General features: G+C 49.9%; 53 protein-coding genes, 10 tRNA genes, 1 rRNA gene and 2 pseudogenes. 23 read left to right on the top strand and 43 right to left on the bottom strand.

Going from position 1 to position 54,455, the window contains the following annotated elements; genetic code table 11:
• Window positions 1-37 precede the first annotated feature (37 nt).
• Both rrf and AC6R0L_RS12870 read left to right on the top strand, forming a co-directional pair.
• Window positions 38-153, top strand: a 5S ribosomal RNA gene (gene rrf / locus AC6R0L_RS12875).
• Between the two features lie 56 nt (window positions 154-209).
• Window positions 210-286 (top strand) — tRNA-Asp (locus tag AC6R0L_RS12870).
• Window positions 287-788: 502 nt separating this feature from the next.
• Here AC6R0L_RS12870 and AC6R0L_RS12865 read toward each other — a convergent pair.
• Window positions 789-1,949, bottom strand: a complete 1,161-nt coding sequence (locus AC6R0L_RS12865; protein WP_500629353.1) for a GGDEF domain-containing protein — start codon at window positions 1,947-1,949, stop codon at window positions 789-791.
• A gap of 144 nt (window positions 1,950-2,093) precedes the next feature.
• Entirely contained in the window at window positions 2,094-3,371 is a 1,278-nt protein-coding gene (locus AC6R0L_RS12860) for a cation:proton antiporter (RefSeq protein ID WP_500629352.1), read from the bottom strand.
• A gap of 169 nt (window positions 3,372-3,540) precedes the next feature.
• On the opposite strand from AC6R0L_RS12860, the gene metH reads away from it, so the two are divergent.
• The gene (gene metH, locus AC6R0L_RS12855; protein WP_500629351.1) at window positions 3,541-7,221 is read left to right on the top strand and encodes a methionine synthase; all 3,681 of its coding nucleotides are present in this window, start codon (window positions 3,541-3,543) and stop codon (window positions 7,219-7,221) included.
• A 127-nt stretch (window positions 7,222-7,348) separates the two neighbouring features.
• Here the strand turns inward: metH and mgtE are convergent, their stop codons facing one another.
• The 12 genes from mgtE to AC6R0L_RS12795 all read right to left on the bottom strand — a co-directional run bounded on the left by mgtE (window position 7,349) and on the right by AC6R0L_RS12795 (window position 16,749).
• On the bottom strand, window positions 7,349-8,704 hold the full coding sequence (gene mgtE / locus AC6R0L_RS12850) for a magnesium transporter (protein ID WP_500629350.1): 1,356 nt from the start codon (window positions 8,702-8,704) through the stop codon (window positions 7,349-7,351).
• 181 nt (window positions 8,705-8,885) lie between these two features.
• On the bottom strand, window positions 8,886-9,164 hold the full coding sequence (locus AC6R0L_RS12845; protein ID WP_334553456.1) for an HPr family phosphocarrier protein: 279 nt from the start codon (window positions 9,162-9,164) through the stop codon (window positions 8,886-8,888).
• Window positions 9,165-9,168: 4 nt separating this feature from the next.
• The gene (gene rapZ / locus AC6R0L_RS12840) at window positions 9,169-10,032 is read right to left on the bottom strand and encodes an RNase adapter RapZ (RefSeq protein WP_500627839.1); all 864 of its coding nucleotides are present in this window, start codon (window positions 10,030-10,032) and stop codon (window positions 9,169-9,171) included.
• Window positions 10,032-10,478, bottom strand: coding sequence for a PTS IIA-like nitrogen regulatory protein PtsN (gene ptsN, locus AC6R0L_RS12835; RefSeq protein WP_334553460.1), 447 nt, complete (start codon window positions 10,476-10,478; stop codon window positions 10,032-10,034). Before ptsN ends, rapZ begins: the two co-directional genes overlap by 1 nt.
• Before the next feature lie 10 nt (window positions 10,479-10,488).
• The gene (hpf, locus tag AC6R0L_RS12830) at window positions 10,489-10,776 is read right to left on the bottom strand and encodes a ribosome hibernation promoting factor (protein WP_334553461.1); all 288 of its coding nucleotides are present in this window, start codon (window positions 10,774-10,776) and stop codon (window positions 10,489-10,491) included.
• 25 nt (window positions 10,777-10,801) lie between these two features.
• Window positions 10,802-12,289, bottom strand: a complete 1,488-nt coding sequence (locus AC6R0L_RS12825; protein WP_500629349.1) for an RNA polymerase factor sigma-54 — start codon at window positions 12,287-12,289, stop codon at window positions 10,802-10,804.
• Window positions 12,290-12,360: 71 nt separating this feature from the next.
• Window positions 12,361-13,086 carry an LPS export ABC transporter ATP-binding protein gene (gene lptB / locus AC6R0L_RS12820; RefSeq protein WP_500627773.1) on the bottom strand — a complete coding sequence of 242 codons (726 nt, stop codon included), beginning with the start codon at window positions 13,084-13,086 and terminating at the stop codon, window positions 12,361-12,363.
• A 120-nt stretch (window positions 13,087-13,206) separates the two neighbouring features.
• Window positions 13,207-13,704, bottom strand: a complete 498-nt coding sequence (gene lptA, locus AC6R0L_RS12815) for a lipopolysaccharide transport periplasmic protein LptA (RefSeq protein ID WP_334553465.1) — start codon at window positions 13,702-13,704, stop codon at window positions 13,207-13,209.
• Entirely contained in the window at window positions 13,685-14,248 is a 564-nt protein-coding gene (lptC, locus tag AC6R0L_RS12810) for an LPS export ABC transporter periplasmic protein LptC (RefSeq protein ID WP_500627771.1), read from the bottom strand. The genes lptA and lptC overlap by 20 nt, the downstream gene beginning before the upstream one ends.
• Window positions 14,245-14,802 (bottom strand): 3-deoxy-manno-octulosonate-8-phosphatase KdsC, encoded by a 558-nt coding sequence (kdsC, locus tag AC6R0L_RS12805; protein WP_500627770.1) that lies wholly within the window; start codon window positions 14,800-14,802, stop codon window positions 14,245-14,247. The genes lptC and kdsC overlap by 4 nt, the downstream gene beginning before the upstream one ends.
• On the bottom strand, window positions 14,802-15,767 hold the full coding sequence (locus AC6R0L_RS12800; protein WP_500629348.1) for a KpsF/GutQ family sugar-phosphate isomerase: 966 nt from the start codon (window positions 15,765-15,767) through the stop codon (window positions 14,802-14,804). Before AC6R0L_RS12800 ends, kdsC begins: the two co-directional genes overlap by 1 nt.
• A gap of 16 nt (window positions 15,768-15,783) precedes the next feature.
• Window positions 15,784-16,749 (bottom strand): calcium/sodium antiporter, encoded by a 966-nt coding sequence (locus tag AC6R0L_RS12795; protein WP_500629347.1) that lies wholly within the window; start codon window positions 16,747-16,749, stop codon window positions 15,784-15,786.
• Window positions 16,750-16,990: 241 nt separating this feature from the next.
• Between AC6R0L_RS12795 and mlaF the strand changes: the two genes are divergently transcribed.
• From mlaF to AC6R0L_RS12755, 8 genes are all read left to right on the top strand, one after another.
• A complete protein-coding gene (gene mlaF, locus AC6R0L_RS12790) occupies window positions 16,991-17,788 on the top strand; it encodes a phospholipid ABC transporter ATP-binding protein MlaF (RefSeq protein ID WP_334553473.1) in 798 nt (265 codons plus the stop codon).
• Window positions 17,788-18,576: a lipid asymmetry maintenance ABC transporter permease subunit MlaE gene (mlaE, locus tag AC6R0L_RS12785; RefSeq protein WP_334553475.1), complete on the top strand. Its 789-nt coding sequence runs from the start codon at window positions 17,788-17,790 to the stop codon at window positions 18,574-18,576. Before mlaF ends, mlaE begins: the two co-directional genes overlap by 1 nt.
• Before the next feature lie 2 nt (window positions 18,577-18,578).
• Window positions 18,579-19,067, top strand: a complete 489-nt coding sequence (gene mlaD / locus AC6R0L_RS12780; protein WP_500629346.1) for an outer membrane lipid asymmetry maintenance protein MlaD — start codon at window positions 18,579-18,581, stop codon at window positions 19,065-19,067.
• A 10-nt stretch (window positions 19,068-19,077) separates the two neighbouring features.
• The gene (locus tag AC6R0L_RS12775; protein WP_500629345.1) at window positions 19,078-19,716 is read left to right on the top strand and encodes an ABC transporter substrate-binding protein; all 639 of its coding nucleotides are present in this window, start codon (window positions 19,078-19,080) and stop codon (window positions 19,714-19,716) included.
• The gene (locus AC6R0L_RS12770; RefSeq protein WP_500629344.1) at window positions 19,716-20,024 is read left to right on the top strand and encodes an STAS domain-containing protein; all 309 of its coding nucleotides are present in this window, start codon (window positions 19,716-19,718) and stop codon (window positions 20,022-20,024) included. The genes AC6R0L_RS12775 and AC6R0L_RS12770 overlap by 1 nt, the downstream gene beginning before the upstream one ends.
• A gap of 14 nt (window positions 20,025-20,038) precedes the next feature.
• Complete coding sequence (gene ibaG, locus AC6R0L_RS12765; RefSeq protein ID WP_487903523.1) at window positions 20,039-20,293, top strand: BolA family iron metabolism protein IbaG; 255 nt, start codon at window positions 20,039-20,041, stop codon at window positions 20,291-20,293.
• 9 nt (window positions 20,294-20,302) lie between these two features.
• The gene (gene murA, locus AC6R0L_RS12760; RefSeq protein ID WP_500629343.1) at window positions 20,303-21,562 is read left to right on the top strand and encodes a UDP-N-acetylglucosamine 1-carboxyvinyltransferase; all 1,260 of its coding nucleotides are present in this window, start codon (window positions 20,303-20,305) and stop codon (window positions 21,560-21,562) included.
• 122 nt (window positions 21,563-21,684) lie between these two features.
• Window positions 21,685-22,425: a 1-acylglycerol-3-phosphate O-acyltransferase gene (locus AC6R0L_RS12755; protein WP_487903521.1), complete on the top strand. Its 741-nt coding sequence runs from the start codon at window positions 21,685-21,687 to the stop codon at window positions 22,423-22,425.
• 113 nt (window positions 22,426-22,538) lie between these two features.
• Here AC6R0L_RS12755 and AC6R0L_RS12750 read toward each other — a convergent pair.
• The 13 genes from AC6R0L_RS12750 to mutY all read right to left on the bottom strand — a co-directional run bounded on the left by AC6R0L_RS12750 (window position 22,539) and on the right by mutY (window position 28,287).
• A tRNA-Asn gene (locus tag AC6R0L_RS12750) sits at window positions 22,539-22,614 on the bottom strand.
• A 45-nt stretch (window positions 22,615-22,659) separates the two neighbouring features.
• Window positions 22,660-22,735, bottom strand: a tRNA-Thr gene (locus AC6R0L_RS12745).
• Between the two features lie 33 nt (window positions 22,736-22,768).
• Window positions 22,769-22,844: transfer RNA gene (locus AC6R0L_RS12740), tRNA-Asn, on the bottom strand.
• Window positions 22,845-22,871: 27 nt separating this feature from the next.
• Window positions 22,872-22,947 (bottom strand) — tRNA-Thr (locus AC6R0L_RS12735).
• Window positions 22,948-23,001: 54 nt separating this feature from the next.
• Window positions 23,002-23,077, bottom strand: a tRNA-Phe gene (locus AC6R0L_RS12730).
• 220 nt (window positions 23,078-23,297) lie between these two features.
• Window positions 23,298-24,923 carry a methyl-accepting chemotaxis protein gene (locus AC6R0L_RS12725; protein WP_500629342.1) on the bottom strand — a complete coding sequence of 542 codons (1,626 nt, stop codon included), beginning with the start codon at window positions 24,921-24,923 and terminating at the stop codon, window positions 23,298-23,300.
• Between the two features lie 197 nt (window positions 24,924-25,120).
• Window positions 25,121-25,196, bottom strand: a tRNA-Asn gene (locus AC6R0L_RS12720).
• Between the two features lie 38 nt (window positions 25,197-25,234).
• Window positions 25,235-25,310, bottom strand: a tRNA-Phe gene (locus AC6R0L_RS12715).
• Between the two features lie 7 nt (window positions 25,311-25,317).
• Window positions 25,318-25,393, bottom strand: a tRNA-Thr gene (locus AC6R0L_RS12710).
• A 160-nt stretch (window positions 25,394-25,553) separates the two neighbouring features.
• Window positions 25,554-25,629: transfer RNA gene (locus AC6R0L_RS12705), tRNA-Phe, on the bottom strand.
• Between the two features lie 103 nt (window positions 25,630-25,732).
• On the bottom strand, window positions 25,733-26,887 hold the full coding sequence (mltC, locus tag AC6R0L_RS12700) for a membrane-bound lytic murein transglycosylase MltC (RefSeq protein WP_500629341.1): 1,155 nt from the start codon (window positions 26,885-26,887) through the stop codon (window positions 25,733-25,735).
• Between the two features lie 54 nt (window positions 26,888-26,941).
• Complete coding sequence (locus AC6R0L_RS12695) at window positions 26,942-27,214, bottom strand: oxidative damage protection protein (protein ID WP_138971437.1); 273 nt, start codon at window positions 27,212-27,214, stop codon at window positions 26,942-26,944.
• Window positions 27,211-28,287, bottom strand: coding sequence for an A/G-specific adenine glycosylase (gene mutY / locus AC6R0L_RS12690; RefSeq protein ID WP_500629340.1), 1,077 nt, complete (start codon window positions 28,285-28,287; stop codon window positions 27,211-27,213). The genes AC6R0L_RS12695 and mutY overlap by 4 nt, the downstream gene beginning before the upstream one ends.
• 228 nt (window positions 28,288-28,515) lie before the next feature.
• Between mutY and trmB the strand changes: the two genes are divergently transcribed.
• Both trmB and glsB read left to right on the top strand, forming a co-directional pair.
• Window positions 28,516-29,235 (top strand): tRNA (guanosine(46)-N7)-methyltransferase TrmB, encoded by a 720-nt coding sequence (trmB, locus tag AC6R0L_RS12685; protein ID WP_334568334.1) that lies wholly within the window; start codon window positions 28,516-28,518, stop codon window positions 29,233-29,235.
• Window positions 29,236-29,312: 77 nt separating this feature from the next.
• Window positions 29,313-30,233 (top strand): glutaminase B, encoded by a 921-nt coding sequence (glsB, locus tag AC6R0L_RS12680; RefSeq protein WP_334568335.1) that lies wholly within the window; start codon window positions 29,313-29,315, stop codon window positions 30,231-30,233.
• 52 nt (window positions 30,234-30,285) lie between these two features.
• On the opposite strand, the gene hemW is transcribed toward glsB, so the two are convergent.
• From hemW to AC6R0L_RS12645, 7 genes are all read right to left on the bottom strand, one after another.
• The gene (gene hemW / locus AC6R0L_RS12675) at window positions 30,286-31,464 is read right to left on the bottom strand and encodes a radical SAM family heme chaperone HemW (RefSeq protein ID WP_500629339.1); all 1,179 of its coding nucleotides are present in this window, start codon (window positions 31,462-31,464) and stop codon (window positions 30,286-30,288) included.
• Between the two features lie 18 nt (window positions 31,465-31,482).
• Complete coding sequence (locus AC6R0L_RS12670; protein WP_500629338.1) at window positions 31,483-32,082, bottom strand: XTP/dITP diphosphatase; 600 nt, start codon at window positions 32,080-32,082, stop codon at window positions 31,483-31,485.
• A 24-nt stretch (window positions 32,083-32,106) separates the two neighbouring features.
• Complete coding sequence (locus AC6R0L_RS12665; RefSeq protein WP_500629337.1) at window positions 32,107-32,538, bottom strand: DUF4426 domain-containing protein; 432 nt, start codon at window positions 32,536-32,538, stop codon at window positions 32,107-32,109.
• A gap of 95 nt (window positions 32,539-32,633) precedes the next feature.
• Complete coding sequence (gene yggU / locus AC6R0L_RS12660; RefSeq protein WP_334568338.1) at window positions 32,634-32,924, bottom strand: DUF167 family protein YggU; 291 nt, start codon at window positions 32,922-32,924, stop codon at window positions 32,634-32,636.
• The gene (locus AC6R0L_RS12655; protein ID WP_500629336.1) at window positions 32,924-33,481 is read right to left on the bottom strand and encodes a YggT family protein; all 558 of its coding nucleotides are present in this window, start codon (window positions 33,479-33,481) and stop codon (window positions 32,924-32,926) included. The genes yggU and AC6R0L_RS12655 overlap by 1 nt, the downstream gene beginning before the upstream one ends.
• 50 nt (window positions 33,482-33,531) lie before the next feature.
• Entirely contained in the window at window positions 33,532-34,350 is an 819-nt protein-coding gene (gene proC, locus AC6R0L_RS12650; protein WP_500629335.1) for a pyrroline-5-carboxylate reductase, read from the bottom strand.
• Between the two features lie 68 nt (window positions 34,351-34,418).
• On the bottom strand, window positions 34,419-35,120 hold the full coding sequence (locus tag AC6R0L_RS12645; RefSeq protein WP_500629334.1) for a YggS family pyridoxal phosphate-dependent enzyme: 702 nt from the start codon (window positions 35,118-35,120) through the stop codon (window positions 34,419-34,421).
• 24 nt (window positions 35,121-35,144) lie between these two features.
• On the opposite strand from AC6R0L_RS12645, the gene AC6R0L_RS12640 reads away from it, so the two are divergent.
• Window positions 35,145-36,182 carry a type IV pilus twitching motility protein PilT gene (locus tag AC6R0L_RS12640; protein WP_500629333.1) on the top strand — a complete coding sequence of 346 codons (1,038 nt, stop codon included), beginning with the start codon at window positions 35,145-35,147 and terminating at the stop codon, window positions 36,180-36,182.
• 10 nt (window positions 36,183-36,192) lie between these two features.
• Window positions 36,193-37,299 carry a PilT/PilU family type 4a pilus ATPase gene (locus tag AC6R0L_RS12635; RefSeq protein ID WP_500629332.1) on the top strand — a complete coding sequence of 369 codons (1,107 nt, stop codon included), beginning with the start codon at window positions 36,193-36,195 and terminating at the stop codon, window positions 37,297-37,299.
• 70 nt (window positions 37,300-37,369) lie between these two features.
• On the opposite strand, the gene ruvX is transcribed toward AC6R0L_RS12635, so the two are convergent.
• The 8 genes from ruvX to metK form a co-directional block, all read right to left on the bottom strand.
• Complete coding sequence (gene ruvX / locus AC6R0L_RS12630; RefSeq protein WP_500629331.1) at window positions 37,370-37,792, bottom strand: Holliday junction resolvase RuvX; 423 nt, start codon at window positions 37,790-37,792, stop codon at window positions 37,370-37,372.
• A gap of 95 nt (window positions 37,793-37,887) precedes the next feature.
• The gene (locus AC6R0L_RS12625) at window positions 37,888-38,451 is read right to left on the bottom strand and encodes a YqgE/AlgH family protein (protein ID WP_334554101.1); all 564 of its coding nucleotides are present in this window, start codon (window positions 38,449-38,451) and stop codon (window positions 37,888-37,890) included.
• A gap of 77 nt (window positions 38,452-38,528) precedes the next feature.
• Window positions 38,529-39,479, bottom strand: coding sequence for a glutathione synthase (gshB, locus tag AC6R0L_RS12620; protein ID WP_500629330.1), 951 nt, complete (start codon window positions 39,477-39,479; stop codon window positions 38,529-38,531).
• Between the two features lie 16 nt (window positions 39,480-39,495).
• Window positions 39,496-40,227: a 16S rRNA (uracil(1498)-N(3))-methyltransferase gene (rsmE, locus tag AC6R0L_RS12615; protein WP_500629329.1), complete on the bottom strand. Its 732-nt coding sequence runs from the start codon at window positions 40,225-40,227 to the stop codon at window positions 39,496-39,498.
• Window positions 40,228-40,375: 148 nt separating this feature from the next.
• On the bottom strand, window positions 40,376-41,074 hold the full coding sequence (gene endA, locus AC6R0L_RS12610; RefSeq protein ID WP_500629354.1) for a deoxyribonuclease I: 699 nt from the start codon (window positions 41,072-41,074) through the stop codon (window positions 40,376-40,378).
• Between the two features lie 199 nt (window positions 41,075-41,273).
• Window positions 41,274-41,771: a SprT family zinc-dependent metalloprotease gene (locus AC6R0L_RS12605; RefSeq protein ID WP_500629328.1), complete on the bottom strand. Its 498-nt coding sequence runs from the start codon at window positions 41,769-41,771 to the stop codon at window positions 41,274-41,276.
• 90 nt (window positions 41,772-41,861) lie between these two features.
• On the bottom strand, window positions 41,862-42,662 hold the full coding sequence (locus AC6R0L_RS12600; RefSeq protein WP_334568345.1) for a DUF2189 domain-containing protein: 801 nt from the start codon (window positions 42,660-42,662) through the stop codon (window positions 41,862-41,864).
• Between the two features lie 485 nt (window positions 42,663-43,147).
• Window positions 43,148-44,302: a methionine adenosyltransferase gene (gene metK / locus AC6R0L_RS12595; protein ID WP_500629327.1), complete on the bottom strand. Its 1,155-nt coding sequence runs from the start codon at window positions 44,300-44,302 to the stop codon at window positions 43,148-43,150.
• 357 nt (window positions 44,303-44,659) lie between these two features.
• Here metK and tkt point away from each other — a divergent pair, with 357 nt between their 5' ends.
• From tkt to mscS, 5 genes and pseudogenes are all read left to right on the top strand, one after another.
• The gene (tkt, locus tag AC6R0L_RS12590; protein ID WP_500629326.1) at window positions 44,660-46,654 is read left to right on the top strand and encodes a transketolase; all 1,995 of its coding nucleotides are present in this window, start codon (window positions 44,660-44,662) and stop codon (window positions 46,652-46,654) included.
• 176 nt (window positions 46,655-46,830) lie between these two features.
• Window positions 46,831-47,877, top strand: coding sequence for an erythrose-4-phosphate dehydrogenase (epd, locus tag AC6R0L_RS12585; RefSeq protein WP_487903573.1), 1,047 nt, complete (start codon window positions 46,831-46,833; stop codon window positions 47,875-47,877).
• 185 nt (window positions 47,878-48,062) lie between these two features.
• A complete protein-coding gene (locus AC6R0L_RS12580) occupies window positions 48,063-49,223 on the top strand; it encodes a phosphoglycerate kinase (RefSeq protein WP_500629325.1) in 1,161 nt (386 codons plus the stop codon).
• Between the two features lie 165 nt (window positions 49,224-49,388).
• The gene (gene fbaA, locus AC6R0L_RS12575) at window positions 49,389-50,465 is read left to right on the top strand and encodes a class II fructose-bisphosphate aldolase (RefSeq protein WP_500627749.1); all 1,077 of its coding nucleotides are present in this window, start codon (window positions 49,389-49,391) and stop codon (window positions 50,463-50,465) included.
• 172 nt (window positions 50,466-50,637) lie between these two features.
• Window positions 50,638-51,502, top strand: a pseudogene (mscS, locus tag AC6R0L_RS12570) (small-conductance mechanosensitive channel MscS).
• A 60-nt stretch (window positions 51,503-51,562) separates the two neighbouring features.
• Here the strand turns inward: mscS and AC6R0L_RS12565 are convergent.
• Window positions 51,563-52,189 carry a LysE/ArgO family amino acid transporter gene (locus tag AC6R0L_RS12565; protein ID WP_334553533.1) on the bottom strand — a complete coding sequence of 209 codons (627 nt, stop codon included), beginning with the start codon at window positions 52,187-52,189 and terminating at the stop codon, window positions 51,563-51,565.
• A 109-nt stretch (window positions 52,190-52,298) separates the two neighbouring features.
• Here AC6R0L_RS12565 and AC6R0L_RS12560 point away from each other — a divergent pair, with 109 nt between their 5' ends.
• The 3 genes and pseudogenes from AC6R0L_RS12560 to AC6R0L_RS12550 form a co-directional block, all read left to right on the top strand.
• Entirely contained in the window at window positions 52,299-53,201 is a 903-nt protein-coding gene (locus AC6R0L_RS12560) for a LysR family transcriptional regulator ArgP (RefSeq protein ID WP_500629324.1), read from the top strand.
• An 86-nt stretch (window positions 53,202-53,287) separates the two neighbouring features.
• Complete coding sequence (locus tag AC6R0L_RS12555; protein ID WP_500629323.1) at window positions 53,288-54,004, top strand: oxidative stress defense protein; 717 nt, start codon at window positions 53,288-53,290, stop codon at window positions 54,002-54,004.
• A 161-nt stretch (window positions 54,005-54,165) separates the two neighbouring features.
• Window positions 54,166-54,455: pseudogene (locus AC6R0L_RS12550) on the top strand (diguanylate cyclase); the annotation flags it as partial.

The following is a 54,455-nucleotide window of genomic DNA, read 5'->3' as shown; positions in this document are numbered from 1 at the left end:
TCTAGGCACTCACTTCTAGAAACTTAAACAAATTTTGCTTGGCGACCATAGCGATTTGGACCCACCTGATTCCATGCCGAACTCAGAAGTGAAACGAATTAGCGCCGATGGTAGTGTGGGGCTTCCCCATGTGAGAGTAGGACATCGCCAGGCTTTGAACATTATCTATTTGAAGCACGATTGAGATAAGACTTTAAATAGACCACTGCGGAGTGGTAGTTCAGTTGGTTAGAATACCGGCCTGTCACGCCGGGGGTCGCGGGTTCGAGTCCCGTCCACTCCGCCACTTAATAGAAAGCCCAGTCGAAAGACTGGGCTTTTTTACGTTTAACGCTCCCGAAAGTGCTGTGCACTTTTCGCGGGCCGGAATGCCGGACCATCGAGTCCTATCCACTCCGCCACTTATACTAAGCCTTAGTCGAAAGACTGAGGCTTTTTTACGTTTAACGCTCCTGGAAGTACTGGGCACTTTTTCGCGGGCCGGAATGCTGGACCATCGAGTCCCGTCCACTCCGCCACTTATACTAAGCCTTAGTCGAAAGACTGGGGCTTTTTTACGTTTAACCCTCCCGAAAGTACTGGGCACTTTTTCGCGGACCGGACTGCCGGACCATAGACTTCCTCCACGCACCTAGCAACTGTATCAAGCTACACCACTACAGGCAGAAAAGCAGGATATTCTGCATCAAAGCAATACAAACGGTCGTTAACTCAGCGTTCCCAGTAGCTGAAGTCTCTAGTTGATATGGCGCCGTTCCAGCTTTCTCAACAAATAGTTGAGGTCTACATCAATGCGCAACAACCACTTGGTTTCGTCCACCATTTTTAGCTTCATAGAGGGCAACATCGGCATTGGAGAGTAGGTCATCCACCGAGTCACTGCGTTTGAGTTCTGCGACGCCAAAGCTCATGGTGCAATCGAGATGAACACTACTGACGATAGGATTCAGCGCCACCTTTTGCCTCAATAGTTCTGCTTGTTGAATCGCTTCTTCCGCTGTGTGCTTGGGTAACAGTATCATAAACTCATCACCGCCAAAACGTATTGCCAAAACCGAGTCTGGAAGAGCGTGCTGCATAAGCTTGGCGACTTTCTCAATGGTTTTGTCTCCCACCAGATGCCCTAGCTCATCGTTAATCTGTTTGAAGTTATCGATATCGGTCATTATCACGCTAAGGGGCAGATGTTCCTCTTTCGATTGACGAACTAGAGAAGGCAGTAACAAGTCCATCGCTCGTCGGTTATAGAGTCCTGTCAGTGGATCCTTTTGTGACAACTGATGGATGGAGTCGAGCAATCTTGCATTGATGAGCCATAGCATGCTCAGGCTAATGGCAACCATTAATATGATGCAGAATAGGTAGGTCAGGGCATGAATCAGTCCAGAACTCATATAACTGCTAATCGTAGGCCCGAGCGCGGTATAGACGAGGCGAAACACCATAAAACTGCCATAGCTGGCAAATGGGATCACCATCATGAGAAGTGGAAACTTGGCATCGTCCTTCTCGCCCTTAAGCAGTGCCCAAGCCGCGAAAAAACAGCAGGCGCTGAGGTAGGCGCTTAAGATAAGGATACGGACGTTGATGGATGGCATTACATAGGTAAAGAAAACAAACAGTAGACCTGCTAGCAGCAATGCCCCCTCTAGCCATTGCACTCCTTTACTGTGATAGGCGCGAATCGCGCAGATGCCTTTCACGGTAAAAAGAAAACCCAGCATGATGAGGGTATTGGCGAGCACTATGGTCAGCCACTCTGGCGCGTTTCCTCGAAAACCTAAAAACATCGGCCCTAAGCCAATCATAAAGATGCCAGCGGCCAGTCGGTTCAATCCTTGAACTTGTTTCTGCGAGGTTTGATAAAAGAACAAGCCCGAAGAATAGATAAAGGAGAAGACGATAACCGTGAAGTTAAGTGTGCGAATGTCTAAAGAGAGGTTGTCCATAACGTAGCCAAAGATGGGGGCGCCTATCGAAGAGTCATAGTAGACATTTTGCTTGGCGATAGCTGCAATCGGATGTCATTTATCCGATACAGGTAGAAAAATGCCAGCGTATTTTGCTGGCATCTATGCACATTGCTGCGGACACTAGGCCTGTTTCTCTGCCCGTTTGGCTTTCTCTACCATTGGGGTAATGGTAGAGCCTTGCACTAAGATGGAAAACACCACCACAGAGTAAGTCATAACCAGGATGATCTCTTTAACGTCAATGAGCTTATCTTGAATGACCCAAATGCCAGAGGGAATGGAGAGTGCCATGGCCAGCGCTAATCCACCTCTTAGGCCGCCCCAGGTAAGGATTTTGACTGACCAAGGGTTGTAGGTGCGATAGCGCTTAAACCCTACGTAAGAGAAAAACACGCTTAGATAACGCGAAAGCAAGACCAAAGGAACGGCGACCGCCATCATGATCCAGTCTTCTTGATGGAATTCAAACAGCAACATCGACATACCGATCAAAAGGAACAAGACGCCGTTAAGGAATTCATCGATCAGCTCCCAGAAATGGTCGAGGTGATCTTCACTCTCTTTTGAAAAGCCGATAAAGCGCGTCCAGTTACCGATCATGATTCCTGAGACCACCATTGCTAACGGGCCCGACACATGCAAAATCTCGGCAAAGGCATAACCTGCGGTGGGAATGCCGATGGTCAGCAGCAGCTCCATAGAGTGATCATCGGTCGCGCTGATCAGGTAGTGGAACAAGAGCCCTAGGGCAAAGCCATACACAATGCCACCTACCGCTTCTTGTGCGAACAGCAAGGTGACGCTGCCCAGTGTCGGCGTGTCGTGACCAAAAGCGATAGTGTAAAGAGTGACGAAAATGACCAAGCCAAAGCCGTCGTTAAAAAGGGACTCTCCCTCAATTTGGGTTGAGATACGTTTGGGGGCATCGAGCTTTTTGACGATCGCTAACACGGCAATCGGGTCCGTCGGAGAGATCAGTGCCCCGAAGAGTAAGCAGTACACCAGATCAAACGGAATGTGCAGCCATTGGCAAAAACCATAAAGACCAAATCCGATGAAGAACGTCGAAAACAGCGTGGCGCCCAAGGCTAAGACAGTGATCTCCCATTTTTGATCTTTAAGGTTGGGCAGTTTGATGCCCAATCCGCCAGCAAAGAGGAGAAAGCCGAGAATCCCCTTCAACAAAAAATCTTCGAAGTTGATGCTGGCGACCGTCTTTGACGCAATTTCTGTCAGTTGGAACCAATCATTTTGGCCTGCAACCAAAATGAGTAACGACAGCACCATAGAGCCCGCAGTGATGGCGATGGTGGTCTGCATTTTACCTATCTTGCTGTTTACAAAGGCAATCAGCATTGCCGCAGCCGATAAAAAGCAGAGTGTGGAGTAGACTGACATGAGTGTTCCAGTGTGTAACAAATTATGAACAAGAATTTTGTTACTGACTTGTTCAAATAGCAAATGATTTTTACCCGTGGTGTGAGACGTATTTTTACCGTTTAGACGTCTAGACTCCTTTTTGAACTGTGATAGGATGGGGAAATAACGAAAGGAATGAGGCAGTACTGTGGGAAGTAATGTAAGGCAGCAAATCGAAGCGCAATTGCAACAACGGATACTTTTGATCGATGGTGGCATGGGCACCATGATCCAAGATTACAAGCTCGAAGAGCAAGATTATCGTGGTACGCGTTTCGCCGATTGGCATTGTGATTTAAAAGGGAACAACGATCTGTTGGTGTTGACTCAGCCTGCATTGATCAAAGAGATCCACAGCGCCTATTTAGAAGCCGGTGCGGATATTCTCGAAACCAATACCTTTAATGCCACCACGATTGCGATGGCCGACTACGACATGCAGAGTTTAAGCGAAGAGATTAACTTCGCAGCGGCCCAACTTGCACGTGAGGCGGCCGATGAATGGACGGCAAAAACGCCGGACAAACCTCGCTATGTCGCGGGCGTGTTGGGCCCAACCAACCGCACCTGTTCCATCTCTCCTGATGTGAACGACCCAGGTTATCGCAATGTCAGTTTTGATCAGTTGGTCGAGGCGTACTCTGAGTCAACGCGCGCCCTAATCAAAGGCGGCAGCGATCTGATTCTTATCGAAACCATTTTTGACACCCTCAACGCCAAAGCGTGTGCGTTTGCCGTTGACTGCGTATTTGAAGAGCTCGGCATTAGCCTGCCTGTGATGATTTCAGGGACAATTACCGATGCCTCTGGACGTACGCTCTCTGGCCAGACTACCGAAGCTTTTTACAACTCACTGCGTCACGTTAGACCGTTATCGTTTGGCTTGAACTGCGCACTTGGCCCTGATGAACTGCGTCCATACGTCGATGAACTCTCGCGTATTTCGGAGTCTTTTGTCTCGGCGCACCCAAACGCCGGTTTGCCGAATGCGTTTGGTGAGTATGACTTGTCGCCACAAGAGATGGCACAACATGTTGAGGAGTGGGCGAAAAGCGGCTTTCTTAACTTAATTGGTGGCTGTTGTGGTACCACGCCAGAGCATATTCGTGAAATGGCTCGTGTGGTCGATGGTGTAGCGCCGCGCGCTCTGCCAGAGCTCCCTGTCGCGTGCCGTTTGTCAGGGTTAGAGCCGCTCACTATTGAGAAAGAGACGCTATTTATTAACGTCGGCGAGCGAACTAACGTCACGGGCTCGGCACGATTCAAGCGTCTTATTAAAGAAGAGCAGTATGATGAAGCGTTGGAAGTGGCCCGTCAGCAAGTGGAAAACGGCGCGCAAATCATCGATATCAATATGGATGAAGGCATGCTTGATGCGCAGGCCTGCATGGTACGCTTCCTTAACTTGTGCGCCTCTGAGCCTGAAATCTCCCGCGTGCCGATTATGGTTGACTCGTCGAAGTGGGAGGTGATTGAAGCGGGTCTGAAATGCATCCAAGGCAAAGGCATCGTTAACTCGATCTCGCTCAAAGAAGGCAAAGAGAAATTCATTGAGCAGGCCAAGCTGATCCGACGCTACGGCGCCGCTGTGATTGTGATGGCGTTTGATGAAGTGGGTCAGGCGGAGACACGTGAACGCAAACTCCAAATCTGTACGAACGCGTATCGTATTTTGGTTGACGAAGTGGGCTTCCCGCCGGAAGACATCATTTTTGACCCGAATATCTTCGCGGTGGCCACCGGTATTGAAGAGCACAACAACTACGCTGTTGATTTCATTGAGGCCGTAGCAGACATCAAACGCGATCTGCCGTATGCGATGATTTCAGGTGGCGTGTCCAACGTATCGTTCTCGTTTCGCGGTAATAACTATGTACGCGAAGCGATTCATGCGGTGTTCCTCTACCACTGTTTCAAGAACGGCATGGACATGGGCATCGTCAACGCCGGTCAGTTAGAAATTTACGACAACGTCCCAGACAAGCTGCGTGAAGCGGTAGAGGATGTGGTGCTTAACCGCCGCTTTGATGCTACCGAGCGCTTATTGGATATTGCCGGCGAATACGCCGAAAAAGGGGTCGGCAAAGAAGAGGATGCCTCAGCACTGGAATGGCGCACATGGCCTGTTGAAAAGCGTTTAGAACATGCGCTAGTGAAAGGCATCACCGAGTTTATTGTTGACGATACAGAAGAGGCGCGAGTCAATGCGAGCAAGCCTCTCGAGGTCATCGAAGGGCCACTGATGGATGGCATGAACGTGGTTGGAGACCTGTTTGGTGAAGGGAAAATGTTCCTTCCTCAAGTGGTGAAATCCGCGCGTGTGATGAAGCAAGCCGTGGCTCACCTAGAGCCGTACATTAATGCAGAGAAACAAGCAGGCTCGACCAACGGTAAGATTCTGCTGGCGACCGTAAAAGGCGATGTTCACGACATAGGTAAAAACATCGTTGGTGTGGTGCTGCAGTGTAATAACTACGAAATCATCGACTTAGGTGTGATGGTGCCGTGCGAGCAAATCCTAAAAGTCGCGAAAGAAGAGAAGGTGGACATCATTGGTTTGTCTGGCTTGATCACCCCATCGTTGGACGAAATGGTGCATGTCGCCAAAGAGATGGAGCGCCTCAACTTCGATTTGCCACTCTTGATTGGCGGCGCGACCACATCGAAAGCGCATACCGCAGTGAAAATTGAGCAAAATTACTCACAACCTGTGGTGTATGTGAATAATGCCTCACGAGCGGTCGGGGTCTGTTCCTCACTGTTGTCTGAGACGTTAAAGCCGGCGTTTGTTGAAAAGCTGCAAGCGGACTATGACGTGGTGCGCGATCAACATAACCGTAAGAAACCCCGCACTAAGCCGGTAAGCTTAGAGCAGGCGCAAAGCAATAAAGTGGCAATTGATTGGCAAAGCTACACGCCGCCGGTTCCTTTGAAACCCGGTGTGCATGTGTTTGATGATTTTGATATTGCAACGCTGCGCCAATACATCGATTGGACGCCATTCTTTATGACGTGGTCCTTGGTCGGTAAATACCCAGCAATCTTTGATCATGAAGAGGTCGGTGAAGAGGCGAAACGCTTGTTCGAAGATGCCAACGCTCTGTTGGATCGCGTTGAAAAAGAGGGCTTGATGCAAGCCCGCGGCATGTGTGCTTTGTTCCCTGCGGCCAGCGTTGGCGATGACATTGAAGTGTACACCGATGAGTCGCGTACCGAGGTGGCTAAAGTGTTGCACAACTTACGTCAACAGACGGAAAAACCTAAAGGTTACAACTACTGTTTGTCGGATTACATCGCACCGAAATCATCCGGTAAAGCGGATTGGATTGGCGCGTTTGCGGTGACAGGGGGCATCAATGAGCGTGAGTTGGCCGATGAATACAAAGCGCAAGGGGATGATTACAATGCCATTATGATTCAGGCGGTGGCAGACCGTTTGGCCGAAGCGTTCGCCGAGTACTTGCATGAGCGGGTGCGCAAAGAGATCTGGGGCTACGCGGCCGATGAGAACTTATCCAACGAGGAGTTGATTCGCGAGAAATATCAAGGCATTCGTCCTGCACCGGGCTATCCTGCGTGTCCTGAGCACACAGAGAAGGGCGCAATTTGGGAGCTGATGGACGTTGAAAACACCATAGGCATGACGCTGACGTCGAGCTATGCGATGTTCCCTGGCGCTTCTGTCTCAGGTTGGTACTTCTCTCACCCTGACTCGCGCTACTTTGCCGTTGCTCAAATCCAGCAAGATCAGGTGGAGAGCTATGCACAGCGCAAAGGTTGGGACATGTTGGAAGCGGAGAAGTGGCTTGGTCCCAATATCAATGGGTAATCTACTCTCTTAGCGCTTGCGCTGAGTGTCACTAACAAAAAGCGCGGCCCTTGGGTCGCGCTTTGTCTTTTTGAAATATCTGTTGAATATATGTTGAATATATGTTGAATATCTGGTGGCGGCTGAGTTAAACAAACAGCGTCGCTAAGCCTAAAAAGACCGACAGACCGATGACGTCGGTGACGGTAGTGAGCGCCATGCCGCCTGCCAATGCAGGGTCGATGTTCATTTTTTTCAGCAGCACAGGAATCATCACGCCAGCCACACCGGCAACAAATAAGTTGGTGAGCATGGCGGCAGAGATTATGCCTCCAAGCATCCAGTCGCCTTTCCAAGCAATGACGATCCCGCCGATGATCAATGCCCACAAAATGCCGTTAAGCAGACCGATGGCGGCTTCTTTCATTAATAGTTCACGTTTGTTGGCATCACCGATATGGCCCAATGCCAAGCCACGGATGACGAGCGCGACCGTCTGGTTGCCTGCCACGCCGCCCATCGAAGGCACTATGGTCATCAAGACGGCAATAGCGGCCATCTGCTCGAGAGTGGCTTCAAACATGTTCGAGACTGAGGCCGCTGCAAGCGCCGCCAACACGTTGGCCCCAAGCCAAATGCTGCGTTTACGGGCTGATTTGACCACGGGCGCAAAGGTATCTTCGTCGTCATCCATACCGGCCATGCTCATCATGGAGTGCTCGGCATCTTCTCGGATGACATCGACCACATCATCGATGGTAATACGCCCAACCAGATGTTTGCTCTCATCGATAACCGGCGCTGAGACCCAATTACGGCGCTCAAACAAGCTGGCGACGTCGGAGTCACTCATGGTCACTTCGATAGCCTCATCCGCATCTTCCATCACTTCGGCAACTTTGATGTCGGGCTGAGTCGTAATGAGCGTGGTAATGGGCAGTTCACCAATAAGGTGGTTCTCTTCATCAATGACATACAAGGCATCGGTCGCTTCAGGCAGCTCGCCTTTCATGCGCAGATAACGCAGCACGACATCCACATCGACATCACCACGAATGGTGATGACGTCGGTATTCATTAGACCACCGGCTGAGTCCTCTGGGTAAGAGAGCGCGGTTTCAATGCGCAGACGCTCTGTCGAATCCATTTGTGACAGAACTTCTCTAGAGAGATCATCCGGTAGGCTTCGCAGTACGTAAGCGACATCGTCGGTGTCCATCCCTTCGGTGGCTTCGGCGAGCTTTTCTGGTGCCATTTTGGACACCAAGTCGTCTTTGACGTCTTCGTTTAGCTCGTCGAGGATTTCACCGTAATCTTCTGGATCGGTGAGTTGCCAAAGGACTTCACGGCTTTTACGAGGTGAGGCTTCGAGGAGATGGGCGATATCTTCGGGTTCCATGTCCTGCAATTGGCGACGGACATGGACGAAGCGGCCGTTTTCGAGCGCTTCAGATACTTCTTGCAGGGCTTGGTGAGCTTGATCGAATTCAATTTGCTCGGCCATGGATTCCCCCTGACTCTAATGGTTCACAATGGTTTGAATAGTAACTTAAATCTTACGTTAAGTAACCTCATGATACGACTTTGCCGAGGAGAAAAGTGCGCCCACGTGATGAATGGAAGGCGAGTGGCGTTCTAAGGGGGGAATTAAAAGGTAGCGTGTGCGAGTGAGGGCCGAGTCGGTGTTATTCCTCTTCGTCGAACTTGTCTTCGATCAGCGAGCAGACCGCTTCTAAGGCGGGTGAGGCATCGCTGCCTTCTGCGCTGATCGTCACGTGTTCACCTTGAGCGGACTCAAGCATCAGTAGACCCATCACACTGTCTGCGGTGGCTTCTTTGCCTTCAGGGTTTTGGATGGTGAGCACGGCATCGAAGGATTGAGCAAGCTCGACCAATTTGACGGCAGCACGAGCATGAAGGCCAAGTCGATTTTGAATGAGGACGGTTCTGCTCTCTTGCTGCATACGGCTATTCCTTGTGATGTTTCTCTAGAGAGGTATGACGAATTTGGACCTGATGGCCCAACTGGGCAAAGTACTCGCCAATCTGCTGAGTGAGGTAGACCGAACGATGCTTCCCGCCGGTGCAACCTATGGCTACGGTGAGGTAGCTGCGATTATTTTTTTCAAGCAGTGGCAACCACTGCTCAATAAATCCTTGGATTTGTCGTTTTAACTCCAGCACCTCTTGATGCTGCTCTAAAAACGATTTGATTGGCGTATCAAGGCCAGTCAACGGTCGTAGCGACGGATCCCAATGGGGGTTAGGTAAAAAGCGCACATCGAACACGTAGTCGGCATCAGAAGGCAGGCCATATTTAAAACCAAATGACTGAAACACCATCACCAAATCTTTGCGTTCACGGCCTTCCACGCGCATGCGTACGGTTTCGCTCAGTTCATGCAATGATTGGCTGCTGCTGTCGATGATCAAGTCGGCTTGCTCTTTGAGCGGGGCGAGGAGGCATTTCTCTTTTTCGATCGCTTGCTCAAGGGAGGTGTTGTGCTGGGTTAATGTCAGCGGGTGAATGCGGCGCGTTTCACTGTAGCGTTTGAGTAACGTTTCTTTGTTGGCATCGAGAAACAACACGCTGGCATCCGACGATTGCTTAAGTTTGGTCAGGATGTCTTCCAGTAGTGTCGGCTCTGAGGGTAGGTTGCGGATATCAATACTGACCGCAACGCTCTGTTTGCTGGTTTGCACTCTCTGGATAAACACATCCAACAGATCTACCGGTAGATTGTCGACGCAATAGTATCCGAGGTCTTCTAAGACACGCAGTGCCACGCTTTTCCCGGCACCCGATTGACCGCTGACCACAATTAAGCGCATTACTGATTTACCATGATGTCGTAAAGTTCTTGATCAGACTGAGCTTTGCGCAGCTGTTTGAGGACCTGTTTGTCGTTGAGGCGTTCTGCCATACTCGAGAGGGTTTTCAAATGCTCTTTGCATTGCTCGTCAGGGACCAGAAGCGCAAACATCAGATCGACAGGGCGATTGTCGATGGAATCAAATTCGACCGGCGATTCGCATTGCAGTAGAACGGCAATCGCTTTGTCGCTCGATTGCATACGGGCATGGGGAATGGCAATTCCATTTCCTATGCCAGTACTGCCCATTTTTTCGCGGCTGAGCATACATTCGAATAATTCAGTGGAACTTTGGCCTGTTTTATCAGCCACAATTTCACTGATCATTTCAAGGGCTCGTTTTTTGCTGGTGCACTGAACTGCACTTTTCGTGCAGTCCAGTGTAAGGATTTCGCGTAGTTGCATGGTTATGGACTTAGTGGGTATTTAGCTTTTCTTTGTGCTTGTTCAATTGACGCACGAGTTTATCGACCAACGAATCGATCGCCGCGTACATGTTTTCTTCGTCTGAAGAGGCGTGAATGTCGCCTTGGTTTACGTGAAGGGTAGCTTCAGCGATCTGACGGACTTTTTCAACTCGAAGTACCACATGGACGTTGTTGATGTGATCGAAGAACCGCTCTAGCTTTTGAAACTTTTCGTTTACGTAGTCTTGCATTGCATCGGTGAGCTCGACGTGATGACCGGTAATATTAATTTGCATAGACTTTCCTTCTCGGTTGTTGGCCTTATAGCAGGCGTTTACGCTGACTCGACGGGGCGATCCCTAGAGATTCACGGTACTTAGCTATTGTCCGCCTTGCGACCTGAATTCCTTGGTCAGCGAGTAGTGCTGCAATCTTACTGTCACTAAGAGGTTTGGCGCTGTTTTCGGCAGCGACCAGTTTCTTAATGAGTGCTCGGATTGCAGTGGATGAGCACTCTCCGCCATTGTCGGTACTGACATGGCTAGAGAAGAAATATTTCAACTCAAAAATGCCACGAGGGGTATGCATATACTTTTGTGTGGTAACCCGTGAGATGGTGGACTCGTGCATATCAACCGCTAATGCGACGTCGTTCAATACCATCGGCTTCATGGCTTCTTCGCCATACTCAAAGAAATCGTGTTGATGTTCAACAATACATTTTGCAACTTTGAGTAGCGTCTCATTTCTACTTTCTAAGCTTTTGATCAGCCATTTCGCCTCTTGCAAATTGGTGCGAATGTACTGGCTATCGGCACTATTGCCTTTACCGAGCGCCGCGTACTGTTGGTTCACTTTCAAGCGTGGTACAGAGTCGGGGTTGATGGTCACTACCCATTTGCCATGATCTTTGTACACCGATACATCCGGGATAACGTACTCGGCGTGATCTTCAGCGATCCGGCTACCAGGGCGAGGATCTAACTGTTGAATCAGTGCTAAGGTCTCTTTGAGCTCAGCTTCTTTGAGTTTAGTCTCTTTAATGATCAGTTTGTAGTCGCGGTTACCTAATTGATCAATATGATCGGTCAGCACCTTTTTCGCTTCCGCAAGCCAGGGGGTCTCTTCAGGGAAGGTCGCCAGTTGCAGCAGCAAGCAATCTTGCAAGTTCACAGAGCCGACGCCGAGTGGGTCAAATTGCTGGATGCGTTTACGCACCGCTTCAATCTCTTCGATTTCGATCTCTTCATTGTCGAAGCTGTCGAGAATATCTTGCGGTGAAACGGTAAGGTAGCCGTAGTCATCAATGGCATCAATGAGCGCGAGTGCTATGGTGCGATCAGTGTCGGTAAACGGGGTCAGATCCAGTTGCCACACCAAGTAATCTTGGAGAGATTGGGTGGTTTCACCTTGATAAACCGGCATGTCATCATCAACGGCTAACCCGGTGCTGCCGGTGTTGGCGCTGTAGACATCATCCCATGTAGTATCGATTTCAAGCTCATTACTGATCTCCGACTTTTCAATCATTTCGGAGCTGTCTTGGGTCTCGATCTCGGAAAATTCAGGTTCTGCAGAATCCGAGTCTGACGCCTCATTGCGGCTCTCTTTTTCCTCAGTACGGTTTTTTTCTTCAACGTTTACCTCGTCATTGGCCTCTTCCACTTCGAGTAGTGGGTTGGAGTCTAATGCTTCCTGAATTTCTTGTTGAAGATCCAAGGTCGACAACTGCAATAAGCGAATCGCTTGTTGCAATTGTGGCGTCATGGCTAACTGCTGTCCTAGCTTGAGTTGTAATGAGGGTTTCATTCAGTAATGCTTGCCTTAATGCTGGAGAACTTTCTTGTTCGTCCTATTATTATCTCTGTTACTTACTGTAATCATAGACGGAATTGTTCACCAAGATAAACTTGTTTCACCTGCTCGTTGTTCAACACTTCGCTCGGTGTGCCCTCTGCAATCAGATGGCCTTGGCTAACGATGTATGCCTTTTCACACACATCCAGTGTTTCGCGAACGTTGTGGTCAGTGATCAAGACACCGAGACCTCTATCCCTGAGGTGTTCAATGATTTTCTTGATGTCGATAACGGAAATGGGGTCGACCCCAGCAAAGGGTTCATCCAACAAAATGAACTGTGGATTAGCCGCTAATGCCCGCGCGATTTCAACTCGGCGACGTTCTCCCCCTGATAATGCCATACCCGCACTGTGTCGAATGTGCTGAATGTGGAATTCTTCAAGTAAATCTTCTAAGCGGTCTTGGCGCTGCTCACGGGTCAACTCTTCACGTGTCTCGAGTACCGCCATGATGTTGTCCTCGACCGACAACTTACGAAAAATCGACGCTTCTTGAGGCAAGTAACCAATGCCCATGCGAGAGCGGCTGTGCATCGGCAAAATACTGATGTCGTTGCCATCAATGCTGATGGAGCCTTCGTCACGAGCCACTAACCCCACGATCATGTAGAAGGAGGTGGTTTTACCCGCGCCGTTCGGGCCGAGCAACCCGACGATTTGGCCTGATTCGACTTGCAGGCTGACGTCTGTCACGACGGTTCGATTGCCGTAGGTTTTCGCTAAGTTTTGCGCTTTTAATATCGCCATAATTTTTTGTGTCGCTATGGTTTCGTATCGCTGTAGTTACTTATCGATATAGTTACGTATCGATGTAGCTACGTTTCGCTTTAGTGATGCTTTCGCGAGTGATCGCGACGTTTTAGCTCGTTACTCTTGTACCGCTTGTGGCTGTAGAACCGTCGACACGCGATCGCCTTTCTCTTTGCCGTCTGCAATCAACTTCTGTGAAGAAATTTTATAGCGAATTTGGTTGCCGCGAATCACGCTGTCGTCTTGAGATAGCATCGCTTGGTCAATCATCGTCAGTTGATCATCGACCATCTTGTAATAGAGTTCTTTCGCTTCACCGTAAAGGGTTTTGCCATCATCGGTCAACTGGGAAAAGGTCGCTAAATTCCCATACCCTTCAATCTCTTGAATGGAACCATCAGCAGGGTCTCGAGTCACCACCACTTTATCAGCGTTGATATTGATGCTGCCTTGCTTGAGCTTCACATCGCCGAGGAAGGTGACTTGGTTGCTCTGCATGTCCAGCTGTTGGCTGTCAGAGTCAATGTATACGGGCTGATCTCGGTCGGTTGAGAGGGCCATGGCGTTGCTTGTCAGTAACAAGCAGGAAATCAGACTAAGGTGTGAGAGTTTCATATCTACCTTGTACGTGTTTGTAGAGGGTTGCGTTGTTATCTGCAAAGTTGCCTTTCATGGCTTGCCCTACTGTTTCAAACTGTGGGCCGACTAAAGTGACTTGGTTGTCAGCCCAAAAATCTCGGTTGTCCAATTGAATACTCATGGTGTCAGTGGACAGAGTGTCAAAGCCAGAATCTGGCAATAAGTTGGTGGTCAGAACGTCTTCATACAGAGTCAATACATGATCTTTGGTGAGGACACCACGTTTTGCGGTGACTTCCCACTCTTGCACTGTGCCGTCTCGATAGACTTTTAGCACAGGGCTTTGAAAAACGGTATCGCCGCTTTGCGCGAAGTGATCCAAATGAGCAGACGTGATCACATAGCTGCGAACCCCTTGTTCATTGTATGAGGTGTTTTCTAAGCCTTGACCACTGAACATGGGCAGTTCTGTGTCCGGATCAACTTGAATATCATAACTTTGCTGCTTGTTGATCAGAGTGTAAGCACTGATGGCGACAACAAGTAGCAAGAGTAGATAGCCAATACGGGTTAGTGTCATATACTCAAACCTTTGTGAGTATCCAGTTCATCGCGTGCTTGGAGGATCAGGTCGCACACCTCACGCACGGCGCCATGTCCGCCACGAATAGCCGTGACATAATTGGCGCGCTGAGCCAACAATGGGTGACCATCCGCCACGCACACTTTGAGCGCGACTTTATCCATAACTGGCCAATCAATCAAATCATCACCAATGTAGCCAGTATGCTCAGGTGCAATGTTGAGCTTGTCGCAAATGTCTTGGTATGCCTTAAGTTTGTCATCTTGGCCTTGATAGATTAGCGTAATTCCCAGCGCTTTCATGCGATTTTCGACAATCGCAGAGCGGCGCCCAGTAATAATGGCAATCTCAATGCCTGCATTCATCAAGGACTTGACGCCATAGCCATCGCGAGTGTGAAAGGTTTTGAGTTCTTCGCCCTGATTACCCATGTAAATCAGGCCGTCAGAAAACACCCCATCGACATCGCAAATAAGCAGTTTAATCTGTTTGGCAATCGCAAACAGATTCGGTTCCACGGGTTGGTAAAGAGTGTCAATCATCGCAGACATTACATCACTCCCGCTTTCAATAAATCGTGCATATTCAGTGCGCCCACGACGCGTTGTTCTTGACATAAAATCAGGCCATTGATGCTTTTGTTTTGCATCAAAGCCAGACCTTCTGCGGCCAGAATGTCCGGGCTGGCAGTCGTTGGGTGCGTGGTCATGACATCACCGATTAACGCGGTGTGGATATCAATACGTTTATCGAGAATACGACGTAAATCACCATCGGTGAAAATACCGACCAGTTTTTGCGCTTCATCGACCACGGCCGTCATGCCCAGCCCTTTCTCGCTGATGACCAAGAGTGCATCGCGAATCACTGTGGTTGGCGTCACCAAAGGCAGTTGTTCACCGGTGTGCATGATGTCTGACAGCTTCAGCAGTAGCTTACGACCTAAAGCGCCGCCCGGGTGGGAGAGCGCAAAATCTTCGGCGGTAAAGCCGCGTGCTTGGAGCATGGCAACCGCCAGTGCATCACCCATCACCAGCGTTGCCGTGGTGCTTGAGGTAGGCGCCAGGCCTAGTGGGCAGGCTTCTTTGGGCACCGTGATTTGCAAATGCAAATCAGACAGCTTCGCCATGTTGGATTCTGGCTTGCCGGTCATGCTGATGATTTTGATATTTAGGCGCTTAAGCACTGGGAAAAGGCCCAAGATTTCTGAAGATTCGCCGGAATTTGAAATAGCCAGCACGATATCATTTGGATCAATCATGCCGAGATCTCCATGCGCGGCTTCGCCTGGGTGGACGAAAAACGCCGATGTGCCTGTGCTTGCCAGCGTGGCGGCAATTTTATTGCCAATATGGCCTGATTTGCCAATCCCCATTACGACCACTTTGCCATCGAGGTTATTCAAAATGAGATCGCACGCCTTGGCAAAATCGTCATTGAAGTATTGGTCGAGCTGCTTGAGTGCATCAATTTCAGTGTTCAGCACCTCGAGCGCGGCGCTGCGGTAGTCGTACATACAAAACTCCAAAAGGTTAAGCGGCCATATTCATCACGAGATAGGTTTGGTAGGCGATAAAGCAGAAAAACAGCACGCCACCTTCTAATCGATTGATGCTGCGTGATCTACCCAGCGCCATCGCGACCAATAAGAGTGATACGCCGAGCATGACCCAAAAATCACGTCCCATCGCATACTCGCTGAGCATGGATGGGTTAAGAATGCCAGGGATGCCCATTACCGCAAGAATATTGAATACGTTTGAGCCGATGATGTTACCGACCGCCATGTCATCTTCCCCTTTCATGACGCCAGCCAGTGAGGCGGCGAGCTCAGGAAGACTGGTTCCGACAGCAATGATGGTCAGGCCGATGACCAGATCGCTCATGCCAAAGTATTGGGCGATGACCACCGCGTTATCGACCAAAGTGTCGGCAGCGATGGGCAGCAAAATTAAACCGACCACGACCCAGATGCCCGCTTTGAGGTTACTGACCCCTTCAGGCACTTCAGACTCTTGCTCTGCCAGTAGTGCGTCACCTTTTTGCTTTTCGCTGCGGCTTATTTGCAACATCGCCACAATAAAGGCAGCAAACAGCACAAACAGCAGTGCGCCTTCATAAAAGCCTAAATGGTTATCCCAGAGCAGGACACCCGCTAGGACGGTAACGCCCACCATCAGTGGTAACTCACGTCGAATAACGGCTGAGCTGATGGAGAGAGGTTTAATGAGCGCTGTGATGCCGAGAATCAGTGCGATGTTGGCGATATTCGAGCCAAGTACGTTGCCCACCGCGGTGTCGGTTTTACCTTCAAGGGCGGCGGTTGCAGAGACCATCATTTCTGGTGCTGAGGAGCCCATCGCCAAGATTGTCATACCGATAACCAACGGAGAAATACCGAAGTTTCGAGCCAGCGCGGCGGAGCCAAACACCAGTTTGTCCGCACTCCAAACAAGCAACACTAACCCGACGATGAGAAACGCAATCGCTTCAAGCATGATAATCCCTAAACAGTAGACAACGTGAGAATTTAACCGTCAATTTTGACGCTTTGCCGTTTAAAAGGGAAGCGGTAAAAGGAGAATTTTCATGTTCATTTTGTTGTGAAATTCGTAATTTAATTATTTTTGTCGTTAAATTAATAAAGAAAGAGTCACTCACAATTCACGCTGTGTGGCTTTAAATTCGTCATTAATCTGCTTATGATTGCGCATCAATAGGGATATCAACGGGTTCGTTATGCCAGAAGAAGATTTGGTTACTATCCAGAAGCTTACCTTCTCTCGAGGGACGCGCAAGATCTTCGACAATGTCGATCTCAGCGTGCCGAAAGGCAAGGTCACAGCCATTATGGGCCCATCAGGGATTGGTAAAACGACCTTACTCAGGTTGATCGGCGGTCAACTCTACCCAGACAGCGGTGAGGTGTGGTTTGACGGTCACAATATTCCTACCCTGAGTCGCAACAAGCTCTATCGAGAGCGTAAAAAGATGAGCATGCTGTTTCAATCGGGCGCACTGTTCACCGACTTAACCGTGTTTGACAACGTGGCATTTCCGCTGCGTGAACATACCGAACTCGACGAAGCCATGATTCGCACTTTGGTGCTGCTCAAGCTAGAAGCTGTTGGCCTGCGCGGGGCCGCTGAGTTAATGCCAAGCGAGCTCTCCGGTGGGATGGCACGCCGCGCTGCGCTGGCTCGCGCTATTGCGCTAGACCCAGAGCTCATCATGTTTGATGAGCCTTTTGTTGGTCAAGATCCAATCACCATGGGCGTGCTGGTGGAGCTGATTCGCAGTCTTAACCACGCACTTGGGATCACCGCCATTGTAGTCTCACACGATGTCCCTGAGGTGATGAGCATTGCTGATAAGGTGTACTTAATGGCCAATGGGCAAGTGATTGCATCAGGCTCGCCGCAGCAACTGCGTGATAATCCGGATCCACAAGTGCAGCAGTTTCTGCTTGGCCAGGCCGATGGCCCTGTGCCGTTTCGTTATCCCTCTCAACCCATCGCAAAGGAGCTGTTCTCCTAATGTCGGATTTGGTCAATGTCATCGCTCATATCGGGCAACGCAGCTTAGCCATCGCGAGTGCCTTTGGTCGCTCGAGTTTGATGTTGGCGGGCGCGATCATCGCTCGCCCTCAGCCCGTCAAACACTTGCCGTTGTTGGTTAAGCAGCTTTATAGCGTCGGTGTGCAATCGCTGATCATTATTGTCTTGTCGGGGCTATTTATCGGCATGGTACTGAGTTTGCAGGGCTACGTTATCTTGGTGGATTTTGGCGCGGAGGGCGCACTTGGCCAGATGGTGGCGTTGTCGCTACTGCGAGAGCTTGGCCCTGTGGTGACGGCGCTGCTGTTTGCCGGGCGAGCGGGCTCCGCATTGACCGCAGAGATCGGTTTGATGAAAGCCACCGAGCAATTATCGAGCATGGAAATGATGGCGGTCGATCCGCTGAAACGAGTGATTGCGCCACGCTTTTGGGCCGGGGTGATTTCTATGCCGCTGCTGACGATGATATTTATGGCGGTTGGCATCTGGGGCGGGCAACTGGTCGGCGTTGATTGGAAAGGAATTGATCACGGCAGCTTTTGGTCAGCGATGCAGGCGTCGGTTGAGTTAGGTCAAGACATAGGTAACAGCTTCATTAAAAGTTTTGTATTCGCTATCACAGTGACCTGGATAGCGCTGTTTAATGGCTATGATGCCGTGCCGACTTCGGCCGGGATCAGCCAGGCGACGACACGCACCGTCGTGCACTCTTCACTCGCGGTACTGGGGCTAGACTTCGTACTCACCGCCTTGATGTTTGGGAATTAATCATGCAACAAACACGAAAGACAGAATTATGGGTCGGCAGCTTTGTCCTTGCCGGAATTTGCGCAATCTTAGTGATGATTTTTCAAGTCGCTGACGTTAAAGGACTCGGTTCTGGTGACACTTACACGCTCAAAGCGGAGTTTGACAACATCGGCAGCTTGAAGGTGCGCTCGCCGGTGAAAGTGGGCGGGGTAGTGATAGGACGCGTGGCGAAAATTGAGCTTAACCCTGAGTCACTGCTGCCGGTGGTGACCTTGTCGATTAGCCGCCAGTTTGACCAGTTTCCGGAAACCTCGAGCCTTAAAATTCTCACCTCTGGTCTGATTGGCGAACAGTACATTGGTTTGACGCCTGGATTTGTCTTTGATGATGAGCAGATGCTGGTGGACGGCGATTATATTGAAGACACCAAGTCAGCGTTGGTATTGGAAGATTTGATTGGCCAAGTGCTGTATAGCTTTGGCAGTGACTCTGACCAACAGGCAGAGTAAGGAGAAAAGGATGTTTAGAAAGTTAGTGCTTACTCTCGTATTGGTTATTGCCAGTGTTTCGGTTGGAGCAAAAGAGGTCAACAGGCAAGACCCGTATCAAATGATGGTTCAGGTATCGGATCAAACCTTTGCGCGTCTCAAAGCGGAGCAGGCGCAAATTCAGCAAGAGCCAGAAAGATTGAAGCTCATCGTAGAACAAGAGTTGATGCCGTATGTGGATGAAAAATACGCGGCGCTCAAGCTACTCGGACCAAATTTAAAAGGGGCGAAGCGTGAGGACGTATTGGTGTTTATCGACGCTTTTCGCGCTTATATTGTCGCCTCTTACGCTCAAGTGCTGACCCAATACACTGACCAGACGATTGAATTTGAACCTGAAGGTCGTGTGGATGACAGCCGCACCATTACTGGCGTGAAGCTCGACATCATTGATTCGCCAAGACCGAACATCAAGCTTGAGTTCAAATTGCGTAAAGACAAATCGAGTGGTGAGTGGAGTGCCTTTGACATGATTGCAGAAGGCATCAGCATGCTGTCGAGCAAGCAATCGGAGTGGAGTGGCAAGCTGCGCCAAGAAGGGATTCTTGCGGTCGCACAGGAGCTGCAAATACTGGCGAAAACGCCGATTCGCTACGAGAACAAGTCGTAATGAGCGGGGCGACATGGCAGTCGTTGTCCGCTGAATGCTGTGAACTGTCTGGTCATTTGGATAGAGACAGCGTACCTGCACTTTGGCGCACATTGCAGCAGTGGCAACCTCAAGCGCAGAACGTAGAATGGTCATTAAAAGCGGTTAATCGTATCGATTCTGCCGGAATGGTGATGCTAATTCACCTAATTGAGCATGCAAAAAAACAAAACTGTCATATAATGCTCAGCTTCGTACCAGTGGAACTCAATACCCTTTTTCAATTGAGTAATATCCGCAAGGAGCTGGCTGGACACATTAAAAATTAATACCGGGGTGGATCGTGGATAGCGCACAAGTACAACAGATTTTAAATAACGCACTAAACCTGGAAGAAATACACGTTAAAGGAGAGGGCAGCCACTATGAAGTGGTGGCCGTTGATGCGTGTTTTGATGGCATGAGCCGCGTTAAAAAACAGCAGCTAATTTATGCTCCTCTCATGGAATACATCCAAAGAAATGACATTCACGCTGTTTCTATCAAAGCCTTTACGCCGCAAGAGTGGGCTCGTGATAAGAAGTTGATGTCACTATAAGGTTTAGTCATGGAAAAGTTTCGAGTAACGGGGTCTAAGCAACCTCTCGTTGGTGAAGTCACCATTTCAGGCGCCAAGAACGCGGCTTTGCCGATTTTGTTTGCCTCTATTTTGGCCGAGGAGCCTGTTGAAGTATCGAATGTACCCAAGTTACGTGACATCGATACTACTATGGAGCTGCTTAAGCGCCTCGGCGCTAAGGTTGAGCGCAATGGCAGTGTCCATGTTGACCCAAGCTGCATCACAGAGTACTGCGCGCCATATGACTTGGTGAAAACCATGCGCGCATCGATTTGGGCGCTTGGCCCGCTGGTGGCACGTTTTGGTCAAGGCCAAGTTTCGCTGCCTGGTGGCTGTGCAATTGGTGCTCGTCCTGTGGATTTGCATATCCACGGTTTAGAACAACTAGGCGCAACGATCACTCTAGAAGACGGCTACGTGAAAGCGCACGTCGATGGTCGCCTTAAAGGCGCTCATATCGTGATGGATAAAGTGAGCGTAGGCGCAACCATCACCATCATGTGCGCTGCGACGTTGGCAGATGGCAAAACCGTATTGGATAATGCCGCGCGTGAACCAGAGATTGTTGATACGGCTGAGTTTTTGAATAAGCTGGGCGCAAAAATTTCTGGTGCAGGTACGGACACCATCACGATTGAAGGGGTTGAGCGCTTAGGTGGCGGTCAGCACTCTGTGGTAGCCGATCGCATTGAAACGGGGACCTTCCTTGTGGCTGCCGCCGTATCGGGCGGCAAAGTGGTGTGTCGCAACACCAATGCGCATCTGCTTGAAGCGGTGCTGGCGAAACTGGAAGAGGCAGGGGCCTTGGTTGAAACGGGAGACGATTGGATCTCCGTGGATATGACTGGGCGCGAGCTTAAAGCCGTGTCGATTCGCACTGCACCACACCCAGGTTTTCCAACCGACATGCAGGCGCAGTTCACTTTGCTGAACATGATGGCGAAAGGTGGTGGTGTGATCACGGAAACCATCTTTGAAAACCGCTTTATGCATGTGCCTGAATTAATGCGTATGGGCGCGAAAGCTGAGATCGAAGGCAATACTGTTATTTGCGGTGATGTGACCTCGCTGAGCGGCGCTCAAGTGATGGCGACGGATCTGCGCGCTTCCGCCAGTCTGGTGATCGCCGGCTGCATTGCCCAAGGCGAAACCATCGTTGACCGTATTTACCACATCGATCGTGGTTACGACAAAATCGAAGACAAGTTGACAGCGCTCGGCGCCAAGATTGAGCGCTTTCGCGATTAACGCCTTGTCATAGTCTCTTGCCGACAATAGTAAGCCGAAACGGGAGTTTCGGCTTTTTTATAAGGGTGAGATCAGTTAGAGTCGAGCTAGTTTTTAGTTCATAGTGTTCTTGGAGAACCACAATGATTGCACTACTTCGTGTATTGGCTGTTGCGCTTTTTGCAATTGTTATGTTTATTTTTGGTTGCGGCTATTGCTTGTTAAGCCCTCGCAACCCTAAACATGTTTTCACCTTCGGTCGCCTGTTTGGCAAAATGTCGAGTGTGTTTGGTATCAAGCTAGAACTGCGCATTCCAGACGATGCCTACCAACGCGGTCAACATATCTACATTGCCAACCACCAGAACAACTGGGATTTGTTCACTGTCTCTTCGGCGGTGACACCAAAAGTGGTTACTGTGGGTAAAAAGAGCCTCGCGTGGATGCCACTGTTTGGTCAGCTTTACTGGTTGACCGGTAATATCCTGATTGACCGTGCGAACCGCTCGAAAGCGAAAGGTACCATTGATCAAGTGGTCGATAGCATGAACAGTAGCGATGTCTCTGTATGGATGTTCCCTGAAGGAACGCGCTCACGTGGCCGTGGCTTACTGCCATTTAAAACCGGTGCCTTTCACGCCGCTGTGGGAGCGAAATTACCGATCATTCCTATTGTGTGCAGCTCAACCAGTGGCTTGAAGCTCAATCGTTGGAACAACGGTCATGTCATTGTAGAAATGCTGCCACCGGTCTCTACCGAAGGGTATGGCAAAGAGAATGTACGTGAATTGGCAACGCTATGCCGCGAGCAGATGGCGAAAAAGCTAGAAGAGCTCGATAATGAAGTGGCGATGCTGAATCAGCAAGAGGGCGTGAAAGCCTAATTCAACCCACGACCGCAAAACCGAATATGAGCAGTGACCTAGAGTTGCTGCTTTTTTTTGTTTGATTTATAGAAACACAAAAAAAGCCAAGTCTTTCGACTTGGCTTTAAAAGTGGCTCCTCCTGCTGGGCTCGAACCAGCGACCTGCGGATTAACAGTCCGTCGCTCTACCAACTGAGCTAAGGAGGAATTATCTTTTTACGTTTCTTTATGAACAGAGCTCTAATAAAGAAATGGTGCCGACTACCGGAATCGAACTGGTGACCTACTGATTACAAGTCAGTTGCTCTACCTACTGAGCTAAGTCGGCGCCGGATTAACAAGCTACGCTCGTTAATGATATTGGCTCCTCCTGCTGGGCTCGAACCAGCGACCTGCGGATTAACAGTCCGTCGCTCTACCAACTGAGCTAAGGAGGAATTATCTCGTTTGCGATAAAGAATAAATGGTGCCGACTACCGGAATCGAACTGGTGACCTACTGATTACAAGTCAGTTGCTCTACCTACTGAGCTAAGTCGGCACACTGTATTCTTTGCGCTATGCTGATGTTTAATGACACCAACAAAATAAATTGTGGTGCCCGGAGGCGGAATCGAACCACCGACACGAGGATTTTCAATCCTCTGCTCTACCGACTGAGCTATCCGGGCGACGGGGTGTATTAAAAGACTTTTCGTGTTTGAGGTCAACATCAAATTGCAAAAAAAATATCGTTTGTTGCTTTTCTATACTTAGTGGGCTGTTTTTGCCCATTTTGCTGATTTGAACCATAACGCTTGGCGTATAAAGCCGGGTGGAAAAGAACAAAGAGTGATAACAGAGAGGAAAAAGCACGCGGTAAAGCGTGCTTTTTGTTACTTATCGTATGGATTAGTGTTTAACGTTAAACTTGCTTACCCAAGTTTCAAGCTCATTGGCCAGTTTACTTAGGCTTTGCGTACTGTTGTGGCTTTGTGTGACGACATCCGCCAATTGGTTGCCGCTGTGTTCGATCATATTAATACGCTTGGAAATATCGTCGCTGACTTGAGTTTGCTCCGCCGCCGCTGTGGCGATTTGGTGGCTCATCTGAGTAATCGACTCCAACGCCACAACAATTTGCTCGAGCGCCTGAGAGGCATTTTGCGACTCAACCACCGTACTTTCACTTGTTGCGGCGCAAACATCCATGGTTTGAATCGCGTTGCGTGACCCTTGCTGCAAGTTGCTGATCATATGTTGAATTTCTTTGGTGCTCGCTTGCGTGCGTCCGGCAAGATTGCGTACTTCATCTGCAACGACCGCAAATCCACGGCCCTGTTCGCCCGCTCGTGCCGCTTCAATCGCGGCATTGAGCGCCAGTAAGTTAGTCTGCTCGGCGATATCACCAATCACATCCAACACTTTTACGATGTTGTTGACATCATTATCCAGATCGGCAACCGCTTGGCTGGCAGTGGCAAGTTGATTGGCCAGTCCTTGGATGTTATCCACGGTATTGTGAATAAGCTGCTGGGTGTGCAGGCTTTGCTGATCCGCTTGATGGGTGTTTTCTGCGGTGTCACTGGCGGAATCGGCCACATTGTTGGCAGAGGAGGCCATTTCGGTCATTGCGGTCGCGATCATTGCGGTGGATTGCTGCTGGGTATCGGTCAATTGAGCGATGCTGGCTGAGCGCTCTTCGACTTGCGCCAGTTCACCACGGAGCGCTAGCATGGAGTGCTCCATATTGGCGACCATTTTCGCTAGCGACAAGCTCATCTGTTGTACCGCGTGGTAGATGCTGCCTTGTGGCGCTGGATTGGCAAATGAGGTTTGAATCTCACCATTGGCGACCGCTTGTACCGCTCGTTTCACTTCTTGCGGCTCACCACCGAGCAGCGACAGCATCGCGCGAATTGCCCAGAGTAAAATCGCCGCAATCAGCGAAGCGATGATAAGACAGAGCGCCAGTTGCCATTGAGCGGTTGACCAAAAACGGTCGTTCACTTCATCAAAGCCGATCCCGGTACCGACAACCCAACCCCAACGCGGCGTTTTTTGCGCGATGGAGAGTTTATTTTCTATGGTGCCATCTACTGAGGTTCCACTCCATTCGTACTCGGCGATACCACGAGGATTTTGCGCGATCGCTCGAAGTAAGATATCGCCAACACTCTTGCCGTGACCATCTTTAAAGTCATGGAAACTGGTGCCGTGCAGTTGAGGATCGAGCGGTGTCGCGACAAACATCATCTTCTCGTCTGCCACATAGACATACTCATTGTCTTTGTAGATGTTATTGCGCAGTAGGCGAGTGGCGAGGGCTTTGGCTTGCTCTTCTTCAAGCGTGCCGTCGGCCGCCATCTTTTCCACTTGGGTTAATATGCTGTAGGCACTGCGAAACAGTTCGGTGACGCGAGCTTTATTGTCGAGATTGCTGGCGACTCTTAGTGTCCAAAGTCCGGTGGCACTTAGCGCCAGTAGGGCAATGAGGATAATTCCCGATAATAAATAAGCTTGTGTTTTTAATTTCATAGAAGGGTGTTCTCAACAGTGTTGCGCTGGATTGTCGTCAGTCGACGGCTGGGGTTGTCACATTAGTGTCATATTAATCGAGGGTAAAGAGACAAGATATTGTCGGATTTTCAAACTGAGAGGAGGATTAAATTTTCGATTAAAAATAAGTGGACAGATAACAAAAAAGCCCCAGTCTTTCGACTGAGGCTCTGATGTGGCTCCTCCTGCTGGGCTCGAACCAGCGACCTGCGGATTAACAGTCCGTCGCTCTACCAACTGAGCTAAGGAGGAATTATTCGTGTATCGCGTATAAACATGACACCAAATAATGGTGCCTCGAGGCGGAATCGAACCACCGACACGAGGATTTTCAATCCTCTGCTCTACCGACTGAGCTATCGAGGCAAAAGAATGGTGCCGACTACCGGAATCGAACTGGTGACCTACTGATTACAAGTCAGTTGCTCTACCTACTGAGCTAAGTCGGCACACTGTATTCTTTGTGCTTTGTTGATGTTTAATTATCTTAGACGCCAACAATCAAATTGTGGTGCCCGGAGATGGAATCGAACGCGGACGGCCAGTTGACCGACACATAATTGCAGAGCAATTATCTTTGCATTCGTCTTACTTCAAACACCTTAAATATGGTGCCCGGAGGCGGAATCGAACCACCGACACGAGGATTTTCAATCCTCTGCTCTACCGACTGAGCTATCCGGGCGACGGAGCGCTATTAAACGGATTTTCCGTCTTCGCGTCAACTTGTTTTTGGAAAAAAAAACAAAAAAGTGGTTAAGTGCCGACAATTTAGCCGTTTTGGTACATTAGGTACTCCCCGAGTTAAAGGCTTTTTTGAAATTTGTTACTTTCTCTAGGTAACGACGCGCTTCTGCGTTGGGATGCTTTTTCGTCAGCGCCCAGTAGACCTGATTTGGCTGTAGGGCATTGAGATCACGCATCGCCCGTTTCCTGTCGTTGCGATCAAAAGTGTTGAGTACGCCCCCGGTGCCACCGTTGTAGGCAGAAATCATGCTGTATTCGAGCGATGTCGGGTGGCGAACGTCTTTCAAGTAACGATTTTTTAGAATGTAGAAGTAGGCGGTACCCGTATCTATGTTGTTTTCAGGATTAAACAGATACTCCGGCGTCGGTTGGCCGGATTTCTTTTTCACCAGTTGAAACACATCGCGCCCTGCAGTTTTCGGCACGACCTGCATCAGGCCATACGCGTTGGCCCAACTCACCGCATAAGGATTAAAGCTACTTTCGGTTTTAATGATGGCGTAGATAAGATCTTCTGGAATGTCATATTTTTTCGATGCGCGGCGGACAATATCGGCGTACTGATAGCTGCGGATCTCGATTTGCTCTTCCACCATTGGAATTTCAACGTAGTAAGCTTTTTTGAAGTCGACATCTTTCACTTTCAGGTGATTGGCAATGAGGTAATCGGCGAAGCGATTAGCGCGCCATGACCACTGAATGGCTTTGTTGTCTTGGTCGACCACTTGGCGATAAAGAAACGGCTGACCTTCGAGTTTGATCCCTTTAGAGGAGAAGAGATCGACGTTCGCGGGATCATCGGGCGTGAGCAGTGTGGTGACGATGGCGTTTTTTAAGTGGCCTTTAGGATCGGTTGGAGAGACGGTTTCAACCGTGATCAGTCCTTTATCGAAGTTCACTTCTGAACGACTTAGATAGTTGTCGATGTATTTGACGTAGTTACTTTTACCGGCGAATTTGACTTCCGCGCGGCCCCAGCGTTTTTCGATGTTGCCAGAGAAACTGGATATGAGCGACTCCAGTGCGGCGGTGTCTTTCTCAAATTGACCAGGCAACTCAGCCAGATTTTTGGCGAAACGGTTGGTGGGCTCGTAGTTGACGTCATAAAGGCTTTCAACAAATTCGCGGCTACAACCCGTTAAGACCACGGCTAGGCTCAAGGATATAACTGGGCCAAAGTAAGCTAACTTCTTCATATCTCTCTCAAAAAAAGACACCCGCTCTTAATGGGGTGTCTTTAAAGGCTGCGGTTATTCGCTCGGTGGCGTGTATCCCTCGATATGGACCTCTTTGCCTTCAAACAGGAAGTTGACCATCTCGGTTTCGATCAATTTACGGTGCTCAGGATCCATCATGTTGAGCTTCTTTTCATTGATCAGCATGGTTTGTTTGTGTTGCCACTGCGCCCATGCTTCTTTTGAGATGTTGTCAAAAATACGTTTACCTAGTTCGCCTGGGTAGAGCTGGAAATCCAGTCCATCGGCTTCTTTTTGTAGTCGAGCACAAAATACCGTGCGGCTCATAACGACTCCTTTGATCGAATGCTGCGTAGTTCTGACGGTAAGCTCTCCAGCAATTGCTTCACGGGAGCGGCCAAACCGACTTCTACAGGTTGGGATAAGTTATACCAAAGACCTTTGCTGCCTTCCATTATCCTATCGGGTTGCTTTGATACGTCTACCAAAATTGGCGTGATATCGAGGTGATAGTGACTGAAGGTGTGGCGAAACGCGATCAGTGGTTGTTGGTCGACAATGCTGCTTGGCAGCACGCCTCGGGTGTCGAGTGATGGTTCGATAGCAGCGTTGTGGTGTTCAGGAAAACAGTACAAACCGCCCCAAATGCCCGACTGTGGGCGCTGCTCGAGCCACACCTGTTGGTCGTGATGCAAGATCACAAACCAGGTCTCTTTGACCGGTTTCTCTTTCTTCGGCTTTTTGCCCGGGTAATCCAGCGGATTACCCTGTTTGTAGGCCGCGCAGAAGGTGGAGACAGGGCAGAGTGAACATTTTGGCTTGCTGCGCGTGCAGACCATCGCGCCCATGTCCATCATGGCTTGGTTGTACTTGTCGACGTCGCGGCTTGGTGTGTGTTCACAGGCAAAGGACCAGAGCTGATTTTCGACCCGTTTTTGCCCCGGCCAACCTTCTACGGCAAAACAGCGTGCGAGAGTGCGTTTGACGTTGCCATCTAAGATCGCATGTGGCTGTTTGTACACAGAGGACAAAATCGCCGCCGCAGTGGAGCGGCCAATGCCGGGTAGGGCGTTGAGTTGTTCAATCTGTTGTGGAAACTCGCCTTGGTACTGGTCACGAACGATTTGAGCAGCTTTGTGCAAATTGCGCGCTCTGGCGTAATAGCCGAGCCCAGTCCATAGATGCAGCACTTCGTCTTGCGGCGCATCAGCAAGCGCGGTCACCGTCGGAAAGCGCGCCAAAAAACGCTGGTAATAAGGGATAACCGTAGCGACTTGGGTCTGCTGGAGCATGATCTCCGACAGCCAAACACTGTAGGCGGTTTTATTCTGTTGCCATGGAAGGTTTTTGCGACCATAGGCGTCATACCACTCTAAGATGGCAGTTGCATAAGGCGTCACGACTTGCTCTGTGTTCTATGATTTATGGAGCAAAATTGCACCACAGAACACGCCTTGAGTGCAACCGACAATCTGTAGGGATATGTTGAGCTCATGGTTGAGCTTAGAGTTGTGTTGAGGCGCTTGAGCAATTGTCGCTTTGTGCGCGTAAAACACTTGCACCAGTGGCGATTCTTTGGATAATCACAATCCCTTTGAGGCGAGACCAATTTTTAGACAGGCAGAATCATGAGTGAAGTGACCACCAACGAGTACAACGAAGACGGTAAACTGATACGCAAAGTAAGAAGCTTTGTTCGTCGCGAAGGTCGTTTGACCAAAGGTCAAGAGAATGCGATGAAAGAGTGCTGGCCGACCATGGGCATCGATTACAAAGCGGAGCGACTCAATTGGCGTGAGGTGTTCGGCAATGATAACCCTGTTGTGCTAGAAATTGGTTTTGGCATGGGCGCCTCTTTGGTCGAAATGGCCAAGAATGCCCCTGAAAAGAACTTTATCGGTATTGAAGTACACAGCCCAGGTGTGGGTGCGTGTCTATCGGATGCGCGTGACGCAGGCATCAGCAACCTTCGCGTCATGTGTCACGATGCGGTTGAAGTGTTTGAGCACATGATCCCAGACAGCAGTCTGGCGACGCTGCAACTCTTTTTCCCAGACCCATGGCATAAGAAGCGTCACCATAAGCGCCGTATCGTTCAGCTTGAATTTGCTGAGATGGTGCGCAAAAAGCTAATTGAAGGCGAAGGCATCTTCCATATGGCGACAGATTGGGAAAACTACGCGCAGCACATGATTGAGGTGATGAATCAAGCGCCGGGCTATGAGAATATCGCCACAGAGGGCGATTTTGTTCCTCGTCCTGACGAGCGTCCTCTCACCAAATTTGAAGCCCGAGGCCATCGTTTAGGCCACGGCGTTTGGGACATCAAATATAAGCGCGTTGGCTAATCTAAGCGCCACGTAGAGTCACAAAAGCCGACATGATTCATGTTGGCTTTTTTCGTTGAACTGATTGAGGTTTTGCAATGACACCGACCAATGACATGCTAGCGAGCATTCTCGATGAGGTGCGCCCACTGATTGGCAAGGGCAAGGTCGCTAACTATATTCCCGCGCTGGCGAGAGTGCCTGCAGACAAACTGGGCATGGCCGTTTTCACTAACCAAGGTGAGGTGTTTAAAGCGGGGGATGTCGATGAGCCCTTTTCGATTCAATCGATTTCGAAAGCGCTCAGCTTAACGTTAGCCATGTGTCTCTATCAGCCAGAAGAGATCTGGCGCCGTGTGGGGAAAGAACCGTCTGGTCAGGCGTTCAACTCTTTGATTCAGCTTGAGATGGAGCAGGGTATTCCACGTAACCCGTTTATTAACGCCGGCGCTATTGTGGTGGCGGATCTGCTCAGTTCGCGCCTTTCAGCGCCTAGGCAGAGGCTGCTGGAGTTTGTGCGTCAGTTATCCGGTGATACTCATATTTGCTATGACAAAGTGGTGGCCGCATCAGAGATGATGCACAGTGACCGCAATGCGGCGATCGCGTATTTGATGCGCTCATTTGGCAACTTTGAGAACGAGGTCATCCCGGTGCTGAACAACTATTTTCACGCTTGTGCGTTGAAAATGAGTTGCGTCGACTTGGCGAAAACCTTCAGTTACCTGGCCAACAAAGGCACCTCGGTGCAAACACAAAAGCCGGTCATCACGCCGACACAAACTAAGCAGCTCAATGCGCTACTGGCGACGTGTGGTCTCTATGATGGCGCGGGCGAGTTTGCGTATCGAGTGGGGATGCCGGGTAAATCGGGCGTTGGCGGTGGCATTGTCGCGGTGATTCCTGGTGAGATGACCATCGCTGTGTGGTCACCAGAGCTAGACGCCTCTGGCAACTCACTAGCGGGCACTCGCGCCCTTGAGCTGTTTTCTCAGCGTATCGGGCGCTCTATTTTTTAGTGCTTGCTTTCACTGGTGCTTACTAGGGCGCAGGTTGGCCTGTCGCGCGCCCTTATTCACTCTCATCCATAAACGCTGCGAGCAGGTCATTGAGAAACAATTTGCCTTTCTCGGTGACTTGCCAACTTGTCACGCTTTCATCGATATAGCCTTTTTCAACCGCCCAGTTCATGGTTGGCGCGATCACGTCTAGCGCTAAGCCAGTGGTGTCGATGAAGTCTTGCTTCGGACACGCTTCAAGCAAGCGAAAACGGTTCATAAAGAACTCAAAAGGGCGCTCTTTTTGCTCGACTTGATGCTCATCAGACAGGTAGGGCTTGGTGAGGTTCTGATACGCCGCTAAGTACCCTTTGGGGTGTTTGATTTTCGTGGTCCGCACAATGCGACCATCGGCAAAGCTTATCTTCCCAGCGCTGCCGCAACCAATGCCAAGGTAATCGCCAAAGCGCCAGTAGTTGAGGTTGTGCTGACACTGGTAGCCCGGCTTACTGTAGCCAGAGATTTCATACTGCACGTAGCCTGCTTGAGTGAGCTTTTGATGGCCCAGCTCGAAAATATCCCACAGCGCATCGTCATCCGGCAGTACCGGTGGCTTGGAGTAGAATAGGGTGTTGGGCTCAATCGTCAGCTGATACCAAGAGAGGTGCGGAGGATTGAGCTCGATGGCTTGTTCAAGATCGGACAACGCCTCTTGAACTGACTGATCCGGCAAGCCGTGCATCAAATCGAGATTAAAGCTGTTTAAACCTATGGTATGCGCAAGTTTCGCTGCGTTGACGGCTTCTTGCTCGCCGTGAATGCGGCCCAATCGCTGGAGTTTCTCTGCCGCAAAACTTTGCACGCCAATCGAGATGCGGGTCACTCCTGCAACTTGGTATCCGCCAAAGCGCTCAGCCTCTATCGTGCCAGGGTTGGCTTCCATGGTGATCTCAATGTCATCTTTAAACGCAATGCGCGTACGAATACCAGAGAGCAGGCGCTCAATGCCCTGAGGCGAAATCAAGCTTGGCGTGCCGCCACCGATGAAAATCGAGTGCAAGGGCCGCGGGTTGGCATTGAGCTGGTAGCGCTCAATATCGCTGTCGAGATCCTCAAGCAGGGCATCAATGTATTGCGCTTCAGGAATCGTATCCTTGAGTGCATGGGAGTTAAAATCGCAGTACGGGCACTTTTGTACACACCAAGGGATGTGGACATAGAGACTGAGATTCGGAGGCGTTAGCTTGGTCATGAACGTTGACATGAGCGGTTACAGCGGCTGTTGTGATAGCTGAGCAAAGAGCTGCTTGAGCGCTTTACCTCGGTGCGATAGCTGCTTTTTGCGTGTGGGTTCAAGCTGCGCGCTGGCGCACTGATCTTCTGGAACAAAGAAAATCGGATCGTAGCCAAAGCCATGTTCACCTTGAGGCTCAGTCAAAATGCGCCCTTCCCACACGCCATGACAGACGATCGGAGTCGGATCTTGGTGATGACGCATCAAGACCAAAACACAATGAAAGCGCGCCGTGCGCTGCGCTTCTGGGACATTCTCCATCGCCGCGAGCAGCTTTTCTAAGTTCTGCTGATCGCTGGCACCTTCTCCGGCATAACGCGCAGAATAAATGCCCGGCGCGCCTTGTAGATAATCGACTTCAAGGCCAGAGTCATCGGCAATGGCGGCCAACCCCGTCTCTTTCGCGGCGTGGCGCGCCTTGATGATGGCGTTTTCGATAAAGGTGGTGCCTGTCTCGGCCACTTCTGATACTGCATAGTCACTTTGTGCGACCACATCAAAGCCAAATTCAGACAACAGATCCGCCATTTCGCGGACTTTACCTTGATTGCCCGTGGCTAATACGATTTTCTTCATACTTCTCTCGCTCTCTCTATCGTCTTACTCTTCGACATAAAATTTTTGGCTGAACTTTACTGGTCCTGTGCCTTTAATGCCAGCATTAACATCAATCGTGAACGACAAGGTTTCTTCATTACTGATTGGAAACTCGGCGATATAGTAAATCGCTTCCCCTTCCACTATCTCGCGAAACGCCAATGTTTTGCTTTGGCCAATTAGGTTTTTGGCCTGACCGCTGACCACTGCCTTGATAGCAGGTTTGCCGGCGGCTGAGTTGTCGAGCACACTGATATTGAGGATAGCCGAGTAGCCGTTGCGTTTGAGCTGGTAGCTGCGTGCTACCGCTGGGGTCAAAAAGGTCGAATTGAAGGCGGAGTAGTGCACTTCGATGTCTTTGATGGTTTTGAACTGCTCGGCGGCGCTAGGGAGTGACAGCAGAGCGAGTAGAAATAGGCAAAAGCGAGCTTTCATGAGCATTCCTTTCAATGATTGTTTTTCATGCCTGGTAGACATGATCTCCTTACATGACTAGACAGCATGAGGCTTGAGCGTAAAAGTAAGCCACCCTAGAGGATGGCTTGGATAACTGGCGGTATCTGCTTGGCATCGGCGATGCGCACTTGTTTGTGGCGGCCCAATTCGCCTTTTTCTATCGCCACCATGCCCTTAGCCACTTTGCATTGCTTGGCAAGATATTTGGTGAGATGCGCATTGGCTTTACCGTCTACCGGCGGGGCGGTAATGGCGACTTTTAATTCATCACCATGCACCCCGACGAGACTATCGCGGCTCGCTTTAGGTTGGATATAAAGGCGCAACACCAGATCGCTGCCCTCTAGCCAAGCCGCGAGTGCCATTAGAGCTGATACCAAATAGGGCCAATGATGTCACCCATCAGGAAGTTAGCAAACTGCAGCACGATAAACAGCACCAGTACGCTCAAATCAAAGCCGCCCATGGCTGGAAGAATGCGGCGAATTGGCGCCAACATAGGTTCAGTCAACTGATGGAACACGTACTCAATTGGGCTGCGGCCTTGGCTGACCCAGCTCAAAATCGCGCGGATCAGGAGAACCCAGAACAGTAAGCTGCCTGCGGCTTTGAGCAAAGAGAGCAAGCCAAGGAACAGGAAGTCGGCACTGAAGGTGACGGAGCCGCTTGAGGCAATCAAAATCAACGCGACAAACTTCAAGACGCACAACACGTAAGCAAATAGCACGGTGGCGAGATCAATGCTCCCTACCGATGGGATCACGCGGCGCAGCGGCGCAACGACCGGTTGTGTTGCTTTAACGATAAATTGCGAGAAGGGGTTATAGAAATCGGCACGCGCCGCCTGTAACCAGATCCGCAAAATGACGACCATAATGTAGAGGTCGAACAGTGTGGAAATCAAAAAACTCATTGAATTCATAGGGTAACCTTACTTCGTCGAGCCAAGGCTCGGGCTGTTAAAACAGAACTTTAAAACAGTGTTTCCATCTCTTTCGCACGGCTGACCGCAGCTTGCATTGCTTTGGCTACTATAGCGGAAAGTTGGTGTTCGTTGAATGTACGCAGCGCTTCTGCGGTAGTACCCCCTTTGGAGGTCACCTGCTCGCGCAGTGTCGACAGTTCAATATCTGGGTTGGCGACCACCATCTCAGCCGCGCCCAATGCCGATTGCTGGACGAGCAATCTGGCGGTCTCTTTGTCAAATCCTTGAGCCATCGCCTCTTGCTGCATCGCTTCCATAAATAGGAAGAAGTATGCCGGCGCGCTGCCTGCGGCGGCAATGATGTTGTTGATGCCGGACTCTTGCTCTACCCAGCAGCAGCGGCCCACTGCGCTCATCAGCTGCTCAGCAAAGGCTTTGTCGCTATCACTGACGCTCTCTGGCGCGTAGAGACCGCTCATCCCTTTGCCGAGTTGCGATGGTGTGTTTGGCATAACACGCACCAGTGGCGCCTTTGTGGCGAGCATCTCTTGTAGGCGTTGGCAATGAATGCCTGCGGCAATAGAAATGACCAGTTTGTTGGAAAAGTCGATGCCCTGTAGTGGCTGACAGACCGCTTCCATCATTTGTGGCTTGACCGAAAGAACCACCACATCCGCATCGTTTGCTGCTTGAATATTGTCGCTGGTGGTGTGAATGCCATAGGTCTCTTCCAGTGGCAAGCGGCGCGTGGTTGACGGCGCCGTCGCGGTAATCAGTGAGGCTGGGTAACCATCGGCGACAAGGCCAGCAACGATAGCGCGAACCATATTTCCTGCGCCAATAAAGGCAATCTTCTTCTGTTCCATGGCGGAGTGAATCCTTATCTCTGTGTTATTTGGCCAAAGTGTTGGCCCCTGATGGTTGGGAATGGCGCTTAACTACGGGCGCCAAAAATCGCGCTACCGATCCGCACCATAGTGCTGCCTGCTTCAATGGCGGCGTCCATATCTCCGCTCATGCCCATCGATAATGTATCTAAGGTGACGTCGGGCAAACGTTGCGCCAACGACCTCTGCAGCTCAGCCAGTTCAGTGAATGCACCTAGCTGAGCCGCGTAATCGGGTGTACTGGCCGGAATGGACATCAATCCTCTTAAAGTGAGGTTGGGCAGCGTAGAAATCAACTCTGCGAGTGCGAAGATTTCTTCGCCACTGGCGCCGGATTTGGAGGCTTCGCCACTGGTGTTGACCTGAATGAGCACTTGCAGCGGCCCTAGGCCTTCTGGTCGCTGGTCATTAAGGCGCTGCGCTATTTTGGCGCGGTCAACAGTATGTACCCAGGCGAAATTCTCCGCCACGATACGGGTTTTGTTCGATTGAATCGGGCCGATGAAGTGCCACTCCAACTCTAACTCTGGGTGATTTTGGCGAAAGTAATCGACTTTATCCGCCCCTTCTTGGACGTAATTTTCGCCAAACGCACGTTGCCCAACCTGCGCTGCTGCCAAAATATCGGTAACAGGTTTGGTTTTACTTACCGCGAGAAGTTGCACTGAGTCTCGAGGGCGTCCACACTTTTGTAAGGACGCATCAATCTGTGAGGTGATCTGTTCGATGTTTTGTTGAATACTACTCATAGCTAACTTTATTAAGGAATTGAAATGGATATCGCTGAGTTACTGGATTTTAGTGTAAAGCATAATGCCTCAGATCTACATCTTTCTGCTGGGGTTTCTCCAATGATTCGTATTGATGGTGATGTCAGAAAGCTGGGCGTTCCCGCTTTGTCGCACTCTGAGGTGCATCGTTTAGTGTTCGACATCATGAATGATGCTCAGCGCAGCGAATTTGAAGAGCGCCTTGAGGTCGATTTCTCGTTTGAACTCTCCGATGTTGGCCGTTTTAGGGTTAACGCCTTCAATCAAAGCCGTGGCTGTGCGGCGGTCTTTCGTACTATCCCGACTGATATCCCAAGCCTAGAACAGCTAGAGGCGCCAAAGATTTTCTCCGACATTGCCAATATGGAAAAAGGCTTAGTGCTAGTGACTGGGCCCACTGGCTCGGGTAAATCCACCACATTAGCCGCCATGGTGGACCACATAAATCGTCACCACAATAAGCATATTCTCACCATTGAAGATCCGATTGAATTTGTGCACAGCAACAATAAGTGTTTGATTAACCAACGTGAAGTGCACCGTGATACCCACAGCTTCAACAACGCGCTGCGCAGTGCGTTACGTGAAGACCCGGATGTGATTTTGGTTGGTGAGCTGCGTGACCAAGAGACAATCAGCCTTGCTCTCACTGCTGCAGAAACCGGTCACCTGGTGTTTGGTACGCTGCACACCAGTAGCGCCGCGAAAACCATTGACCGGATTATTGATGTGTTCCCGGGGAGCGACAAAGACATGGTGCGATCTATGCTGTCTGAATCCTTGCGCAGCGTTATCGCCCAAAAACTGCTCAAGCGCCTTGGCGGGGGACGGGTGGCGTGTCATGAAATCATGATGGCAACGCCGGCGATTCGTAACCTTATCCGCGAAGATAAAGTGGCGCAGATGTACTCAGTTATTCAAACGGGCGCGGCGCACGGCATGCAAACCATGGAACAAAATGCCAAACAGTTGATCATGCAAGGCTTGGTGGATGCCGACGAAGTGGCGAAGAAAATTGAAGTGCAAAGCACGCCATTTTAAGAGGTGACGGATGGACATTACAGCCTGTTTAGAAGAGATGGTGGCGCAAAAAGCGTCGGATCTCTATATCACGGTAGGCGCGCCGTTGTTGTATCGCGTCGATGGTCAGCTTAAAGCGCACGGTGAAACGCTGACTCAACCTGATGTGGATGCGCTCTTGGTCGGCATGATGGATGAAAAACGCCAAGCGGAGTTTGCCCAGACACACGAAGCCAATTTCGCCATTGTGCGAGAGGTAGGGCGCTTTCGTGTCTCGGCGTTTCACCAGCGCGAGTTACCCGGCGCGGTCATTCGTCGCATTGAAACCAAAATCCCAACGTTTGAGCAGTTAAAGCTGCCCGAGGTGCTGCAAGACCTGGCGATTGCGAAACGGGGCTTGGTGCTGGTGGTGGGCGCGACGGGCTCGGGTAAATCGACCACGATGGCCGCGATGACGGGTTATCGCAACCAGCATCGCAGCGGGCACATTTTGACGGTCGAAGACCCGATAGAGTTTGTTCATGAACACCAGCGCTGCATTGTGACTCAGCGCGAAGTGGGGCTTGATACCGAGAGCTATGAAGTGGCGCTGAAAAACTCATTGCGTCAAGCGCCGGATATGATTTTGATTGGTGAGATCCGCAGTCGTGAGACGATGGAGTACGCCATGACCTTCGCTGAAACGGGCCATTTGTGTATGGCCACACTGCACGCCAACAACGCCAACCAAGCGCTAGAGCGGATCTTACATCTGGTGCCGAAAGAGCAAAAAGAGCAGTTCTTGTTTGACCTGTCGATGAACCTGCGCGGCGTGATCGCTCAGCAGTTGATTCGCGATAAAAACGGTCAAGGGCGTCACGGCGTGTTTGAAATCCTACTCAACAGCCCACGTGTTTCGGATCTGATTCGTCGCGGCGATTTGCATGAGCTGAAAAGCACCATGGCGAAATCCAACCAAGTGGGCATGCAGACCTTTGACCAAGCGCTGTATCAACTGGTGGTGGAGGACAAGATCAACGAAGAAGATGCCTTGCACAGTGCTGATTCCGCCAATGATTTGCGTATCATGCTGAAAACCAATCGCCAAGAAGGCTTTGGCGGTGGGGCGTTGGATAACGTTAAGATTGATATGGATTAGAGTTTCTAGTGGCGAGTTCCTAGTTTCTAGAGGGAGCGAGTTTGGTGTAACTCGCTTTAGGAATAAGGGGTTATTGGTATTGGGTTTCAAACCAGCTTTCTAGAATGATCACGGCGGATTGGCAATCAACGTTGCCTTTGGTGAGCGCTTTGTAGCCGCCCATCGAGAACAGCTCGGAACGGGCTTCGGTGGTCGAGAGGCGTTCATCGTGTAGCTCTACCGGTAGGCCAAATCGGCCATGTAGGCGGTTGGCGAATTTTTTGGCTCGCGGCGTGATGCTTTCGAGGTCTTTGCCGTGCAGGTCGGTCGGCAGCCCTACCACCAACAGATTCGGTTGCCACTCGGCAATCTGCTTTCCTATCTCATCCCAATTGGGAATGCCGTCTTTGGCTTTAAACGCTTTCAGTGGTGAGGCGGTGCCGGTAATTTCTTGGCCAATGGCGCTGCCAATGCTTTTGGTGCCGTAGTCGAAGGCCATGATGGTTTTAGACATAAGGTTTCTGCTTAGTGAAATTAGATTCGTGAAATTAGAGTGAATCAGCGGCGAGGGGTTATCGCCGCTTATCGTTTTAGCGCAACACGGAATGGTCAGGCATGGCCAACGTCGTTGGACAGCTGTGCGACGTCAATGCCGAGCATCTGCACCGCTTTTTGCCAGCGATCGGCAATCGGGGTATCAAAGATGACCGACGGGTCGGCTTCAATGGTTAGCCATGAATTCTCCGAGAGCTCCGACTCCAGCTGACCTGCCTCCCAACCGGAATACCCCAGTGCGACCAAGTAGCGATTAGGCTCTGCCTCGGTGCCGAGCACACTCAAAATGTCTTTTGAGGTGGTGACACTGATTTCACTGGTCATCTGAATGCTGGATTCATACGTGTCTTTAGGGCGATGAAGGATAAAACCTCGGTCTTCAGATACAGGCCCGCCATTAAGGACCGGTTTTTCCAGACTGTCGGTATTGAGCTGCGGATGAACGGGCTGCACATCGACGCGTTCGAGCATTTTTCCAATGGTGATATCAATAGGCGCATTGATCATGAGGCCCATAGCGCCCTCTTCGTTGTGCTCACACACATAGATGACACTGCGCTTAAAGTAGGGATCTTTCATCCCCGGCATGGCAACGAGAAAATGGTTGGTTAAATTCATCATGACTCCACCTTAAATTGAGCGGCATCCACAGCGCGAATGCCGCTCAAGAGCTGGGTTATCCCATCACCGATAGATTATTTCTGCTCAATGCGACGTTCAATCGCATCCATCAGCTTGCCGGTAATGGAGATATCAAATGCGGCTTCGATTTCACGAATACACGTTGGGCTGGTAACGTTAATCTCAGTCAGTTTGTCACCGATGACGTCAAGGCCAACAAAAATCAGCCCCTTTTCTTTAAGTGTAGGCGCTACAGCGAGAGCGATCTGTTTATCTGTCTCACTCAGTGGCCTTGCTTCACCACGTCCGCCTGCAGCTAGGTTACCGCGAGTCTCTCCTTTGGCAGGAATACGCGCTAAGCAGTAGGGCATCGGTTCGCCATCCACCACCAAAATGCGCTTGTCACCATTGCTAATATCTGGGACGAAAGTTTGCGCCATCGCGTAGTGTTGACCATGGTTGGTCAAGGTTTCGATGATCACGGCAACGTTAGGATCGTTCTCTTTCACACGGAAGATAGACGCGCCGCCCATGCCATCCAATGGTTTTAAAATCACGTCGCCATGTTGCTCACGGAAGGCTTTGATCTTGTCTGCGCTGCGAGTCACTAAGGTGGTTGGCGTTAGCTCTGGGAACCACGCGGTAAACAGTTTTTCATTGCAGTCGCGCAAGCTTTGCGGCTTGTTGACGATCAAGGTGCCTTTTTCTTCGGCGCGCTCAAGGATGTATGTGGCGTAGATGTATTCGGTATCAAATGGGGGATCTTTACGCATCAATACCGCATCAAGCTCTGACAGCTCAATGGTCTGCTCAGACTTAAACTGATACCAGCCGCTTGGATCTTCTTTTAGCTCCACCACTTTGGTGTCCGCAATCGCGACGCCCTGTTCTAGATGAAGATCCTTCATCTCCATGTAGTGAATTTCGTAGCCGCGGCGCTGCGCTTCCAGCATCATGGCAAAGCTAGAGTCTTTTTTGATGTTGATGGACGAGATCGGGTCCATTACGATGCCGAGTTTGATCATGGATAGTGTTCTCCGTTTAACCAAGATCGCCAAAGCGAACTTGTAGGGCGGTAATAGCGGTAAGGGCTGCGGTTTCGGTACGTAGCACGCGAGGACCGAGCAGCGTCTCTTCAAATTGGTATTGCTGCGTCATATCGATTTCATCGCCAGAAAGGCCGCCTTCAGGGCCAATCAACAAACGCACTTTTTCTACCGGAGTCGGTAGGGTGTTGATTGAGTATTTGGCGCGCGGATGCAAATTGAGCTTCAAGCCATCGAATTGCTCTTGGCACCACGCTTCGAGCGACATAATCGGGCGAATGGTAGGGACGGTATTCCGGCCGCACTGTTCACAGGCACTGATAGCAATTTTTTGCCATTGAGCGAGCTTTTTCTCAAAACGTTTGGGGTCGAGTTTGACGCCACAGCGCTCAGAGATAAGGGGCGTAATGGTATTGACGCCAAGCTCAACGGATTTTTGAATCGTGAACTCCATTTTATCGCCGCGTGAGATCACTTGACCTAAGTGCAGATCCAGCGGTGACTCGCAGCTTTGCTCAACGCGCTCTAACACCTCGACGTCGACGTTTTTCTTTCCTACAGCGGTAATGGTGGCAGGGAATTGTGCGCCGCTGCCATCAAACAACAGCACCTGCTGACCTTCTTTCATGCGCAGCACTCGGCCGACGTGGCCGGCGGCATCGTCACTGAGGGCGAGAGGCCCAAGCTGGTGGATGGTCTCTGGGTGATAGAGTCGTGGCATGCGCATTGCGTTGGTTTCCTGCAAATCCAAAAGTTATCCCACTAACATGGATGCCTTTGAGCGAAAAAACAAGGGGCTAGCGTGAGATAAAGCGTGCTGAGAAGTCGAGTGCCTAGTTCCCAGTTCCTAGTTTCTAGTTCCTAGAGCTAGGTGGTTATGGTGTTGCTTGGCATGCCTCAACCACAAACGGGTTGTGATTGCCTTGCACTTTAGCGATGCGTTTGTCGCGTTCACACTCCCAGGCGTCTGCGGGGTAGGTTTTATTCCACGCATTCATCAGCTTGGTTTGCTGGCTTGAGAGTTTAAATCCGTACTCTTTACTCATGTAGAGATAGGTGCGAGCAATGGAACCTCGCGCTCGATCGGGCGGCATCACTTCACGCTGTTTGAAGTTGACCTGCATCTCACAGCGCCCATAGGTCACTCCTTGAATCCCGTTCCATTGGCTAAAGTTGTAATTTGAACGATCGCCGTTGACCTCACCAATCGCTGGGGTCAAGTTATGCAAATCGGCTTCCATCGAGCGAAATTGCTGATCGTTTTTAGTGCAGTATTTACGCCCACCTTGTTGCCAACATTGGCGCTGATGACCAAATTGCCAAGCAGGCACCACATGTTCCCACTCAATGCGAGAGGCTCGGCGCTCTTGCTTACGCACCTGATAGCCGCACGAGTTAAGATCCGGTGTACCTTTGCGCCCTTGCCACTCAATATTGCAGCCACAGTAAAAGCTGGTGGGGTGATCGGCGTAGATCTTGACCGCTTCTTTCTTTGCTTTAGAAAAAGAGGACGGCGGCGCTGCGTGCGCGAAAGAGAAAGCAGAAGAGAGCGTCACCGCTAGCAGCGAGCTCATCACAGTAAACCAAATGGGCAGTCGAGACATAATGAAACCTGAGTGAGCGTTAAAGCATGAAAAAAGTATTATTTTTCACAGTCTAGCACGCAAAAAGGTTGGATTTTAGTGATGATGCTATTTGTTGTGCTGTACGAGATCGCGCCACAGGGTGTGATTGAGTGGTGATAGATAGGTGGCAGGGATGGAGTGTTGGGGATTACGACAACTGTTTGCCAGAAAACACCAGTGTCTGCTGACACTGTTGGCAGCGATAGCTTGCTTGGTTGCGCTGCACTTTATTGTGGCGTCGAATAGAGAGCGGGTAGTCACGACACGCACAGTGGTATTCAAAGGTTTTACCTTGAACAGAGTTGACAGCAAAGCTGTGGGTGGTGTTGGCTTTGACACCGAACACTGACTCCATGACCCCTCGCCACTCTTTGCCGTGCGGGCGAACGCGACCATAGACTTGATAGGTGACAAGGTGGGCCACTTCATGGGGGATCACTTCTTGGAGAAACGCCGCTTGATTCTCCGCAAACAACACCGGATTAAGGCGGATCTCATTGAGTTGCAGGTACGCTTTTCCTGCCGCTTTGCCGCGCAGCTTAAACGAGAGCGTTGGCATAGGAAACGGCCGGCCGAACGCTTGGCGGGCTTGCTCGATGCATTGCGCGATCACTCGCTGAGTTGAATAGGTGAGGGTTAAATCCACTGGTGACTCATCTTCGCTGGCAGAGATACAGGATAAAAAAACGCCCCGAGAGAGCTCGGGGCGTTCACTATACCTCAAATAGGCCACATGTTAAGGGTGATGGCGTTTCTTAATCACCTCATGATACGCGTGCCAAGTGGCGTAGCCGAGTATCGGCATCGTAAAGAGCATCCCGATACCATAAGTGGCAAAGCCAATTAAGATCCCGCCGCAAATGATCGCAGCCCAGACGATCATGGCACCAATGTTGGATTTGACGGCGTTAAAGCTACTGAATACGCCAGTCATCATATCCACGCGTCTCTCCATCATCAGCGGAATGGCAAACGCTGAGATACTGAACACAACACACGCCAGCACTAAACCCACTAATGAGCCGATGATCAAGAAGGGGAGGAAGTCGCTCAACGGCGCCCCTTGTACTGAAGGGTAAAGTGCATGCAGCAGCGCCGCGATACGCATCCAAAAAATCATACACACCGCAAGCAGCACGGCAAACGCCCATTGTGAGGTGGAGTTGCGCCCGATGGCTTTCATCGAGTGAAGCAAACTGGGTTTATGTCCGCGCTCTCGCTCCCAGCTTGCGTCATACAAACCGAGCGCTAAAAAAGGCCCAATGAGCATATAGACGACCAGACTGGGCATCACCACAAGGTGTGTGCCTTGCCACTGGACGAGGAGAACAATGCCGATGGCCGCCGCCATAAAGCACAAGCCGTAGAAAGCGCTAATCAGCGGCATGCGAACAAAGTCGTGCAAGCCGAGCGCGAGCCAATGAAATGGGGCAGAGATACTGACCTGATTACACGGTATGGTGCGCGCGTATTCGTGGTCGCTGACTTCCTTATGTTTTTGCTCTTTGAAGTCATGTGGGTTAACCGTACGAGGCATAACTCCTCCTTGATCAATCTCGATTCTCATCCTCTTCTTTGCCTTTTGGGTGGTGGCCGAGAAAAGGGGTTGTTACGTGTTTGTAAACACAAGACGTTCGTAAACGCAAGACGTTCGTAAACACGAGAGAGTACTGACCCGATTCGCTGATGTGCTCCTAGACGCTGACGTTAAAGGGTGTGAACTCTCAGTTTCATGTTGATGCCGTGAGCTGAACACCAGCTTTGCGCGTGTTACTCGGCGCAGAGGGGATGGCAGTCACGTCGGTTTTTATACGTAAAGACGTCATCCTTAGATGCGTTCATTTAACATATTGTTAACTATTGACCTCAATAGCGTAAATTACAACCTGGACGGTTAAATTTTGTTCAATAACAGGTGGAGATGCGAGGTCGGGGTGAGCAAAGCGAGCGAGGAGGCCAGATAGCAGGCAAAAGAAAGGGCTTTTGGCGAACCAAAAGCCCTGAAATAGTGTGGCTCAGTGATTACTTGAGACCTGCGAAGTCACGCAATTCTGCGGCTTTATCCGTCTCTTCCCAAGGGAACTCTTCACGACCGAAGTGGCCGTAAGCGGCGGTCTTCTTGTAGATTGGCTGAAGTAGGTTCAGCATCTCTTGCAGGCCGTATGGACGTAGATCGAAGAACTGACGTACCGCCTCAATGATGATGTCGTGCGAGACTTTCTCAGTACCGAACGTTTCCACCATGATAGACGTTGGATCCGCAACACCGATTGCGTAAGACAATTGGATTTCACAGCGATCTGCCATACCCGCCGCGACGATGTTTTTCGCCACGTAGCGTGCTGCGTAAGCGGCACTACGGTCTACTTTCGATGGATCTTTACCAGAGAATGCACCACCACCGTGACGCGCTGCGCCGCCGTAGGTATCAACGATGATCTTACGACCAGTCAAACCACAGTCGCCCATTGGGCCACCGATAACAAAACGACCGGTTGGGTTGATGAAGAAGTTAGTGTCTTTGTTGAGCCACTCAGCCGGTAGAACTGGCTTGATGATCTCTTCCATTACCGCTTCGCGCAGATCCGGCGTTGAGATAGAGTCACAGTGCTGAGTTGACAGTACGACCGCATCGATACCAACGATCTTACCTTCGTTGTACTGGAACGTAACCTGAGATTTTGCATCTGGACGCAACCATGGCAGCGTGCCGTTCTTACGCACTTCCGCTTGCTTTTGCACTAGGCGGTGTGAGTAAGTGATAGGCGCAGGCATGAGGACTTCAGTCTCGTTACATGCGTAACCAAACATGATGCCTTGGTCACCGGCACCTTGCTCTTTTGGATCCGCTTTGTCGACACCTTGGTTGATGTCTGGAGACTGTTTACCGATGGTGTTTAGCACTGCACACGAATCCGCGTCAAAGCCCATGTCAGAGTGAACGTAGCCAATTTCACGTACGGTTTGGCGCGTTAACTCTTCGATGTCTACCCATGCAGAAGTGGTGATTTCACCGCCGACCATGACCATACCGGTCTTGACGTAGGTTTCACACGCTACGCGAGCTTTTGGATCTTGCTCGAGGATCGCATCGAGAACCGCATCTGAGATTTGGTCTGCAATTTTATCTGGATGGCCTTCTGATACGGATTCAGAAGTAAACAGGTGCTTAGCCATGAGAGCTCCATTTAATCTGTTGGATGGGCGTCATTGCTCGCCCAGCACAAAAATAATGTTAAATTATGTAGGTGTATTTACATCTAGACGTCTATTCTAGTTTTGCGTGCTCGAATTACAAGTTATTTTTGTGATTTAAGTAGAGTAAAAACGCGTATTTTTCTCAATCCGCCGCGTGAGGTAAAGAGCAATCGTTTGCATCAAACAGTAACGAAAACGGCGGTCTTCGAGAAATTTGCAATAAATATCGTAGATCTGGCGTTGATTAGACAGTAATCGATTGCACCCGCGCAGATGCTCTGCGAGAATTATCGCCCACCTTAGTTATCAATTCGCTTAATGCATTCAGGAGCAGACATGTCTTCTCGTAAACACTTGGCCAATGCAATTCGTGCACTTAGCATGGATGGTGTTCAACAAGCTAATTCCGGTCACCCAGGCGCACCGATGGGGATGGCGGATATCGCCGAAGTTCTTTGGCGTTCACACTTAAACCACAACCCAGCGAACCCAGAATGGGCAAACCGCGACCGTTTCGTGCTATCAAACGGCCACGGCTCAATGCTGATTTACTCTTTGCTGCACCTAAGTGGTTACGAGCTGTCTATTGACGATCTGAAAAACTTCCGTCAGCTTCATTCAAAAACGCCGGGCCACCCAGAATATGGTTATGCTCCGGGCGTAGAAACCACCACTGGTCCTCTTGGTCAGGGCATCACTAACGCAGTGGGCATGGCGCTGGCAGAGAAAGCATTAGCGGCGCAGTTCAATAAAGAAGGCCATGACATCATCGACCACTTCACCTACGTATTCATGGGTGATGGCTGTTTGATGGAAGGGATCTCTCACGAAGCGTGTTCACTAGCGGGCACTCTGGGCCTTGGCAAGCTGATCGCTTTTTGGGATGACAACGGAATCTCGATTGATGGTGAAGTTGAAGGTTGGTTCTCTGACGATACACCAAAACGCTTTGAAGCATACGGTTGGCACGTTATTCCAGCTGTCGATGGCCATGATGCTGAGGCGATCAACGCCGCCATCACTGCCGCGAAAGCGGACCCTCGCCCTACTCTAATTTGTACTAAGACCATCATTGGTTTTGGTTCACCAAACAAAGCGGGCTCTCACGATTGTCACGGCGCGCCACTAGGTGCAGACGAAATCAAAGCTGCGCGTGAGTTCTTAGGTTGGGAGCACCCAGCGTTTGAGATTCCAGCAGACGTATATGAGCAGTGGGATGCGAAATCCGCAGGCGCAGCATCTGAAGCGGCGTGGAACGCTCAGTTTGAGGCTTACGCAGCAGCGTACCCATCTGAAGCGGCAGAGCTAAAACGTCGTCTCAACGGTGAGCTTCCTGCGCAATGGGAAGAGAAAGCGAATCAAATCATTGCTGATCTGCAAGCCAACCCAGCGAACATTGCCTCGCGCAAAGCGTCTCAAAATGCGCTTGAAGCGTTCGGTAAAATGCTGCCTGAGTTTATGGGCGGTTCGGCGGACCTTGCGCCATCCAACTTGACCATGTGGTCGGGCTCAAAATCACTGGAAGCAGACGATTTCTCAGGTAACTACATTCACTACGGTGTGCGTGAGTTCGGTATGACGGCCATCATGAATGGTATTGCGCTGCATGGCGGTTTTGTCCCTTACGGTGCGACCTTCTTGATGTTTATGGAGTACGCTCGTAACGCGATGCGTATGGCCGCGCTGATGAAAATTCAGAACATCCAAGTGTACACGCATGACTCGATTGGTCTGGGTGAAGATGGCCCAACGCACCAACCCGTTGAGCAAATGGCGTCACTTCGCCTAACGCCAAACATGAGCACATGGCGTCCATGTGACCAAGTGGAATCCGCTGTCGCTTGGAAATTGGCGATTGAGCGTAAAGATGGCCCAACGTCTCTGATTTTCTCTCGTCAAAACCTCGCGCAGCAAGCGCGTGACGCTGAGCAAGTGGCTAATATCGCTAAGGGTGGTTACATCCTAAAAGATTGCGCGGGCAAGCCAGAGCTTATCCTTATCGCCACCGGTTCTGAAGTGGAACTGGCTGTTGAAGCGGCAGCGCAGCTTACTGCTGAACGCAAGCAAGTACGCGTGGTGGCGATGCCATCGACGGATGCGTTCGATAAGCAAGATGCAGCATACCGTGAATCCGTACTGCCAGCTGACGTAACAGCACGTATCGCTATCGAAGCGGGTATTGCGGACTTCTGGTACAAGTATGTCGGCTTTGGCGGCAAGATCATCGGTATGACGACCTTCGGTGAATCAGCGCCTGCTGGAGAGCTGTTCAAGCTGTTTGGCTTCACGACAGAAAACGTCGTGAACACAGCGAAAGAACTGCTTGCTTAATTGTGGCGATGTAGTTTGAAGGAAACCGAGTCGTGAGTGGCTCGGTTTTTTTGTTTTAGTTCCTAGTTCCTAGTGCCTAGTTTCTAGAAATATGCGGTTTCGGGGATTGGAACTCGCATCTGGGCACGGGCTCAGTTACTATCTGTGACACGAAAATCAGGTGGGGTGAGGAAAGGATGCTTAAAATTGCGATCAATGGATTTGGACGTATCGGTCGTAATGTGTTGCGCGCGGTTTACGAGAGCGGCAAACATCAGCAGATCAAAGTGGTCGCGGTCAACGAGTTGGCACAGCCTGATGCGATGGCGCACTTACTGCAATACGATACGAGCCACGGTCGTTTTGGCAAAAAAATCACGCATGACCAAGAGCATATCTATATTCATCACGGCGTCGTGGAGAGTGGCGACTTTGATTCGATTCGGATTTTGCACCTAAACGACATTGAGCTACTGCCTTGGCGCGATCTTGAGGTCGATATGGTGCTCGACTGCACCGGTGTCTATGGCTCGCAAGCCGATGGCCAAGCGCACATCAAAGCCGGCGCTAAAAAAGTGCTGTTCTCCCACCCGGGCGCCAGTGATCTCGACAACACCATCATCTATGGCGTGAACCATGAAACATTAACCGCAGAGCATCGCGTCGTTTCTAACGGTTCGTGTACGACCAACTGTATTGTCCCTATCATCAAAGCGTTGGATGATGCTTTTGGTATCGATTCTGGCACGATCACCACCATTCATTCTTCAATGAATGATCAGCAGGTGATTGATGCGTATCACAGCGATTTGCGTCGTACTCGAGCAGCCAGCCAATCCATCATTCCAGTTGATACGAAATTGCACAAAGGGATTGAAAGAATCTTCCCGAAATTTTCCAACAAATTCGAAGCCATATCCGTGCGCGTTCCCACGGTAAACGTCACTGCGATGGATTTAAGTGTCACAATTAATACGAATGTGAAAGTTAATGACGTAAATCAAACCATTGTTAACGCATCTCAGTGTACATTACACGGCATTGTTGACTATACTGAAGCGCCGCTCGTATCGATTGACTTTAATCACGATCCCCACAGTGCCATTGTTGATGGTTCCCAGACTCGCGTGAGTAATGGGCACCTGGTCAAAATGTTGGTTTGGTGTGATAACGAATGGGGCTTTGCGAACCGCATGCTGGATACTGCGCTCGCAATGCAGGCAGCTTCAGAACAAGCTGGGTAGTGCCGTTTAGCGGTCATTTTTACCTAGATTGGAAGCGCCGAAAGGCGAAGGAGTAATATTTATTTTTACCCTTGAAATAAATATTGATAATCTCCATATCAAAACCAGTTTGAAGAATTAATAGGCTTGGCAGGGTTGCCGAGTGACTGAAAACTTTATTTTTTGAATAGTTGAGAGGACAAACCATGTCTGTAATCAAGATGACTGACCTGGATCTAGCAGGTAAACGTGTATTCATCCGTGCTGACCTAAACGTGCCAGTAAAAGACGGCAAAGTAACTTCTGATGCGCGTATCCTCGCGTCTCTACCAACAATCAAGCACTGCCTAGAAGCAGGCGCGAAAGTGATGGTTACTTCTCACCTAGGTCGCCCAACAGAGGGTGAATACGCGGAAGAGTTCTCTCTACAACCTGTCGTAAACTACCTAAACGATGCACTTGACTGCGAAGTTAAGCTAGCGAAAGACTACCTAAACGGTCTAGAGCTGAACGCGGGCGAGCTTGTTGTTCTAGAAAACGTTCGTTTCAACGTTGGCGAGAAGAAAAACGACGAAGCACTGTCTAAGCAGTACGCTGCACTTTGTGACATCTTCGTAATGGACGCATTCGGTACGGCTCACCGTGCACAAGCATCAACTCACGGTGTGGGTATGCACGCCGACGTTGCGTGTGCAGGTCCTCTACTTGCGAACGAGCTAGAAGCGCTAGGTAAAGCAATGGACAAGCCTGCGCGTCCAATGGTTGCTATCGTTGGTGGTTCAAAAGTGTCGACTAAGCTGACTGTGCTTGAGTCTCTATCTAAAATCGCTGACCAACTGGTTGTCGGTGGCGGTATTGCTAACACATTCATCGCAGCGGCTGGCCACAACGTAGGTAAATCGCTATACGAAGCTGACCTAGTCGACACAGCGAAAAAGCTAATGGAAGAGTGCGCGATTCCAGTGGCGACTGACGTTGCTTGTGCAAAAGCATTTGATGAGAACGCAGAAGCGGAAATCAAAGACGTATCTGAAGTTCAAGACGACGACATGATTTTCGACCTAGGTCCAAACTCTACCGCGCAATTGGCTGAGATTCTGAAGAACGCGAAAACCATCCTTTGGAACGGTCCTGTGGGCGTATTCGAATTCAAGAACTTCGAAGCGGGCACAAAAGGTATCTCTGAAGCGATCGCAGCGTCTGAAGGTTTCTCTGTTGCAGGCGGTGGTGACACGCTAGCAGCGATCGACAAGTTCGGTATCAAAGCAGATGTGTCTTACATCTCAACGGGCGGCGGTGCGTTCCTTGAGTTTGTAGAAGGCAAAGTCCTTCCAGCGGTTGAAATGCTAGAAGCACGCGCTAAGTAATTGATAGAAAGCGGGGGAGTCTCTCTCCCGCTTTCTTGTTTGCGGCACATCACATTTTTGCTAGAATAGCGCAAGTTGTGAGCAAACGTTTGCAAGAATTTAAACTGAAAAGTTTTATTTTTATAACGACCATTTTTAAAAATGACAGCTAATAGGATTAAATCCATGTCTAAGATCTTCGATTTCGTAAAACCAGGTGTTATCTCTGGCGATGACGTTCAGAAAGTGTTTGAAGTTGCAAAGGAAAACAACTTCGCTCTACCAGCAGTGAACGTAGTAAACACAGACTCAATCAACGGCGTTCTAGAAGCAGCAGCGAAAGTAAAAGCGCCTGTTGTGGTTCAGTTCTCTAACGGCGGTGCCGGTTTCTTTGCGGGTAAAGGTCTAAAACTTGAAGGTCAAGACGCACAAGTGCTTGGCGCAGTTGCTGGCGCGAAATACGTTCACGCTGTTGCAGAATCTTACGGTGTGCCTGTTATTCTTCACACTGACCACGCAGCGAAAAAACTGCTTCCTTGGATCGACGGTCTACTAGATGCGGGTGAAGAGTTCTTCGCTCAAACTGGCAAGCCACTTTTCTCTTCTCACATGATTGACCTTTCTGAAGAGTCTCTAGAAGAGAACATCGAGATCTCTGCAAAATACCTAGCTCGCATGGCGAAAATGGGTATGACGCTAGAAATCGAACTAGGCTGTACTGGTGGTGAAGAAGACGGTGTTGACAACTCACACATGGACGCATCTGAGCTGTACACTTCTCCAGAAGACGTGGCTTACGCTTACGAGAAATTGGTGGCAATCAGCCCTCGTTTCACTATCGCAGCGTCTTTCGGTAACGTACACGGCGTTTACAAGCCAGGTAACGTTGTTCTTACTCCAACTATCCTACGTGACTCTCAAGCGTACTGTGCTGAGAAGTTTGGTATTGCACCTAACGCACTAAACTTCGTATTCCACGGTGGTTCTGGTTCAACTGAAGCAGAAATCCAAGAGTCAATCAGCTACGGTGTCATCAAAATGAACATCGATACTGATACTCAGTGGGCAACATGGGACGGTATCCGTAAGTACGAAGCGGAAAACCACGATTACCTACAAGGTCAAATCGGTAACCCAACTGGCGAAGATGCGCCAAACAAGAAGTACTACGATCCACGCGTATGGCTACGTGCTGGTCAAGCTTCAATGGTTGCTCGTCTAGAGAAAGCATTTGCTGACCTAAACGCGGTTGATGTATTGTAATTCAGCCGTCACTCTGATTGATAAGAAGCCGCTCATCGAGCGGCTTTTTTTGTGTCCGCTTTTTAATACAAATGAATATAAATTGTTATAAACTCTGGCGAAATACCATGGCTTTGCGTAATCTGTAAGCTACAACTATTCAACTAAGTCACTTTAATAGAGGAAAGAGAGTATGGCAGAAGAATCAACAGGGATTGAAACGCCAATCATCGACAGCTTGTCTCACGCCGAATCTTGGTTAAATAACAATTCAGATTTACTGATTCAGTATGGTGTGAACATCATTTCTGCGGTCGCTATACTGTTTATTGGTAACATCATTGTTAAAAGCATTGCTAACAGCATATCTAAAGTTCTAGAGAAGAAGCAGATGGATAAAGCGGTCGTCGACTTTATTCATGGTCTGGTTCGCTACCTACTCTTTGTGATTGTGTTGATTGCGGCATTAGGTCGCGTTGGTGTTCAAACGGCGTCTGTGGTTGCGGTTATCGGTGCGGCCGGTCTTGCGGTTGGTTTAGCGTTGCAAGGCTCGCTGTCTAACTTCGCAGCGGGTGTGTTGATTGTCGCGTTCCGTCCTTTCAAATCTGGTGATTATGTTGAGATTGCCGGTGTAGCAGGCAGCGTTGATTCCATCCAAATCTTCCAAACGGTGCTGAAAACGCCTGACAACAAAATGGTCGTGGTGCCAAACGCTGGCGTTATCGGCGGTGCGATCACCAACTACTCTCGTCATGAAACGCGACGTGTTGATCTCGTGATTGGCGTTTCCTACAAGGCAGATCTTAAGCAGACCAAGCAAGTGATCCGTGAAACGTTGGAAAAAGATCCGCGTATCTTGAAAAATCCGAGATATCACGATTGGTGTTCTCGCTCTGGCGGACTCCTCGGTGAACTTTGTGGTTCGTCCTTGGGTGAAAACGGCGGACTACTGGGGGGTTTACTTCGACGCCATGCAAAACATCAAAGAAGCGTTGGATGCGGCGGGTATTGAGATTCCATTCCCACAAATGGACGTGCATCTCAACAAAGTCGACTAATACGATTGAACGACTTAATGCGAAAAGCGAGGCCCTTGAGCCTCGCTTTGTTTTATCCACTCATCCCCAGCCTTGCAGCAAGTGCTTGGCGAGCATGCCAGCGATGACCCACATCATGGTACCGACCAGCAAATCAATCACTTGTTTTACTCTAGGTTTGGATAAGGTGGGCGCCAATTTAGCGGCGCCAATCGACAGACCGTAAAACCACACAAAAGACGCCAAGATAGTACCGATGGCGAAAGAGAGTCGCTCCTGACCTTCGAATTGGCCGCCGATGGATCCCAAAATAACCACGGTATCGAGATAAAGGTGCGGGTTGAATACGGTGACGGCGAGCGCGCCTAAAATGACCGCTTTACGACCGCGCGATAGCTCACTGCTTTGTAGCCCTTCGCTGTGGGAGGCCAGCGCACTTTTCAGAGAAAGAAACCCATAGTAGCCGAGAAACAGAATGCCGCCGATGGTCACTAAAGTCAGCAAGGTTTCATTTTGTGACAGAATCGCCCCGCCGCCAAAAATACCGACAGAGATAAACAGCATGTCGAGAAAGCTGCAAATCGTCGCCGTAGTCAGGTGGTGTTGACGTTTGATGCCTTGATTCAGTACGTAAGCATTTTGCGCGCCAATGGGGATAATCATACTGGCCCCTAAGCCAAACCCTTGCAGCATTAACCAGAAACTCACGATAACCTCTCTTTTTGTTCATGATAGGCGCCCACAATAATCAGAATTAAGATATAAATACAATTAATGATTTTAATTGATTATTAGTAATGCTTATAAGGATGGTGTGATGAAAGGGCTGGATTATCGTTGGATTGAAGCGCTGGATAGCGTAGTCAAAACCGGTGGCTTTGATAAAGCGGCCAATGCGCTGTATGTCACCCAGTCTGCGGTTTCACAGCGCATCAAACAACTTGAGCGATTCGTGGCGCAGCCCGTCTTGGTTCGTGACCAGCCACCAAGGCCCACTCCCCTTGGTCAAAAGCTGCTCGGCTTCTATCAGCGTATTCAATTGCTGGAACAAGAGTTGATTCCGGAAATTAGCAATCAGCAGCCTTTACAAATCCGTCAGCTCTCGATTGCGACCAACGCCGATAGCTTGGCCACCTGGCTACTGCCGGCATTGAGCCCTGTACTGAAAAAGCACCCGCTCGAGATGAGGTTTGAAGTCGATAGAGAGGGGCGTACACTCAATAAACTCAAGCAAGGTGAGGTAGTGGGGGCAATCAGTATGGCAAGCCAAGCCCTTAGTGGTTGCGTGGCCCGCTATTTAGGGCGGATGGATTACATTTGCGTGGCCACGCCGCAGTTTTGCGAGCGTTTTTTTCCAAAAGGATTGACCAAAGAGGCGCTATCGATAGCCCCTGCGGTCTCGTTTGATCAACACGATCCACTGCATCGAGATTTTCTTAAACAGCATGGCATTGATATTGAACGAGGGATCAACCACTGGGTCTCGAGCTCTGAGGCGTTCGTCAATATGGCGCTTAATCATTGCGCTTACTGTTTGATTCCCACCATACAGATCGAAAAGGAGCTTGAGCAGGGCACTTTGGTCGATTTGCTTCCCGGGTTTTGTCTCTCCTTTGAGATGTATTGGCACCACTGGCAACTCGAAACAGGCCTGATGAAAGAAGTCAGCGAAGCGATTCTCAGTTATGCGCAGCAGCATCTGATCCAGCCGAGTCGTTAATTCTTTGTCAGTTTTCTCTTGTCTCACTTGGTGAAGAAATCAACGTTTTCTATTATGTATGAAATATCTAACATACGGATCGCTTTATGACTAACCCAACTCGAATGTCTGCTGTGCGCGTTCAATGTCGCTGGCTCGCTTTGCTGGTGTGTGTGACCAGCGCGCCGAGCTTTGCCGAGATAGATTTTCCCCACCTCAGCACCACAGGCTATGGTGAAGTCACCGCTGAGCCTGATATGGCGAAATTTACGGTGACCGTGGTCGAATCTATGCTCACCGCAGAGCAGGCAAAACAATCGGTTGACCAAGTGGTAAGTGACTTTCTCAAAGCGTTAGGGCGAGAAGAAGTCCCGAGTGAGCAGATTCAAAGCTCTAATCTCTATCTCTCACCTCAATATCAGTATCCTAAGAATGGGGCTCCTGAGTTGGTCGGCTATCGTGCGACTCGTACCATTCAAGTCACGGTCAATGAACTGGAAAAGCTCAATGATTATCTTGATCTGGCGCTGAGTGTGGGCATCAACCAAGTGAGCAATATTGAGTTGAAAGTAAAAGAGGCCGCACGTTACCAAGATCAAGCGCGTCAAGCGGCGATCCGTGATGCCAATCAGAAAGCGCACGCGTTGTCTGAAGGGTTTGGTAAAGCGATCAAAGGCGTGTGGCGGATCGATTATCGCAGTCAGCAAAACCAACCGGTATTGATGCGTACCATGAGTATGGACGCGAAAAGAGAGTCAGTAGGCTACCAAGACTCATCGATCATCATTCGTGATAGCGTGGATGTTATTTATCAGATTGATTGATTTCTTACTAAAAGCCTTTATTTTTTAAAGGGAAAAATAGCGAGGGGTCGAATGTGTCATCGCTCGCTCTTTAATCGACTTTCGTATTAATGCTATACTTCCTCCTCATTTTTTTAAGAGCATAGCTAGTGATGAAAAGCCGCAGTAACTTTTGGTATCTAATGCTAGTTATGTTAGTGCTCATTACGATAGTGACGACTTACTATCATAGCCGATACCAAGAAGTAAAAACGGCGGCAATGAACACCATCGTCACTCAAGCTTCACATCAATTGACCTACAGCGAACGCGAGTATCTGAATGTTCGCAATCAGTTTGTTTCTGTCGTCAATTTGTTATCGCACAGTCGTAATCTTTATGACTATATTGCCGAGCCAACGGACGAGCATAAAACCATTGTCGAGCAGTCTTGGGTCTCGGTGACCGACAGCCAGTTGTGGTATACCCAAGT

This window comes from Vibrio sp. R15-SG3-ISO1A, assembly GCF_059833955.1.
This window is presented reverse-complemented; position numbering and strand designations above follow the sequence as displayed.

Excerpts from the sequence above, each read along its gene's own strand:
- yggU (WP_334568338.1), bottom strand. The coding sequence starts at position 32,924 with ATGGCACTCGCGGCTTGGCTAGAGGGCAGCGATCTGGTGTTGCGCCTT.
- AC6R0L_RS12845 (WP_334553456.1), bottom strand. The coding sequence starts at position 9,164 with ATGCAGCAAGAGAGCAGAACCGTCCTCATTCAAAATCGACTTGGCCTT.
- AC6R0L_RS12865 (WP_500629353.1), bottom strand. The coding sequence starts at position 1,949 with ATGGACAACCTCTCTTTAGACATTCGCACACTTAACTTCACGGTTATC.
- murA (WP_500629343.1), top strand. The coding sequence starts at position 20,303 with ATGGAAAAGTTTCGAGTAACGGGGTCTAAGCAACCTCTCGTTGGTGAA.
- AC6R0L_RS12625 (WP_334554101.1), bottom strand. The coding sequence starts at position 38,451 with ATGAATTTAACCAACCATTTTCTCGTTGCCATGCCGGGGATGAAAGAT.
- lptC (WP_500627771.1), bottom strand. The coding sequence starts at position 14,248 with ATGACACTAACCCGTATTGGCTATCTACTCTTGCTACTTGTTGTCGCC.
- AC6R0L_RS12600 (WP_334568345.1), bottom strand. The coding sequence starts at position 42,662 with ATGCCTCGTACGGTTAACCCACATGACTTCAAAGAGCAAAAACATAAG.
- hpf (WP_334553461.1), bottom strand. The coding sequence starts at position 10,776 with ATGCAAATTAATATTACCGGTCATCACGTCGAGCTCACCGATGCAATG.
- mlaF (WP_334553473.1), top strand. The coding sequence starts at position 16,991 with ATGCCAGAAGAAGATTTGGTTACTATCCAGAAGCTTACCTTCTCTCGA.
- AC6R0L_RS12775 (WP_500629345.1), top strand. The coding sequence starts at position 19,078 with ATGTTTAGAAAGTTAGTGCTTACTCTCGTATTGGTTATTGCCAGTGTT.
- AC6R0L_RS12555 (WP_500629323.1), top strand. The coding sequence starts at position 53,288 with ATGACTAACCCAACTCGAATGTCTGCTGTGCGCGTTCAATGTCGCTGG.
- gshB (WP_500629330.1), bottom strand. The coding sequence starts at position 39,479 with ATGATCAAACTCGGCATCGTAATGGACCCGATCTCGTCCATCAACATC.
- mlaD (WP_500629346.1), top strand. The coding sequence starts at position 18,579 with ATGCAACAAACACGAAAGACAGAATTATGGGTCGGCAGCTTTGTCCTT.
- AC6R0L_RS12655 (WP_500629336.1), bottom strand. The coding sequence starts at position 33,481 with ATGAATTCAATGAGTTTTTTGATTTCCACACTGTTCGACCTCTACATT.
- ptsN (WP_334553460.1), bottom strand. The coding sequence starts at position 10,478 with ATGCAACTACGCGAAATCCTTACACTGGACTGCACGAAAAGTGCAGTT.
- AC6R0L_RS12755 (WP_487903521.1), top strand. The coding sequence starts at position 21,685 with ATGATTGCACTACTTCGTGTATTGGCTGTTGCGCTTTTTGCAATTGTT.
- AC6R0L_RS12860 (WP_500629352.1), bottom strand. The coding sequence starts at position 3,371 with ATGTCAGTCTACTCCACACTCTGCTTTTTATCGGCTGCGGCAATGCTG.
- rapZ (WP_500627839.1), bottom strand. The coding sequence starts at position 10,032 with ATGCGCTTAATTGTGGTCAGCGGTCAATCGGGTGCCGGGAAAAGCGTG.
- AC6R0L_RS12635 (WP_500629332.1), top strand. The coding sequence starts at position 36,193 with ATGGACATTACAGCCTGTTTAGAAGAGATGGTGGCGCAAAAAGCGTCG.
- AC6R0L_RS12695 (WP_138971437.1), bottom strand. The coding sequence starts at position 27,214 with ATGAGCCGCACGGTATTTTGTGCTCGACTACAAAAAGAAGCCGATGGA.
- AC6R0L_RS12725 (WP_500629342.1), bottom strand. The coding sequence starts at position 24,923 with ATGAAATTAAAAACACAAGCTTATTTATTATCGGGAATTATCCTCATT.
- kdsC (WP_500627770.1), bottom strand. The coding sequence starts at position 14,802 with ATGTCTGCGATGATTGACACTCTTTACCAACCCGTGGAACCGAATCTG.
- epd (WP_487903573.1), top strand. The coding sequence starts at position 46,831 with ATGCTTAAAATTGCGATCAATGGATTTGGACGTATCGGTCGTAATGTG.
- mltC (WP_500629341.1), bottom strand. The coding sequence starts at position 26,887 with ATGAAGAAGTTAGCTTACTTTGGCCCAGTTATATCCTTGAGCCTAGCC.
- metK (WP_500629327.1), bottom strand. The coding sequence starts at position 44,302 with ATGGCTAAGCACCTGTTTACTTCTGAATCCGTATCAGAAGGCCATCCA.
- AC6R0L_RS12665 (WP_500629337.1), bottom strand. The coding sequence starts at position 32,538 with ATGAAAGCTCGCTTTTGCCTATTTCTACTCGCTCTGCTGTCACTCCCT.
- rsmE (WP_500629329.1), bottom strand. The coding sequence starts at position 40,227 with ATGCGCATGCCACGACTCTATCACCCAGAGACCATCCACCAGCTTGGG.
- AC6R0L_RS12795 (WP_500629347.1), bottom strand. The coding sequence starts at position 16,749 with ATGCTTGAAGCGATTGCGTTTCTCATCGTCGGGTTAGTGTTGCTTGTT.
- proC (WP_500629335.1), bottom strand. The coding sequence starts at position 34,350 with ATGGAACAGAAGAAGATTGCCTTTATTGGCGCAGGAAATATGGTTCGC.
- trmB (WP_334568334.1), top strand. The coding sequence starts at position 28,516 with ATGAGTGAAGTGACCACCAACGAGTACAACGAAGACGGTAAACTGATA.
- AC6R0L_RS12825 (WP_500629349.1), bottom strand. The coding sequence starts at position 12,289 with ATGAAACCCTCATTACAACTCAAGCTAGGACAGCAGTTAGCCATGACG.
- lptA (WP_334553465.1), bottom strand. The coding sequence starts at position 13,704 with ATGAAACTCTCACACCTTAGTCTGATTTCCTGCTTGTTACTGACAAGC.
- AC6R0L_RS12800 (WP_500629348.1), bottom strand. The coding sequence starts at position 15,767 with ATGTACGACTACCGCAGCGCCGCGCTCGAGGTGCTGAACACTGAAATT.
- ruvX (WP_500629331.1), bottom strand. The coding sequence starts at position 37,792 with ATGTCTAAAACCATCATGGCCTTCGACTACGGCACCAAAAGCATTGGC.
- mgtE (WP_500629350.1), bottom strand. The coding sequence starts at position 8,704 with ATGGCCGAGCAAATTGAATTCGATCAAGCTCACCAAGCCCTGCAAGAA.
- AC6R0L_RS12670 (WP_500629338.1), bottom strand. The coding sequence starts at position 32,082 with ATGAAGAAAATCGTATTAGCCACGGGCAATCAAGGTAAAGTCCGCGAA.
- AC6R0L_RS12560 (WP_500629324.1), top strand. The coding sequence starts at position 52,299 with ATGAAAGGGCTGGATTATCGTTGGATTGAAGCGCTGGATAGCGTAGTC.
- endA (WP_500629354.1), bottom strand. The coding sequence starts at position 41,074 with ATGAGCTCGCTGCTAGCGGTGACGCTCTCTTCTGCTTTCTCTTTCGCG.
- mlaE (WP_334553475.1), top strand. The coding sequence starts at position 17,788 with ATGTCGGATTTGGTCAATGTCATCGCTCATATCGGGCAACGCAGCTTA.
- lptB (WP_500627773.1), bottom strand. The coding sequence starts at position 13,086 with ATGGCGATATTAAAAGCGCAAAACTTAGCGAAAACCTACGGCAATCGA.
- AC6R0L_RS12645 (WP_500629334.1), bottom strand. The coding sequence starts at position 35,120 with ATGAGTAGTATTCAACAAAACATCGAACAGATCACCTCACAGATTGAT.
- hemW (WP_500629339.1), bottom strand. The coding sequence starts at position 31,464 with ATGACCAAGCTAACGCCTCCGAATCTCAGTCTCTATGTCCACATCCCT.
- glsB (WP_334568335.1), top strand. The coding sequence starts at position 29,313 with ATGACACCGACCAATGACATGCTAGCGAGCATTCTCGATGAGGTGCGC.
- AC6R0L_RS12580 (WP_500629325.1), top strand. The coding sequence starts at position 48,063 with ATGTCTGTAATCAAGATGACTGACCTGGATCTAGCAGGTAAACGTGTA.
- fbaA (WP_500627749.1), top strand. The coding sequence starts at position 49,389 with ATGTCTAAGATCTTCGATTTCGTAAAACCAGGTGTTATCTCTGGCGAT.
- AC6R0L_RS12640 (WP_500629333.1), top strand. The coding sequence starts at position 35,145 with ATGGATATCGCTGAGTTACTGGATTTTAGTGTAAAGCATAATGCCTCA.
- AC6R0L_RS12770 (WP_500629344.1), top strand. The coding sequence starts at position 19,716 with ATGAGCGGGGCGACATGGCAGTCGTTGTCCGCTGAATGCTGTGAACTG.
- tkt (WP_500629326.1), top strand. The coding sequence starts at position 44,660 with ATGTCTTCTCGTAAACACTTGGCCAATGCAATTCGTGCACTTAGCATG.